General features: G+C 59.3%; 53 protein-coding genes and 1 pseudogene (2 of these 54 cut by a window edge). 37 read left to right on the plus strand and 17 right to left on the minus strand.

The features are described 5' to 3' along the window. The 4 genes from QOL84_RS19795 to QOL84_RS19810 form a co-directional block, all read right to left on the minus strand. Positions 1-2,168, minus strand: partial view of a dermonecrotic toxin domain-containing protein gene (locus tag QOL84_RS19795; RefSeq protein ID WP_283438287.1) — the start only. The gene continues 2,473 nt to the left of window position 1, outside the view; only the first 2,168 of its 4,641 coding nucleotides appear in the window; it begins with the start codon at positions 2,166-2,168; the stop codon falls past the left edge of the window. Between the two features lie 131 nt (positions 2,169-2,299). Then, positions 2,300-3,304, minus strand: a complete 1,005-nt coding sequence (locus tag QOL84_RS19800; RefSeq protein WP_283438288.1) for an asparaginase — start codon at positions 3,302-3,304, stop codon at positions 2,300-2,302. Between the two features lie 170 nt (positions 3,305-3,474). Beyond that, on the minus strand, positions 3,475-4,929 hold the full coding sequence (locus QOL84_RS19805; protein ID WP_283438289.1) for an alanine/glycine:cation symporter family protein: 1,455 nt from the start codon (positions 4,927-4,929) through the stop codon (positions 3,475-3,477). 486 nt (positions 4,930-5,415) lie between these two features. Beyond that, complete coding sequence (locus QOL84_RS19810) at positions 5,416-6,840, minus strand: aspartate ammonia-lyase (RefSeq protein WP_129386705.1); 1,425 nt, start codon at positions 6,838-6,840, stop codon at positions 5,416-5,418. A 180-nt stretch (positions 6,841-7,020) separates the two neighbouring features. Here QOL84_RS19810 and QOL84_RS19815 point away from each other — a divergent pair, with 180 nt between their 5' ends. The 5 genes from QOL84_RS19815 to QOL84_RS19835 all read left to right on the plus strand — a co-directional run bounded on the left by QOL84_RS19815 (position 7,021) and on the right by QOL84_RS19835 (position 10,790). Then, positions 7,021-7,929, plus strand: coding sequence for a LysR substrate-binding domain-containing protein (locus QOL84_RS19815; RefSeq protein WP_064116481.1), 909 nt, complete (start codon positions 7,021-7,023; stop codon positions 7,927-7,929). A 290-nt stretch (positions 7,930-8,219) separates the two neighbouring features. Continuing rightward, on the plus strand, positions 8,220-8,711 hold the full coding sequence (gene purE / locus QOL84_RS19820) for a 5-(carboxyamino)imidazole ribonucleotide mutase (protein WP_007954291.1): 492 nt from the start codon (positions 8,220-8,222) through the stop codon (positions 8,709-8,711). A gap of 10 nt (positions 8,712-8,721) precedes the next feature. Then, positions 8,722-9,804, plus strand: a complete 1,083-nt coding sequence (locus QOL84_RS19825; RefSeq protein ID WP_283438290.1) for a 5-(carboxyamino)imidazole ribonucleotide synthase — start codon at positions 8,722-8,724, stop codon at positions 9,802-9,804. 110 nt (positions 9,805-9,914) lie between these two features. Beyond that, positions 9,915-10,160: a GlsB/YeaQ/YmgE family stress response membrane protein gene (locus tag QOL84_RS19830; RefSeq protein ID WP_003229635.1), complete on the plus strand. Its 246-nt coding sequence runs from the start codon at positions 9,915-9,917 to the stop codon at positions 10,158-10,160. A 93-nt stretch (positions 10,161-10,253) separates the two neighbouring features. Then, entirely contained in the window at positions 10,254-10,790 is a 537-nt protein-coding gene (locus QOL84_RS19835) for a DUF3299 domain-containing protein (protein WP_283438291.1), read from the plus strand. Positions 10,791-10,873: 83 nt separating this feature from the next. Here QOL84_RS19835 and QOL84_RS19840 read toward each other — a convergent pair whose 3' ends face one another. Together QOL84_RS19840 and QOL84_RS19845 are read right to left on the minus strand one after the other, a co-directional pair. After that, positions 10,874-11,773 (minus strand): D-hexose-6-phosphate mutarotase, encoded by a 900-nt coding sequence (locus QOL84_RS19840; RefSeq protein WP_283438292.1) that lies wholly within the window; start codon positions 11,771-11,773, stop codon positions 10,874-10,876. 57 nt (positions 11,774-11,830) lie between these two features. Next, on the minus strand, positions 11,831-12,235 hold the full coding sequence (locus tag QOL84_RS19845) for an acyl-CoA thioesterase (protein ID WP_003229628.1): 405 nt from the start codon (positions 12,233-12,235) through the stop codon (positions 11,831-11,833). A 376-nt stretch (positions 12,236-12,611) separates the two neighbouring features. Between QOL84_RS19845 and QOL84_RS19850 the strand changes: the two genes are divergently transcribed. From QOL84_RS19850 to QOL84_RS19885, 8 genes are all read left to right on the plus strand, one after another. Beyond that, positions 12,612-13,910 carry an MFS transporter gene (locus QOL84_RS19850; RefSeq protein ID WP_283438293.1) on the plus strand — a complete coding sequence of 433 codons (1,299 nt, stop codon included), beginning with the start codon at positions 12,612-12,614 and terminating at the stop codon, positions 13,908-13,910. A 232-nt stretch (positions 13,911-14,142) separates the two neighbouring features. Next, the gene (locus QOL84_RS19855) at positions 14,143-15,144 is read left to right on the plus strand and encodes a phosphate ABC transporter substrate-binding protein PstS (RefSeq protein ID WP_085708814.1); all 1,002 of its coding nucleotides are present in this window, start codon (positions 14,143-14,145) and stop codon (positions 15,142-15,144) included. A gap of 537 nt (positions 15,145-15,681) precedes the next feature. After that, entirely contained in the window at positions 15,682-17,715 is a 2,034-nt protein-coding gene (locus tag QOL84_RS19860; RefSeq protein ID WP_283438669.1) for an ABC transporter permease subunit, read from the plus strand. A 16-nt stretch (positions 17,716-17,731) separates the two neighbouring features. Then, on the plus strand, positions 17,732-19,402 hold the full coding sequence (gene pstA, locus QOL84_RS19865; protein ID WP_283438294.1) for a phosphate ABC transporter permease PstA: 1,671 nt from the start codon (positions 17,732-17,734) through the stop codon (positions 19,400-19,402). A 132-nt stretch (positions 19,403-19,534) separates the two neighbouring features. Next, complete coding sequence (gene pstB / locus QOL84_RS19870) at positions 19,535-20,368, plus strand: phosphate ABC transporter ATP-binding protein PstB (RefSeq protein WP_129386683.1); 834 nt, start codon at positions 19,535-19,537, stop codon at positions 20,366-20,368. A gap of 71 nt (positions 20,369-20,439) precedes the next feature. After that, on the plus strand, positions 20,440-21,201 hold the full coding sequence (phoU, locus tag QOL84_RS19875; RefSeq protein WP_007954334.1) for a phosphate signaling complex protein PhoU: 762 nt from the start codon (positions 20,440-20,442) through the stop codon (positions 21,199-21,201). 176 nt (positions 21,202-21,377) lie between these two features. Continuing rightward, complete coding sequence (locus QOL84_RS19880) at positions 21,378-22,334, plus strand: response regulator (RefSeq protein ID WP_283438295.1); 957 nt, start codon at positions 21,378-21,380, stop codon at positions 22,332-22,334. 206 nt (positions 22,335-22,540) lie between these two features. Beyond that, positions 22,541-23,437, plus strand: coding sequence for a peptidoglycan DD-metalloendopeptidase family protein (locus QOL84_RS19885; RefSeq protein ID WP_283438296.1), 897 nt, complete (start codon positions 22,541-22,543; stop codon positions 23,435-23,437). A 118-nt stretch (positions 23,438-23,555) separates the two neighbouring features. On the opposite strand, the gene QOL84_RS19890 is transcribed toward QOL84_RS19885, so the two are convergent. The 3 genes from QOL84_RS19890 to phoB form a co-directional block, all read right to left on the minus strand. Next, the gene (locus QOL84_RS19890) at positions 23,556-24,896 is read right to left on the minus strand and encodes a hemolysin family protein (RefSeq protein WP_283438297.1); all 1,341 of its coding nucleotides are present in this window, start codon (positions 24,894-24,896) and stop codon (positions 23,556-23,558) included. Positions 24,897-25,006: 110 nt separating this feature from the next. After that, positions 25,007-26,293: a phosphate regulon sensor histidine kinase PhoR gene (gene phoR / locus QOL84_RS19895; protein WP_283438670.1), complete on the minus strand. Its 1,287-nt coding sequence runs from the start codon at positions 26,291-26,293 to the stop codon at positions 25,007-25,009. Positions 26,294-26,367: 74 nt separating this feature from the next. Beyond that, positions 26,368-27,057 carry a phosphate regulon transcriptional regulator PhoB gene (phoB, locus tag QOL84_RS19900; RefSeq protein ID WP_007896474.1) on the minus strand — a complete coding sequence of 230 codons (690 nt, stop codon included), beginning with the start codon at positions 27,055-27,057 and terminating at the stop codon, positions 26,368-26,370. A 151-nt stretch (positions 27,058-27,208) separates the two neighbouring features. On the opposite strand from phoB, the gene QOL84_RS19905 reads away from it, so the two are divergent. After that, positions 27,209-27,592: a COG4315 family predicted lipoprotein gene (locus tag QOL84_RS19905; protein ID WP_129386666.1), complete on the plus strand. Its 384-nt coding sequence runs from the start codon at positions 27,209-27,211 to the stop codon at positions 27,590-27,592. A 113-nt stretch (positions 27,593-27,705) separates the two neighbouring features. Here QOL84_RS19905 and ubiA read toward each other — a convergent pair whose 3' ends face one another. Beyond that, positions 27,706-28,596 (minus strand): 4-hydroxybenzoate octaprenyltransferase, encoded by an 891-nt coding sequence (ubiA, locus tag QOL84_RS19910; RefSeq protein ID WP_283438298.1) that lies wholly within the window; start codon positions 28,594-28,596, stop codon positions 27,706-27,708. Then, positions 28,596-29,156 carry a chorismate--pyruvate lyase family protein gene (locus QOL84_RS19915; RefSeq protein ID WP_283438299.1) on the minus strand — a complete coding sequence of 187 codons (561 nt, stop codon included), beginning with the start codon at positions 29,154-29,156 and terminating at the stop codon, positions 28,596-28,598. The genes ubiA and QOL84_RS19915 overlap by 1 nt, the downstream gene beginning before the upstream one ends. 201 nt (positions 29,157-29,357) lie before the next feature. On the opposite strand from QOL84_RS19915, the gene QOL84_RS19920 reads away from it, so the two are divergent. The 3 genes from QOL84_RS19920 to QOL84_RS19930 all read left to right on the plus strand — a co-directional run bounded on the left by QOL84_RS19920 (position 29,358) and on the right by QOL84_RS19930 (position 31,160). Beyond that, the gene (locus QOL84_RS19920; protein WP_007954349.1) at positions 29,358-29,525 is read left to right on the plus strand and encodes a rubredoxin; all 168 of its coding nucleotides are present in this window, start codon (positions 29,358-29,360) and stop codon (positions 29,523-29,525) included. 20 nt (positions 29,526-29,545) lie between these two features. Further along, complete coding sequence (locus QOL84_RS19925; protein WP_283438300.1) at positions 29,546-30,694, plus strand: NAD(P)/FAD-dependent oxidoreductase; 1,149 nt, start codon at positions 29,546-29,548, stop codon at positions 30,692-30,694. Positions 30,695-30,884: 190 nt separating this feature from the next. Then, entirely contained in the window at positions 30,885-31,160 is a 276-nt protein-coding gene (locus QOL84_RS19930; protein WP_003213368.1) for an HU family DNA-binding protein, read from the plus strand. A 102-nt stretch (positions 31,161-31,262) separates the two neighbouring features. Here QOL84_RS19930 and QOL84_RS19935 read toward each other — a convergent pair. The 6 genes and pseudogenes from QOL84_RS19935 to tssI form a co-directional block, all read right to left on the minus strand. Further along, positions 31,263-31,538 (minus strand): annotated as a pseudogene (locus tag QOL84_RS19935) (phosphatidate cytidylyltransferase); the annotation flags it as partial. 107 nt (positions 31,539-31,645) lie between these two features. Beyond that, the gene (locus QOL84_RS19940) at positions 31,646-32,266 is read right to left on the minus strand and encodes a hypothetical protein (protein WP_283438301.1); all 621 of its coding nucleotides are present in this window, start codon (positions 32,264-32,266) and stop codon (positions 31,646-31,648) included. A gap of 26 nt (positions 32,267-32,292) precedes the next feature. After that, positions 32,293-34,623, minus strand: a complete 2,331-nt coding sequence (locus QOL84_RS19945; protein WP_283438302.1) for a lipase family protein — start codon at positions 34,621-34,623, stop codon at positions 32,293-32,295. Then, complete coding sequence (locus tag QOL84_RS19950) at positions 34,620-35,417, minus strand: hypothetical protein (RefSeq protein ID WP_283438303.1); 798 nt, start codon at positions 35,415-35,417, stop codon at positions 34,620-34,622. Before QOL84_RS19950 ends, QOL84_RS19945 begins: the two co-directional genes overlap by 4 nt. Continuing rightward, complete coding sequence (locus QOL84_RS19955) at positions 35,414-36,262, minus strand: DUF4123 domain-containing protein (RefSeq protein WP_283438304.1); 849 nt, start codon at positions 36,260-36,262, stop codon at positions 35,414-35,416. Before QOL84_RS19955 ends, QOL84_RS19950 begins: the two co-directional genes overlap by 4 nt. Continuing rightward, a complete protein-coding gene (gene tssI, locus QOL84_RS19960) occupies positions 36,259-38,271 on the minus strand; it encodes a type VI secretion system tip protein TssI/VgrG (protein WP_283438305.1) in 2,013 nt (670 codons plus the stop codon). The genes QOL84_RS19955 and tssI overlap by 4 nt, the downstream gene beginning before the upstream one ends. Before the next feature lie 715 nt (positions 38,272-38,986). Here tssI and tssA point away from each other — a divergent pair. From tssA to icmH, 20 genes are all read left to right on the plus strand, one after another. After that, on the plus strand, positions 38,987-40,549 hold the full coding sequence (gene tssA, locus QOL84_RS19965) for a type VI secretion system protein TssA (RefSeq protein WP_129386641.1): 1,563 nt from the start codon (positions 38,987-38,989) through the stop codon (positions 40,547-40,549). Positions 40,550-40,581: 32 nt separating this feature from the next. Further along, on the plus strand, positions 40,582-41,085 hold the full coding sequence (gene tssB, locus QOL84_RS19970; RefSeq protein ID WP_129386638.1) for a type VI secretion system contractile sheath small subunit: 504 nt from the start codon (positions 40,582-40,584) through the stop codon (positions 41,083-41,085). Between the two features lie 25 nt (positions 41,086-41,110). Next, positions 41,111-42,586, plus strand: coding sequence for a type VI secretion system contractile sheath large subunit (gene tssC, locus QOL84_RS19975; protein WP_129386635.1), 1,476 nt, complete (start codon positions 41,111-41,113; stop codon positions 42,584-42,586). Between the two features lie 9 nt (positions 42,587-42,595). Continuing rightward, the gene (tssE, locus tag QOL84_RS19980) at positions 42,596-43,003 is read left to right on the plus strand and encodes a type VI secretion system baseplate subunit TssE (RefSeq protein WP_122594477.1); all 408 of its coding nucleotides are present in this window, start codon (positions 42,596-42,598) and stop codon (positions 43,001-43,003) included. Between the two features lie 11 nt (positions 43,004-43,014). Beyond that, a complete protein-coding gene (locus QOL84_RS19985) occupies positions 43,015-43,515 on the plus strand; it encodes a PAAR domain-containing protein (RefSeq protein WP_283438306.1) in 501 nt (166 codons plus the stop codon). A 14-nt stretch (positions 43,516-43,529) separates the two neighbouring features. Then, positions 43,530-44,354, plus strand: a complete 825-nt coding sequence (locus tag QOL84_RS19990; RefSeq protein WP_095119780.1) for a hypothetical protein — start codon at positions 43,530-43,532, stop codon at positions 44,352-44,354. After that, positions 44,344-44,688, plus strand: a complete 345-nt coding sequence (locus QOL84_RS19995; RefSeq protein ID WP_150647520.1) for a hypothetical protein — start codon at positions 44,344-44,346, stop codon at positions 44,686-44,688. The genes QOL84_RS19990 and QOL84_RS19995 overlap by 11 nt, the downstream gene beginning before the upstream one ends. A 22-nt stretch (positions 44,689-44,710) precedes the next feature. Further along, entirely contained in the window at positions 44,711-45,118 is a 408-nt protein-coding gene (locus QOL84_RS20000) for a hypothetical protein (protein WP_283438307.1), read from the plus strand. 23 nt (positions 45,119-45,141) lie between these two features. Further along, positions 45,142-45,519 (plus strand): hypothetical protein, encoded by a 378-nt coding sequence (locus QOL84_RS20005; RefSeq protein ID WP_122660257.1) that lies wholly within the window; start codon positions 45,142-45,144, stop codon positions 45,517-45,519. Next, entirely contained in the window at positions 45,516-45,932 is a 417-nt protein-coding gene (locus tag QOL84_RS20010; protein WP_283438308.1) for a hypothetical protein, read from the plus strand. Before QOL84_RS20005 ends, QOL84_RS20010 begins: the two co-directional genes overlap by 4 nt. Next, positions 45,925-46,350 carry a hypothetical protein gene (locus tag QOL84_RS20015; protein WP_283438309.1) on the plus strand — a complete coding sequence of 142 codons (426 nt, stop codon included), beginning with the start codon at positions 45,925-45,927 and terminating at the stop codon, positions 46,348-46,350. The genes QOL84_RS20010 and QOL84_RS20015 overlap by 8 nt, the downstream gene beginning before the upstream one ends. Before the next feature lie 28 nt (positions 46,351-46,378). Further along, positions 46,379-48,166, plus strand: a complete 1,788-nt coding sequence (gene tssF / locus QOL84_RS20020) for a type VI secretion system baseplate subunit TssF (protein WP_283438310.1) — start codon at positions 46,379-46,381, stop codon at positions 48,164-48,166. After that, positions 48,130-49,137: a type VI secretion system baseplate subunit TssG gene (gene tssG / locus QOL84_RS20025; protein ID WP_283438311.1), complete on the plus strand. Its 1,008-nt coding sequence runs from the start codon at positions 48,130-48,132 to the stop codon at positions 49,135-49,137. Before tssF ends, tssG begins: the two co-directional genes overlap by 37 nt. 11 nt (positions 49,138-49,148) lie before the next feature. Then, positions 49,149-51,806 (plus strand): type VI secretion system ATPase TssH, encoded by a 2,658-nt coding sequence (gene tssH / locus QOL84_RS20030; protein ID WP_283438312.1) that lies wholly within the window; start codon positions 49,149-49,151, stop codon positions 51,804-51,806. Positions 51,807-51,816: 10 nt separating this feature from the next. Further along, the gene (locus QOL84_RS20035; protein WP_283438313.1) at positions 51,817-53,337 is read left to right on the plus strand and encodes a sigma-54 interaction domain-containing protein; all 1,521 of its coding nucleotides are present in this window, start codon (positions 51,817-51,819) and stop codon (positions 53,335-53,337) included. A gap of 333 nt (positions 53,338-53,670) precedes the next feature. Then, positions 53,671-53,811, plus strand: a complete 141-nt coding sequence (locus QOL84_RS20040; protein WP_003229566.1) for a hypothetical protein — start codon at positions 53,671-53,673, stop codon at positions 53,809-53,811. A gap of 18 nt (positions 53,812-53,829) precedes the next feature. Then, complete coding sequence (gene tagH, locus QOL84_RS20045; RefSeq protein ID WP_283438314.1) at positions 53,830-55,026, plus strand: type VI secretion system-associated FHA domain protein TagH; 1,197 nt, start codon at positions 53,830-53,832, stop codon at positions 55,024-55,026. A gap of 5 nt (positions 55,027-55,031) precedes the next feature. Then, positions 55,032-55,532, plus strand: coding sequence for a type VI secretion system lipoprotein TssJ (gene tssJ, locus QOL84_RS20050; protein WP_129386611.1), 501 nt, complete (start codon positions 55,032-55,034; stop codon positions 55,530-55,532). Between the two features lie 2 nt (positions 55,533-55,534). Then, complete coding sequence (gene tssK / locus QOL84_RS20055; protein WP_186531064.1) at positions 55,535-56,866, plus strand: type VI secretion system baseplate subunit TssK; 1,332 nt, start codon at positions 55,535-55,537, stop codon at positions 56,864-56,866. A gap of 5 nt (positions 56,867-56,871) precedes the next feature. After that, a protein-coding gene (gene icmH, locus QOL84_RS20060) for a type IVB secretion system protein IcmH/DotU (protein WP_129386608.1) crosses the window boundary here: on the plus strand, positions 56,872-57,384 show its 5' portion. The gene runs 363 nt beyond the window's last position; only the first 513 of its 876 coding nucleotides appear in the window; its start codon is at positions 56,872-56,874; the stop codon falls past the right edge of the window.

The following is a 57,384-nucleotide window of genomic DNA, read 5'->3' on the forward strand; positions in this document are numbered from 1 at the left end:
CTGGCCCAGCGATTTTCGCTGTTGGATACCGACTGGCGGTCGGCAAGCTCAACCATTGCCTGCGCGTTGGCTTTGAACAGCGCGGTGGGGAGATCGCCGGCGAGCTTTTTTGAACTCAGGCCGATCGGCCCGCTCATCATGGTGAGTTTGCTGGAATCGATCAGAAACTCGGTGACCGACCAAGGTGACGGCAAGGTGCCGGGGAAAACATAGTTGGCATAGTCGCTGCGGGCGTTGTCAGGCAACCAGGCCAGCACCGAGTCGCGCAGGCTGGACGATTGCTGGATGGCGTAGAGCAAGTTGCTGGTAGACGGATATTGGCTCAGGGGCTGATCGAGCATCGGGCGGTACAACAGGCATGGCCCGGCGGTAGGATCCTCGGGGCCGATCACGAACATGTTGGCGACTTCGTCCTCGCTGCCGTCAGTCCTGCGTTTGGGGATAAAGGCCAGCGCACGCATGACGATGGTCTGGTTCTCGACTACACGATTTTTACTGTCGGTTTCCAGCACGGCCATGACATAGCGGTACCCACGCGCATCAATTCCAGCCTCGCCGCGAATCTTGCATTGCAGGGCCAGCAACGGTAGCTGGATGCGCAAGTGTCGGGCGAACAGAGTCTGTCGGGCAGCCACTGTCGACGTGCTGTCGAGCAATTGTTTTTTGATCAGCGCCGGGTAGGTTGTACCGATGTCCGCGCGGGTGACGAGATCTTCCAGATAATCCACGGTCAGCCATGAAGGCAACGTCTTGTCGCGCGTTGAGACAAGGGTTTTGTTGCCCAGAGGGGGGACCGCGATCAGATTCTGCAAGGCCAGCTCGACGACACTGAAGTTGTAGGTGTCGATCTTTCCCGGAACGGTAAACGTGCCCCAGATCACCGGGCTTTTCACCCGCAGTTGAAGCGACTCCAGCGCCGTTTCCAGTTCGGGTGCGGTGCGCAATTGTTCAGCGTGCTCAAGCAGGGTTTGGGCGTGCAGGGTATTCAGTTGGCTCAACGCATATTCGCTGATCGGCAGGATGCCATCCAGATAGGATTTTCCAGCGTTCTGACTGTTTAACGCGGCCAGATCCTTCAGGTGGCGAGAGTAGTTGTTCAGGTCGGGCAGGGAAGCGTTACTCAGCCAGTCGGGCAGGGCGTCCCTGAACCAGTCCAGGCCCGGACTGTTTTTTTTCGCAGACTCATGCACTTCAGGTGTCGATGTGGATAACGGTTTTTCGCTTTCGGTTGCAACGCTGTCGGAAAAATCCAGCGAACCGATCACATCGATTTGAATGGAGACCAATGCACAAGCCTGATAGTCGAAAATACTACCGAGAGGTTCGAGCAGCCGCCATTGCAAATTGTGGTAGGTTTCGGCGGCGTTGATATGCTCGGGCAGCGTTGCTCCGAGCTTTTCCAGAGAATCGAACTTCTGGTAGCCGTTGAGTAATGAGTGGGCAAGGATGACTGTCTCGGTTTTCTGTTTGCCGATCAACACGACCATCGAAACTTCGTTCAGATGCTTGATGTTGTCGCCATCGACCAGGTCAATGGCGATCAGGTACGCGTTGATCTGATAGAGATCGTCGGGTTTTCTGTCGACTTGCGCCGGAGTTTGATAAAGCGTGCGGGCCATCGCGCAGTCAGCATCACTCCAGCCTTTTACCTGATTGACGTTCCAGAGCTTGCGCAGGGTGTCGGACAACGCATGCCAGCGTGGCCCGGAGCTGTTGCCGGGGCTGTTCCAGAACATCAGTTGCTGTTCCTGGAAGGCCGTAAGCATCACGGGTGCCAACAGATTGAGCAGGTTGGCGATCTCGTCGATTCGCACCGGCAAATGTACGGCGGGTTCGCTGATCGGTTGTTGCGCCAGAAAGTGCTCGCCTTCGATGTACAAGGCCGGGATGCCGTGCACGACCTGGCTGGCGAGAATTTCAGTGAGTGCCTGATAAGCCGTAGGTCCGGCCACTATCTGGTCGTCGATCAGCGCCCAGGCCGGGCTGCCGACCATTGTGCTGCCGGGATCCAGATCCAGCGCGGGATACATTTCGCGCAAATGCTGGCGCAGCAGGACGGCCGCCACATCGCGCAAGTCGGGTCCGACACTGAGTTGAGTGATCAGCGCTTCAAGGGGGTTGGCGTCGCTGACGGCTTGTGGAGTGGAGCTTGAGCTGGATGAAATCATCGTGCGTCCCTGCATTGGTGATGGAGCTTCCCGAGGCCAGGCCTCGGGGTTGCTTCATGCTATGGGGGCACAATCGAGCGATGGTGGTAGATATATATGCTGTGCGGTTTTAATCCTGACAGTCGGAGCGATCAGCTCAGTTCGCCACACAGGTCGAGTTCGATCAGGCGACGTATTTCGGCGTTTTCCAGGCCGGTGCCGAGCAAACCATGCAATTTGCCGAACGCCGCTTCACGGGTCATGCCGCCGCCCGACAGCACGCCGGCGCTACGCAACCGACTGCCGGCTTCATACACATCCAGCTCGACGCCGCCTTCATGGCACTGCGTCACCGCCACCACCACCACGCCGTTGTCGCGCGCGCGGCCGAGGCTGGCGAGAAATTCGGCGTTATCACTCGGTCCGGTGCCGCTGCCGTAGCACTCCAGCACCAAGCCCTGAATGCCGCTGTCGAGCAGGCTATCGACAATCTCGGCGCCTATGCCTGGAAACAGTGGCAGCACGCCAACCCTGGCCAGTTGTTTCGGCTGGTTGTAGTTCAATGACGCAGGAATCGAGGTGGCTTTGACTCCGCCGCCCTGACGCTCCAGGCGCTTGAACGGATGACGGCCAAAGCTGCGCACTTTCGCGCAACGGGTCGGGTCCAGCAGTTCACCATGGAAGTACAGATGCACGCCTGGCGCCAGGCCTTGGCCAAGCGCGACCAGTGCGCCGCCGAGGTTTTCCCAGGCATCACTGTCGGTCACGCCGGCCGGCAGCATGGAGCCGGTAAAGCACACGCGCGCGTGCAGACCGAGGAGCTGGAAACTCATGGCTGCGGCGCTGTAGGCCAGGGTGTCGGTGCCATGCAGGATCAGCACGCTGTCGCAGCCTTGCACGTCAACGGCATCGGCCACCGCTTCACGCAGTTGCTGCCAATAGGCCGGAGTCATGTTGGCGCTGTCGATCAGCGGCGACATCTCACGGAAGCGCCAGTGTGGCACGGCGAGTTCAGGCTGGCTGTGCAGGTAGTCGCGCATCCGCGCTTCGAAACCGGACGCCGGGGCCAGGCCATTGGCGCTGGCCTGCATGCCGATGGTGCCACCGGTGTAGAGCACCATGACGTGTTGGGCGGCGGGATAAGTCGAAGGGTTCATAGGATTCTCCGAAACGATGAGTTCCTGTAGGAGTGAGCCTGCTCGCGATAGCGGTCTTTCAGCCAACATAAATGTTGAATGATGAACCGCTATCGCGAGCAGGCTCACTCCTACAAGTTATTGCATCACAATAACTGACGGGCGCAGGGGATGCGCCCGCCATTCACCTGTCAGCGTTGCGCTGCAGGGACGCCTTGCGGCTCGGCTTCGGTCTTGCCGGCAGCGGCAGCGGCGGCAGACGGGGTCGGCCAGGCTTTCAGGTCGAGGTCCAGATCGGCAAATTTGCTCGAGTCGAACACTGGCTGTTTGACGCCGGCGCGACGCTGCCCGTCGTAGTCGCGCATCACACGCATGCCGACCTTGAACAGCATGGCCAGGGCCACGAGGTTGACGAAGGCCAGGCAGGTCATGGTGATGTCGGCGAAGGCGAACACGGTCGACAGATCCTGCATCGAACCCCAGACCACCAGCGCCAGCACCAGGCCACGGAAAATCATCAGTGCGGCGCGGTTGCGGGTGAGGAACTGCAGGCTGTTCTCGCCCAGGTAGTAGTTGTAGAGGATGCAGGTGAAGACGAACAGCGACAGTGCGACGCTGACGAACATGCGACCCCAGTCACCGACCACGGCGGCCAGCGAGTTCTGGGTCAGGACGATGCCGTCACCTTCGAAGCCCGGGGTGTAGAAGCCCGACAACAGGATCAGCAGCGCGGTGCAGGTGCAGATCACGAAGGTATCGAGGAACACGCTGAAGGCCTGAACCACGCCTTGCGCGCCCGGGTGCTTTACGGCGGCCACGGCGGCGACGTTCGGCGCACTGCCCAGGCCCGCTTCGTTGGCGAATACGCCACGCTTCACGCCCATGACGATGGCGCTGCCGAGCAGGCCGCCAAAGGCCGGGTCGAGGCCGAAGGCGCTCTTGAAGATGGTTTCCAGCATGGCCGGCACGTGTTCGATCTGAGTACCGATCACGTACAAGGTCACGCCGATATAGGCCAGCGTCTTGATCGGAACCAGCAGGTCGGACACCGAGGCAATACGCTTGATGCCGCCGATGAAAGTGATGGCCAGCAGCACCGCCAGGACGATACCGGTGTGTTGTGGGTTGAATTCAAAGGCGTTCTGCAGCGAGTGGGTCACGGTGTAGGACTGCAGGCCGATGAAGGCGAAGCCGTAGGTAACCAACAGCAGGACGGAAAACACCACCGCCATGCCTTTGAGCTTCAGGCCGTGCTGGATGTAGTAGGCCGGGCCACCACGGTACAGACCGTCGCCTTCCGCACGCTTGTAGACCTGAGCCAGGGTGCATTCGAAGAAGCTGCTGGACATGCCGACCAGTGCGGTCACCCACATCCAGAACACCGCACCCGGACCACCGAGGGTCACGGCGATGCCGACACCGGCGATGTTGCCTGCACCGACACGGCCGGCAAGGCTGAGCATCAAGGCCTGGAACGAGCTGAGTTGCCCGGCGCTGCCTTTGAGGCTGTCGCGGAACACCGCGAACATGTGGAAGAAATGACGCAGTTGAACGAAACGCGAGCGAATCGTGAAGTAGCTACCGAGCCCGACAATGAGCACGATCAGTACTTTCCCTGAGAGGAAGTCGTTAATGACTTCGAGCATGGATTTTTCCTCGCTGTTTATTGTGTAAGCAAATGCTGGAAGGTCGGAAACATCGCGTTACACCGGTTTGCGCGCGGCACAACAGGTGAGGCGAGGGTTTCGTCCCCGATCCATTTCGCGGGTTTGTTATTAGTTCGGGTTTCGCATGGGTTATGGCCTCGTTACCGACGACCGCTCACGCGAAGAGGGGCGGCACTATACCGATCAGTGGCGCGCCCGTCTGCACGGTAGTGGTGCAAGCGACGAAACGAGGTTGCTGCAAGATCAAAAGATCGCAGCCTTCGGCAGCTCCTACAGGTGTACGTCAATCAATGTAGGAGCTGCCGAAGGCTGCGATCTTGGCGGTATCAAATACACAAAACATCTAACGACCTGCCCGCAAAGAAGTTAAAAAAAAGGGCCTGGGGAATAATCCCCAAGCCCTCAAAAGGTGAGAGGTGTCTAGTCCCTCGACCTGGTGAGCGGTGCTACAAGTAACGTGTCGGTTCAGCCTTTGAGCGGAACCAGACGCGGAGCAATCATGTTTTCCGGGCGCAGGATGTCGGCGAGCATGGCTTCGTCGAGCAGACCTTCTTCGCGCACCAGTTCCAGCACGCCGCGGCCGCTTTCAAGGGCGAGACCGGCGATACGGGTGGCGTTTTTGTAGCCGATGTACGGGTTCAGTGCGGTGACCAGACCGATCGAGTGCTCGACCAGTTCGCGGCAGCGCGCTTCGTTGGCGGTGATGCCGACGATGCAGTGCTCGCGCAGCATGTCCATGGCGCGTTGCAGCAGGCGGATCGAGTCGAAGATCTTGAAAGCGATCAGCGGCTCCATCACGTTCAGTTGCAGTTGACCGCCTTCGGCTGCCATGGTCAGCGCCAGATCGTTACCGATGACCTGGAAGGCCACTTGGTTCACGGCTTCCGGAATAACCGGGTTGACCTTGCCAGGCATGATCGAGCTGCCTGGCTGACGCGCTGGCAGGTTGATTTCGTTGATGCCGGTGCGTGGGCCGCTGGACAGCAGGCGCAGGTCGTTGCAGATCTTCGACAGCTTGACCGCGGTGCGCTTGAGCATGCCGGAGAACAGGACGAAGGCGCCCATGTCGGAAGTCGCTTCGATCAGGTCGGCCGCCGGTACCAGCGGTTGACCGCTGATCAGTGCCAGACGCTGAACCGCCAGCGCTTGATAACGCGGGTCGGCGTTGATGCCGGTACCGATCGCGGTGCCGCCCAGGTTCACTTCAGTCAGCAGTTCCGGGGCCAGCGTCTTCAGACGGGCCAGGTCTTCGCCCATGGTGGTGGCGAAGGCACGGAATTCCTGACCGAGGGTCATCGGCACGGCGTCTTGCAGTTGGGTACGGCCCATTTTCAGGACGTGATCGAATTCTTTGCCCTTGGCCGCGAACGCCTGAATCAAGCTGTCGAGGCTGGCCAGCAGGGTGTCGTGACCGAGCAGCAGGCCCAGACGGATTGCCGTTGGGTAGGCGTCGTTGGTCGACTGCGCCATGTTGACGTCGTCGTTCGGGTGCAGGAACTGGTACTCGCCTTTCTCGTGGCCCATTGCTTCGAGTGCAATGTTGGCGATCACTTCGTTGGCGTTCATGTTGGTGGAAGTACCGGCGCCACCTTGAATCATGTCGACCACGAACTCTTCGTGGTAATCACCGCGGATCAATCGGGCACAGGCTTCGCTGATGGCAGCGTGCTTGGCTTCGCTCAGGTGACCCAACTCGCGGTTGGCGTCAGCAGCGGCCTGTTTGACCATTGCCAGACCGACAACCAGTTTCGGGTAATGCGAAATCGGAACGCCGGAGAGACGGAAGTTGTTCACCGCTCGCAGGGTCTGGATGCCGTAATACGCTTGAGCCGGTACTTCGAGGGCGCCAAGCAGGTCGTTTTCTGTGCGGAAAGATGCAGCGGAGGACATGATAGAAATCATCTCGATATGGACCCGGTCTGTGCCGGAACGCTGCGAATGCTAGGCTTGTGCGAATTTTTGGGCCAATGCTGTTAAGCACTGGCCTATGCACATTCGGCATAATGCCCATGTGACGCCGCGTGCGCGGCAGACGTGTGACCTGTTTTGGTGCGTGTCCGGGAGGACGTGATGAATCTGGAAAGCAAATGGCTTGAGGACTTCAGTGCTCTGGCCGCCACCCGCAGCTTCTCGCAAGCAGCCGAACGGCGCTTCGTGACCCAGCCCGCATTCAGTCGGCGGATCCGCAGCCTGGAGGCTGCGCTGGGGCTGACTTTGGTCAACCGCTCGCGCACGCCGATCGAGCTGACGGCGGCGGGGCAACTGTTTCTGGTGACCGCACGCACGGTGGTCGAACAGCTCGGTGAAGTGCTGCGCCATCTTCATCATCTGGAGGGCGGGCAGGGCGAAGTGATGCAAGTCGCTGCCGCGCACTCGCTGGCGCTGGGTTTTTTCCCGCGCTGGATCGCCCAGTTGCGTAATGAAGGCTTGAACATCGCCACACGCTTGGTCGCCACCAACGTCGGCGACGCGGTGCATGCGTTGCGGGAGGGTGGTTGCGATCTGATGCTGGCGTTCTACGACCCGGACGCGGCGATGCAGATGGACCCGGAAATTTTCCCGTCGCTGCATTTGGGCCAGACCGAGATGTTGCCAGTGTGCGCGGCGGATGCCGAGGGCAAGCCGCTGTTCGATCTGGAGGGGGAGGCCAGCGTGCCGTTACTGGCGTATAGCGCCGGGGCGTTTCTTGGCCGCTCGGTGAATGGATTGTTGCGCCAGCGTCAGCTGCGCTTCACGACCATCTATGAAACGGCGATGGCCGACAGCTTGAAAAGCATGGCGCTGGAAGGACTGGGTATTGCCTGGGTGCCACAGCTGAGCGTGCGCGCGGAACTGGCTCGCGGTGAACTGGTGGTCTGCGGCGGCCCGCAATGGCATGTGCCACTGGAGATCCGCCTCTATCGCTGCGCCTTGGTGCGCAAGGCCAACGTGCGCCTGCTGTGGCGCAAGCTCGAAGGCGGCGCTGCACAAGCTTCCTGAAAAGATCGCAGCCTGCGGCAGCTCCTACATTGCAATGCATATCCCTGTAGGAGCTGCCGCAGGCTGCGATCTTTTGATCTTTTTGGCTGACCTTCAGGTCAATAAAACCGGGCATTTGCGGCAGATGACAGATGGTCGCGCAGGGGGCTGTTTATTGCTTTCATTGCGGTATACTGCGCGGCCTTCGGCCGGCACGTCCGGCCATTTTTCGTACAATCAAGCCACGCAACCTGCGTGGCTTGTTGTTTTATGACGCGCCTGCGGGCGCTCCAGAGAGAAGAGGCGCGACGATGAGTGCACTGGTTGGCGTGATCATGGGCTCCAAGTCCGATTGGTCCACCCTTAGCCACACCGCCGATATGCTGGAAAAGCTCGGCATCCCGTACGAGGTCAAAGTGGTCTCTGCCCACCGCACCCCGGATCTGCTGTTCCAGTACGCCGAAGAGGCTGAAGGCCGTGGCATCGAGGTGATTATCGCCGGTGCCGGTGGCGCAGCCCACTTGCCAGGCATGTGTGCGGCCAAGACCCACCTGCCGGTACTGGGCGTGCCAGTGCAGTCGGCCATGCTCTCGGGCGTCGACTCGCTGCTGTCGATCGTGCAGATGCCAGCGGGCATTCCGGTCGCCACCCTGGCTATCGGCAAGGCCGGCGCGATCAACGCCGCGCTGCTCTCGGCGAGCATCCTCGGCGCCAAGCACCCACAGTTCCACGCGGTACTGAAAACCTTCCGTGCCGAGCAGACAGACAGCGTCCTGGACAATCCAGACCCACGTATTGCCTGAGGTTGTTGAGATGAAGATCGGTGTAATCGGTGGCGGCCAGTTGGGTCGCATGTTGGCCCTGGCGGGCACTCCGCTGGGCATGAACTTCGCTTTTCTCGACCCTGCGCCGGACGCTTGCGCCGCTGCCTTGGGCGAACACCTGCGGGCCGATTACGGCGATCAGGATCATCTGCGCCAATTGGCCGATGAAGTCGATCTGGTGACCTTCGAATTCGAAAGCGTCCCGGCCGAAACCGTGGCATTCCTGTCGCAATTCGTCCCGGTCTACCCAAGCGCCGAAGCCCTGCGCATCGCTCGTGATCGCTGGTTCGAAAAGAGCATGTTCAAGGACTTGGGCATTCCGACTCCGGCTTTCGCTGACATCCAATCGCAAGCCGATCTGGATGCCGCCGTCGCTTCGATCGGTCTGCCGGCCGTGCTGAAAACCCGTACTTTGGGTTACGACGGCAAGGGCCAGAAAGTCCTGCGCACACCTGCAGATGTGGTTGGCACCTTCGCCGAGCTGGGCAGCGTTGCCTGCCTGCTGGAAGGTTTCGTACCGTTCACCGGTGAAGTCTCGCTGATCGCCGTGCGTGCCCGCGATGGTGAAACCAAGTTCTATCCGCTGGTACACAACACCCACGACAGCGGCATCCTCAAACTGTCGGTGGCCAGCACCGATCACCCGTTGCAGGCGTTGGCCGAAGACTACTCGAGCCGTGTGCTCAAGCAGTTGAATTACGTCGGCGTGATGGCGTTCGAGTTCTTTGAAGTCGACGGTGGCCTCAAGGCCAACGAAATCGCCCCGCGCGTGCACAACTCCGGGCACTGGACCACCGAAGGCGCCGAGTGCAGCCAGTTCGAAAACCACCTGCGCGCCGTTGCCGGCCTGCCGCTGGGTTCGACGGCCAAGGTTGGCGAGAGCGCAATGCTCAACTTCATTGGCGTTGTTCCGCCGGTTGAGAAGGTCATCGCCATCGAAGATTGCCATCTGCATCACTACGGCAAAGCCTTCAAGGCCGGGCGCAAGGTCGGTCACGCCAACCTGCGCTGCGCCGACATGGCCACGCTGCAAGCGCAGATCGTCAAGGTCGAAGCGCTGATCGCCGAGTAACGACAGTTTCATGTGGCAGCGGCGGAACCATTCAGGGGCCGCCGTTCTCTCATGGCAGGATGCCAAAGTCTGACTAGGCTTCGCATATCTACTATTGAGAGGGAATTGCCATGGGAATTATCGGAACCATCTTTATCGGCTTGATCGTCGGCCTGCTGGCGCGGTTCCTGAAACCGGGCGATGACAGCATGGGCTGGATCATGACCATCCTGCTCGGTATCGGCGGTTCGCTGGCGGCCACTTACGGCGGCCAGGCTCTGGGCATCTATCAGGCAGGTCAGGGCGCAGGCTTCATTGGCGCACTGGTCGGCGCGATCGTGTTGCTGGTGATCTACGGCCTGATCAAAAAGAACTGATCCAAAGCGACAAAGCCCTCTCTGCCAAAGTGGCCGGGAGGGCTAGAATGCTCGGCGATTCAACGATCCTTCCTTTCTTTACCGAGCACCTTCATGCGCCGTCTTCTGTTGACTCTCCTTTTTCTGGGCAGCGGTTTGGCCCACGCCGGCGAACTGCCGGAAACCGACTGGCTCGAACTGATGCCCAAGTCGGATCAAAAGGCCCTCGAGGCCATGCCCGAAATCGACCACAACTCCCCGGAAGCCACCGGCACCTTCACCGAGAAGGGCGGAATGAAGCAGGCCAAAGGTCTGCCGGCGGTGATGTATTCGACCAAAACCGTGGCATCGATGAACGACAAACACATTCGCATCGGCGGTTATCCGGTGCCATTGGAGTCCGATGCCAAGGGCCGCAGCACGCTGTTCTTCCTCGTGCCCTACCCGGGCGCGTGCATCCACGTGCCGCCACCGCCTCCGAATCAACTGGTGCTGGTGCGTTATCCGAAGGGATTGAAGCTGAACGACATCTACACGCCGTTGTGGGTGACCGGCACGCTGAAGGTTGAAAAGGTCAGCAATGATCTGGCTGATGCGGCGTATGCGCTGGAAGCGGACAAGGTGCGGGTGGTGAAGGAATCTGATCTCTAAAGCAAAAGATCGCAGCCTGCGGCAGCTCCTACAGGGAAATGCATTCCAATGTAGGAGCTGCCGAAGGCTGCGATCTTTTGATCTTAAAGCGCTTTGCTGGCGACAATAACGCCCATGGTATAGCTCGCCCCCGGCGCCAGCGTGACGATGTCATCCAGCACATTCGCCGTCTCGATGCACAACATGCGCTGCCAGCCATCGTTGTCCATGTCGGCCAATGCAGCGGCGCGATCGATCCACGGGTTCCAGATCACCGCCGCGCGTGAGCCGGTGGCGGTCAGCACGATGCGCCGTTCCCAGGTCGGATCGACAATGCTCAATTGCGGCGGGGCATCGACGTAGATGCGGTCAGTCTCACCGGCAAAACGCAGATCGCCTTGCTGGCTGTGAGTCTTCCAGTCATCCAGCGTCTCGATGTAATTCAAGCCATCGACACCGTCGACATGCACATGGCGCACATCACTGACTGCGAAATACGTGTGCAGCGCCTGACTCAGGCTGACGGTGTCATTGCCACGGTTATGGCTGGTCAGGCTGAAGCTCAGTTGTTCGGACAAATGCAGGGTCAGGCTCAGATCGACCTGATGCGGCCAGTCTGGCAGGCCACCGTCGGGGTAGGGCAGTTTGAACTCGACTTTGATGCCATGTTCTTCGGCTTCGATGCCACCCAGCTCCCAATCCATCGCCCGCACCAAACCGTGCGCGGGTGCCGGCTGCTCACCGGTGTACATGGCCTGCACGCTCTGCGGGTTGCGTTCGAACTTGCCGAACCACGGCCAGCATACCGGCACGCCGGCGCGGATGCTTTTGCCGGTCTTGAACACGGCCTTGTCGTTGAGCCAGATGATCGGCGGCTGGCCATCGATCTGATAACTGAGGATGTGCGCGCCCTGCTGGGCGACCAGCACTTCGGCCTGACCGTGGCGGATGCGCCAGCAGTTCAGTTCATCCAGTTTCACCGCTTCAACGTTGGGCGTGTTCATGGGACAGCTCTCGATCAGAAACAAGGACAACAATCGACCGTCAAACGGCCGCGAGGTTTAACGCGCGCGTGGTGGAACCGAGCGAGTGCGACCGCTGCCGTCGATGGCAACGAAGACGAAGACCGCTTCGGTGACTTTACGCCACTCGCTGGACAACGGGTCGTCGCTCCACACTTCGACCATCATCTGGATCGAGCTGCGGCCGATTTCCAACGTCTGGGTATAAAAGGACAATTGCGCGCCGACAGCGACCGGTACGAGAAACGCCATGCGATCGATGGCAACGGTCGCGACGCGGCCGCCAGCGACACGGCTGGCCATTGCGGTGCCGGCCAAATCCATCTGCGCCACCAGCCAGCCGCCGAAAATATCGCCAAAGCCGTTGGTTTCACGTGGAAGTGCGGTGATTTGCAAGGCCAGGTCGCCTTGCGGGATCGGATCTTCTTGTTCGAGTTCTATCATGCCGAGGGTGCCTCTGACCCGTGACTCTTCGTTGGTATTGCTGGTGGTAGCCGTCTTCGGGAAAAACGATTCAGCACCGAACATACTACGTTCGTCACGTTTTCCATCAGGCGCCTAAGGAGAAACTCTGCGAAACCGGCTAATCCCGAGCAAAGGCCGGGCCAACGACGTTTTCGCACAGCAACCCCCTACAAACCGGAGCAGGTTGCGAGTATATCGGTCGGTAGACTCCGCGACGACCATCCGGTTCTCATTTCGACCGTCAAATACGCGCCTCTATGTGCTTTTTCGAACAATTTGCTATGGTGCCGAACCTGCCCAAGCCACCGCCAGCGTTGTTGTGGCGGCAGATCCGACTATAAGAGAAGCCCTTGCCATGACCACAGCGCCTTCGAGCCTCGCGCAGCCCGAGCAACCCGCACGACCGTTGACCCGCAATGACTACAAGACTCTGTCGCTGTCCGCCCTTGGTGGTGCGCTGGAGTTTTATGACTTCATCATCTTCGTTTTCTTCGCCACCGTGGTCGGCAAGCTGTTCTTCCCGGCCGACATGCCCGAGTGGCTGCGCCTGATGCAGACCTTCGGCATCTTCGCCGCCGGTTACCTCGCGCGGCCGCTGGGCGGCATCGTCATGGCGCACTTCGGCGATCTGCTCGGGCGCAAGAAGATGTTCACCCTGAGCATTTTCATGATGGCCGTGCCGACCTTGATCATGGGGCTGCTGCCAACGTACGCACAGATCGGCATGTGGGCGCCGATCCTTCTTCTAGTGATGCGGGTGATTCAAGGCGCCGCGATTGGCGGGGAAGTGCCGGGCGCGTGGGTCTTCGTTTCCGAACACGTCCCGCAAAAACACATGGGTTACGCCTGCGGCACGCTCACCAGCGGGCTGACCGCCGGCATTTTGCTCGGCTCGCTCGTCGCCACCGCGATCAACAGCATCTATACGCCTGCCGAAGTTTCCGATTACGCGTGGCGGATTCCGTTCCTGCTGGGTGGTGTGTTTGGCCTGTTCTCGGTGTATCTACGCCGCTGGCTGCACGAAACCCCGGTGTTCGCCGAACTGCAACAGCGCAAGGCATTGGCTGAAGAAGTACCGCTGCGCGCCGTGCTGCGTGACCATCGCGGCGCGATTGCGATCTCCATGTTGCTGACCTGGCTGCTCTCCGCTGGCATCGTCGTGGTCATTCTGATGACGCCGACCGTGCTGCAAACGGTCTATCACTTCACGCCGACGCAAGCGCTGCAATCGAACAGTCTGGCGATCGTGTTCCTGAGCATCGGCTGCATCATTTCCGGTGCGCTGGCGGATCGTTTCGGTGCCGGTCGGGTATTTGTGTTTGGTTGCCTGGGCTTGCTGATCAGCTCGTGGACGTTCTATCACAGCCTCGCCGATCACCCGGACTGGCTGTTCCCGCTGTATGCGCTGACCGGTTTTCTGGTCGGCACCATCGGTGCGGTGCCGTATGTGATGGTTAAAGCGTTTCCGCCGGTAGTGCGCTTCAGCGGGTTGTCGTTCTCGTACAACGTGGCTTACGCGATCTTTGGCGGGTTGACGCCGATGGTGGTGAGCCTGCTGCTGAAGGAGAGCGCGATGGGGCCTGCCTACTATGTGGCGGTGCTGTGCGCGATGGGGATTCTGGTGGGGGCGTGGCTCTGGAAGAAGGGGCGCTGATTTTCTCTCCCGCCTGATCGTTCCCACGCTCCGCGTGGGAATGCATCCTGTGACGCTCCGCGTCACCTCTCAAATGCGGACGCAGAGCGTCCATGCCCACGCAGAGCGTGGGAACGATCTGTTGCGACATGCTGGCCTTTCATCCAATTGTCATATTTCAGCCATAGAGTGTTCACACGGCCTGCTGATACTTGGCCCCGACTTAACACACCCTATCTGCTAGGAGTAAGGCATGAAACTGAAGCGTTTGATGGCGGCAATGACTTTTGTCGCTGCTGGCGTTGCGACCGCCAACGCGTTCGCCGCTGTTGACCCGTCGATCCCGAGCTACACCAAGACCACTGGTGTGTCGGGCAACCTGTCCAGCGTCGGCTCCGATACCCTCGCCAACCTCATGACCCTCTGGGCTGAGAACTACAAAAAAGAATACCCGAACGTAAACATCCAGATTCAGGCCGCTGGCTCCGCCACTGCGCCACCTGCGCTGACTGAAGGCACCTCCAACCTGGGCCCGATGAGCCGCAAGATGAAGGACACCGAACTGGCGGCCTTCGAGCAGAAGTACGGCTACAAGCCAACCGCTATTCCGGTTGCTGTGGACGCCTTGGCCGTCTTCGTACACAAGGACAACCCGATCCAGCACCTGACCATGGAACAGGTTGATGCGATCTTCTCGTCGACCCGTCTGTGCGGCGCCAAAGCCGACGTGAAAACCTGGGGCGACCTGGGCGTGACCGGCGACCTGGCCAACAAGCCAGTTCAGCTGTTCGGCCGTAACTCGGTATCCGGCACCTACGGCTACTTCAAAGAAGAAGCCCTGTGCAAAGGCGACTACAAACCAAACGTCAACGAACAACCAGGTTCGGCGTCGGTAGTGCAGTCGATCAGCTCCTCGCTGAACGGTATCGGTTACTCGGGCATCGGCTACAAGACCGCTAGCGTGAAAACCGTTGCGCTGTCGAAGAAGGGCAGCACTGAGTTCATCGAAGACAGCGAAGAAAACGCTCTGAACGGCAAGTACCCGCTGTCGCGTTTCCTCTACGTTTACGTCAACAAAGCCCCGAACAAGCCTCTGGCCCCGCTGGAAGCTGAGTTCGTGAAGCTGGTGCTGTCGAAACAGGGCCAGGAAGTTGTGGTGAAAGACGGCTACATCCCGCTGCCAGCCAAGGTTGCTGCAAAAGCACTGGCTGACCTGGGTCTGCAAGAAGGCGGCGCTGAAGTCGCAAAGAAGTAACACCGTAGATCCGGGCTAACCCCCGGATCTGCCGGAACCCCTGTAGGAGCTGACGAGTGAAACGAGGCTGCGATCTTTTGATCTGGCCTTTGACTGCAAGATCAAAAGATCGCAGCCTCGGTGCCCTCGTCAGCTCCTGCACAGGTTTCAAACGGTTCCGTACAGGTCCCACGGACACCGCGAACCTTCGAATTCTTTGATCCTCCTCCAGTACCCGCTGGCGGTGGATTTGGTGCGTCACTGCATTGTCATCTTTCTGTCATACAGGATCGCTAGGGTGTGCGCATGAATGATCTGGCCAATTCCCCAATGACTACGACTTCCCCTCCCAAGCGCATTGATTTCAATACGCCTGAGCTGCAACGCAAGCGCCGCATTCGCGCGCTCAAGGATCGCTTCACCCGCTGGTACGTCCTCGTTGGCGGTCTCGCGGTGCTGGCAGCCATCACCCTGATCTTCTTCTTTCTCGCCTACGTGGTTGCGCCGCTGTTCAAGGGTGCCGACCTGACTGTGAAAGATGCAATCACCCCGGCCTGGATGCAGGACGCCGGCAAGCCGCTGATGATTTCGCTCGAAGAGCAGAATCAGGTGGCGATGCGCGTTTCCGACAAGGGCCAGGCATTGTTCTTTGATATCGACAGTGGCGCTGAGCTGAAGCGTGTCGATCTGCCACTGCCTGCCGGCGCCACCGTGACCTCGATTGGTGAAGATCAGCCGGGCCACCCGCTGGTAGCCGTGGGCCTGTCCAACGGCCAGGCGCTGGTGTTCCGTCACACCTATAAAGTCAGCTACCCCGATGGCAAGAAAACCATCACCCCGGCCATTGAGTATCCGTATGGCGAGACGCCAATCGCGCTCAACGAAGCCGGCGGTGCGCTGGAGCATGTCAGCCTGAATGCCACCGACACGACGCTGATGCTGGTTGGTTCGACCGGTTCGCAACTCAATGTGTTGTCGCTGACCAGCGAAGAAAACATGATGACCGGCGAAGTCACCAACGAGCAGAAGCGAATCGATCTGCCGCAAATGACCGAGCCGGTGAAAAACATCTTCGTCGACCCGCGCCAGCAGTGGCTGTACGTGGTCAACGGTCGCGCTCAGGCCGATGTGTTCAGCCTGCGCGACAAGAGCCTCAACGGTCGCTACAAACTGCTGGAAAACGCTGACGCCGAAGTCACCGCGACCACGCAACTGGTCGGTGGTATCTCGCTGATCGTCGGTGACTCCAAGGGTGGTCTGGCCCAGTGGTTCATGGCCCGTGACACCGATGGTGAACTGCGCCTGAAGCAGATCCGCACTTTCCAGATGGGCACCACGCCGATCGTTGAAATCACCGCCGAAGAGCGTCGCAAGGGCTTCCTTGCTCTGGATGCTAGCGGCAAGCTTGGCGTGTTCCACAGCACCGCGCATCGCACCTTGCTGGTCGATCAAGTGGTAGAAGGCCAGGGCGTGTTCGGTCTTTCGCCACGTGCCAACCGTGTCATCGTCGAAGCCGACGGCAAGCTGCAACCGCTTCTGCTCGACAACCCGCACCCGGAAGTTTCCTGGAGCGCGCTGTGGAGCAAGGTCTGGTACGAGAACTACGACGAGCCAAAATACGTCTGGCAATCGACCGCCGCCAACACCGATTTCGAACCGAAACTGAGCCTCTCGCCACTGACCTTCGGCACTCTGAAAGCTGCGTTCTACGCCATGCTGCTCGCTGCTCCACTGGCCGTCGCCGCGGCCATCTACACCGCCTACTTCATGGCCCCGGGCATGCGCCGCAAGGTCAAACCGGTGATCGAGCTGATGGAAGCGATGCCGACGGTGATCCTCGGTTTCTTCGCCGGCCTGTTCCTCGCGCCGTATGTCGAAGGGCATCTGCCGGGCATTTTCAGCCTGCTGATGTTGCTGCCGATCGGCATTCTGGTCGCCGGTTTCACCTTCAGCCGCCTGCCTGAATCGATCCGCCTGAAAGTCCCGGACGGTTGGGAAAGTGCGCTGCTGATTCCAGTGATCCTGTTCGTGGGCTGGCTGTCGCTGTACATGAGCCCGTTCATGGAGAACTGGTTCTTCGGCGGTGACATGCGCATGTGGATCTCCCACGACCTGGGCATCACCTACGACCAGCGCAACGCTCTGGTGGTCGGTCTGGCCATGGGTTTTGCGGTCATCCCGAACATCTACTCGATCGCTGAGGATGCCGTGTTCAGCGTGCCGCGCGGCCTGACCCTCGGTTCGCTGGCCCTCGGTGCCACGCCGTGGCAGACCATGACTCGCGTGGTGATCCTGACCGCCAGCCCGGGGATTTTCTCGGCGCTGATGATCGGCATGGGCCGTGCAGTCGGCGAAACCATGATCGTGTTGATGGCCACCGGTAACACCCCGGTCATGGAAATGAACCTGTTCGAAGGCCTGCGCACCCTGGCTGCCAACGTTGCGGTGGAAATGCCCGAGTCGGAAGTCGGCGGCAGCCACTACCGCGTGCTGTTCCTCTCGGCGCTGGTGTTGCTGTTGTTCACCTTCGTCATGAACACCCTGGCAGAACTGATTCGTCAGCGTCTGCGCAAGAAATACTCGTCGCTTTAAGCAAAGGTAGAAGTCTGTGAAACAGAACTCCCTGAAAGGATGGTTCAAGAGCGGCGCCCCGGGCGTCTGGATCAGCGGTGGCGCGGTGTCCATCGCGGTCATCATGACCATTGGCCTGCTGGCAGTGATTGCCGTACGCGGTCTGGGCCACTTCTGGCCGGCGGACCTGATCCACGCCAACTACGACGTACCGGGCCAAGCCAATCACCTGGTGATCGGTGAAGTGGTGCAGAAAGAAGAAGTGCCCCGTGCCCGTCTGAAGAGCGCCGGTTTGCCGGTGCCTGAGGTTGGCCCGGAATTCATGACCCGCGAGCTGATCAAGGTCGGCAACCGTGATCTGAACGGTAATGACTTCACCTGGATCGTCGGCGAGTGGCTGACCAACCAGACCACGCCGCCAGAATTGATGGCGATCGAACGTCGCGAGTGGGGCAACTTCTACGGCTATCTGGTCAACGTCAAACAGGACGGCAAAGTCATCGCCGAGGGCGAGGCTGCGTGGCCTGAGCTGCAGGCGCGGATCAACCGCGTGAATGGTCTGGCTGCACAACTGAAATCGCTGGAAAAAACCGACATCGGTGCAATCAACGCAGGGCTGGAACGCATCCGTCTGCACGGTCGCAAACTGGAACTGGAAGGCAAGCTCGACGCCACCGCGCAAGCGGACATGGAATCCGAGCGTGCCGAGCTGAATGCACGTTATCAGGACATCGAAGCTCGTCTGTCTGACTTGCATGCACAGTTCAACCGCGATGCGTTGACTGCTCGCGATGCCAACGGCAAAGAGATTGAAATCGGTCTGGGCAAAGTGGTTCACGCTTACCAGCCGAACGCGATGAGCACCTTCACCAAGGTTGGTTTCTACTTCGGCAAGATCTGGGAATTCCTCTCCGACGACCCGCGTGAAGCGAACACCGAAGGCGGGATCTTCCCGGCAATCTTCGGCACCGTGATGATGACCCTGATCATGGCGATGATCGTCACTCCGTTCGGCGTGCTGGCAGCGGTGTACCTGCGTGAATACGCCAAGCAGAACACCCTGACGCGGATCATCCGTATCGCGGTGAACAACCTCGCTGGCGTACCGGCGATCGTTTACGGCGTGTTCGGTCTGGGCTTCTTCGTTTACGTGCTGGGTGGTTCGGTTGACCGTTTGTTCTTCCCGGAAGCGCTGCCGGCGCCGACTTTCGGCACACCGGGTCTGCTCTGGGCGTCGCTGACTTTGGCACTGCTGGCGGTGCCGGTGGTGATCGTCGCGACTGAGGAAGGTCTGGCACGTATTCCACGCACCGTGCGTGAAGGCTCGTTGGCCCTCGGTGCGACCAAGGCTGAAACCTTGTGGAAGATCGTTATCCCGATGGCCAGCCCGGCAATGATGACCGGCATGATCCTCGCCGTGGCTCGCGCCGCCGGTGAAGTGGCGCCGCTGATGCTGGTGGGTGTGGTGAAACTGGCGCCGTCGCTGCCGGTGGACGGCAACTACCCGTACCTGCACCTGGATCAGAAGATCATGCACTTGGGCTTCCACATCTATGACGTCGGCTTCCAGAGCCCGAACGTCGAAGCGGCGCGTCCGCTGGTGTACGCCACGGCGCTGCTGCTGGTGCTGGTGATCGCCACGTTGAACCTGTCGGCGGTGTATATCCGCAACCATCTGCGCGAAAAATACAAAGCACTGGACAGCTGATCTCTTATGTAGGAGTGAGCCTGCTCGCGATGGCAACACCGCGGTTTCGTAGATAAACCGCAGCGCCTGAATCGCGAGCAGGCTCACTCCTACAATAAACCGAACCGAATTTGTCAGCACAGGGAGCCCCCCATGCAGCACGAAACACATACCCACGGCATCAACATGTCTGCCCTGGGCCGCGACAAGCAGAGCCTCAACCTGGCGCAGGAAACCGTGGCCATCGAAGTACCCGGCCTGAGCCTGTACTACGGCGAGAAACAAGCACTGTTCGACGTCAGCATGAACATCCCGAAACAGCGCGTGACCGCCTTCATCGGTCCGTCCGGCTGCGGTAAATCGACCTTGCTGCGCACCTTCAACCGCATGAACGACCTGGTTGACGGCTGCCGCGTAGAAGGCGCGATCAACCTGTACGGCAACAACATCTATCGCAAGGGCGAAGACGTCGCCGAACTGCGTCGTCGCGTCGGCATGGTGTTCCAGAAGCCCAACCCGTTCCCGAAAACCATCTATGAAAACGTGGTCTACGGCCTGCGCATTCAGGGCATCAACAAGAAACGCATCCTTGACGAAGCAGTCGAGTGGGCGTTGAAAGGCGCGGCACTGTGGGACGAGGTCAAAGACCGTCTGCACGAATCGGCACTCGGCCTGTCCGGTGGTCAGCAACAACGTCTGGTGATCGCGCGCACCATCGCGGTTGAGCCGGAAGTGCTGCTGCTCGACGAACCGTGCTCGGCCCTCGACCCGATCTCGACGCTGAAAGTCGAAGAGCTGATCTACGAGCTGAAATCCAAGTTCACCATTGTCATCGTTACGCACAACATGCAGCAGGCCGCGCGGGTGTCCGACTACACGGCGTTCATGTACATGGGCAAACTGGTGGAGTTCGGCGATACCGATACCCTGTTCACCAATCCGGCGAAGAAGCAGACCGAAGACTACATCACCGGTCGTTATGGCTGACAGTTGCGGGTTATTCACAGAATTGACGCTGCGGCCCACCGCACCTTACCGGACGCTCCAAGGACGCCAACATGATTAGTAAAGAAGGCCTTACCCACCACATCTCCGCGCAGTTCAACGCTGAGCTTGAGGAAGTGCGCAGCCACCTCCTGGCCATGGGTGGATTGGTCGAGAAGCAGGTCAATGACGCGGTGACTGCGTTGATCGAGGCCGACTCCGGTCTGGCTCAGCAGGTGCGTGAGATCGACGACCAGATCAACCAGATGGAACGCAACATCGACGAAGAATGCCTGCGCATTCTCGCCCGTCGTCAGCCGGCGGCGTCCGATTTGCGTCTGATCATCAGCATCTCCAAGTCGGTGATCGACCTGGAGCGCATCGGCGACGAAGCGACCAAGATTGCCCGTCGCGCGATTCAGCTGTGCGAAGAAGGTGAGGCGCCACGCGGTTACGTCGAGGTTCGCCATATCGGCGACCAGGTGCGCAACATGGTTCGCGATGCGCTGGACGCATTCGCCCGTTTCGACGCCGATCTGGCGTTGTCGGTGGCGCAATACGACAAGATCATCGACCGCGAATACAAGACCGCGCTACGTGAGCTGGCGACCTACATGATGGAAGACCCGCGCTCTATCTCGCGGGTCTTGAGCATCATTTGGGTGCTGCGTTCGCTGGAACGCATTGGCGACCACGCGCGCAATATCTCCGAGTTGGTCATCTATCTGGTACGCGGTACCGACGTGCGCCACATGGGCCTCAAGCGCATGAAGGAAGAAGTTGAAGGCACAAGCGGCGAAACCGCTAATGTTCCGGGCGATGCTGACGATAAGTAAGATTGCCTGAGAAAAGCGCCCGGCCCTTTGGCCGGGCGTTTTTGTTTGTGCTTTTCATGGGCAGAATCGATTAAAAAGCAGCACCCGCGAACGAAAAGTCCCGGCGTGACTGAAGAGTTTTGGCAATGTGCCATCAGCCAGCGTTATGCTTGCCGGGATTTTAATAGGGGTGTTGGATGAGCAAGATCAGTGTGTTGGTCGTGGACGATGCTTCGTTCATTCGTGACCTGGTGAAAAAGTGCCTGCGTAATTACTTCCCGGGGATCCGCACCGAGGACGCCGTCAACGGTAAAAAGGCTCAGGCCATGCTGGCCAAAGAGGCGTTCGACCTGGTCTTGTGCGACTGGGAAATGCCGGAAATGTCCGGTCTTGAACTGCTGACCTGGTGCCGCGAGCAAGACAATCTCAAGACTATGCCGTTTGTCATGGTCACCAGCCGGGGCGACAAGGAAAACGTCGTGCAGGCGATTCAGGCCGGCGTTTCCGGCTACGTCAGCAAGCCGTTCACCAACGAGCAACTGCTGACCAAGGTCAAGCAGGCGCTGAACAAGGTTGGCAAGCTCGACACCCTGATGAATAGCGCGCCGACCAAGATGAACTCGGCGTTCGGCAACGACTCTCTGAGCGCATTGACTGGCGGCAAGCCTGCCGTGGTTGGTGGCGCGCCAGCAGCGGCAGCGGTCAACCCGTTTGCCAAGCCAGTTGCTGCGCCGCCAGCGCCAGCCGCTGCGGCATCGCGTGGTTTGCTCAACAGCCCACCGGTCAAGGCCCCCGTTGCATCGTCGGCTCCGGCAAGCGGTCGTGGCCAAGGCCAATTGCGTCTGCCAAGCGGTACGCAGCAATGCGTGATCAAGGCCCTGAGCATCAAGGAAGCGTTGCTGGTGGTGAAACGCACCGACACCCTGCCGCAGATCCTCGACAGTGCCGTGCTCGATCTGGAGCAGGGCGACAACGCCGAAATCGCCCGCCTCAACGGCTACCTGCATGCTGTTGTCGCGTTTGAACCGAAACCGGACAGCGACTGGTTGCAGCTGACGTTCCGTTTCGTCGACCAGGACGCGCAGAAACTCGACTACATTTCCCGCCTGATCGCTCGCGGCACGGCGCAGAAACACTTCGTTCCGGGCGCGTAATCACAGCTTTACGCTGATCGTTCCCACGCTCTGCGTGGGAATGCCTCAACCGGACGCTCCGCGTCCTCTCGCATGGGACGCAGAGCGTACCGGGCTGCATCCCCACGCAGAGCGTGGGGACGATCATTTGAAACATTTGCCGACTACCCTGGTCTGTCTCAACTGCTAGGCTCTCTCTCAGGCCTTACTTCGACAGACTCTTGCCCATGCTCGCGCGCCTGCTGTTTTTCTGTGGTCTCTTCATGGCCTCCACCTCGGCTGTGGCCATGACTATCTACAAATCCACCGATGCCAACGGCGTGGTCTCGTACAGCGACCGGCCGAGCAAAGGTGCGGCGGTGTTCGTCTTTCAAGACCGCATGGTCGAACGCCTTGATCGCCAGGTGTACCTCGACATCAAGAAGCAGAAGGGTACCGATGTGGTGTTTGTGCGCAACGATCTGTATGCGCCGGTCGAGATTGCACTGGCGTTTACCGGCATGAGCAATGTGAGTGGCGCGCCGACTCAGACGATTCGCCGGGTGTTGCCGGCGCGCAGCAATACGCGGTTGGCGCTGCTCACGGCGGTTTCCGGTGGCCAGCCGCTGGTGTATACGCCGCAGTTTCAGTATTCCCTCGGCGACCCCGCTGGCGCCGTGCAGGGCTATCGCTATCCGCTGCCATGGCGTGGCGGGCCGTTCCGCCTGAGTCAGGGCGCCAACGGCCAGTACAGTCACTACGGGCCGAAGAACAAGTACGCGATGGACATCGCCATGCCGGTGGGCACGCCGATCATTGCCGCGCGGGCGGGGGTGGTGGTCAAGACCGAGAACTCACAGAGCGGGCGCGGCAGCGATGCCTCCGGCAATTTCGTGCGGGTGCTGCATGACGACGGCACGATGGGCGTGTACCTGCACCTCAAGCAAGGTTCGGTGAGCGTACGCGAAGGGCAGCGAGTGGTGGTCGGCAGTCCGCTGGCGCTGTCCGGCAACACCGGCAACAGCAGCGGCCCGCACCTGCACTTTGTGGTGCAGCGCAACAGCGGGGCGGGGCTGGTGTCGATTCCCTACCAGTTCAACCAGCCGCTGGGGGCGTTGCCCAACTTTGCGCTGGGCAAGCAGTGAACCTTAAAAGCAAAAGATCGCAGCCTGCGGCAGCTCCTACATTTGGAATGCGATCCCCTGTAGGAGCTGCCGCAGGCTGCGATCTTTTAAGCAGGCAACGCGGTTTCCCGCATTGCATTCAATCCATCATCAACACCTTGGCCAGTACAATCTTCGGCCCTTTCATCTTCTTGATGATGATCCGCAGGCCTTCGACTTCCAGCACTTCTTCCTCTTCCGGCACCCGCTTCAGGGTTTCGTAGATCAGCCCGGCGAGGGTTTCCGCTTCGATGTGATCGAGGTCGATGCCCAGCAGGCGTTCAACCTTGAACAGCGGCGTGTCGCCCCGCACCAGCAGCTTGCCCGGCTGATAAGCGAGGATGCCGCGCTCAGCCTTGCGGTGTTCGTCCTGAATGTCACCGACCAGCACTTCCAGCACGTCTTCCATGGTCAGGTAGCCGATGATGTTGCCGTCAGCTTCCTCGACCACGGCGAAGTGCGAGCCGCCCTTGCGGAACTGCTCGAGCAACTGCGACAGCGGCATGTGCCGGGACACGCGCTCCAGCGGACGGGTCAGTTCGGCCAGGTTGAACGACTCGGGAATGTGGTCCAGCGCGGCCAGTTCCAGCAGCAGATCCTTGATGTGCAGCAGGCCGACGAACTCCTGGCGCTCGCTGTCGTACACCGGATAACGGCTGAACTTGTGGCGACGGAACATCGCCAGGATTTCTTTCAGCGGCGCGTTGAATTCAAGCGTGATCAGGTCTTCGCGGGAGTTGGCCCAGTCGACCACTTCCAGTTCGCCCATTTCCACCGCCGACGCCAGAACACGCATGCCCTGATCGCTCGGATCCTGGCCACGGCTGGAGTGCAGGATCAGTTTCAGTTCTTCGCGGCTGTAATGGTGTTCATGGTGCGGGCCTGGCTCACCTTGACCGGCGATACGCAGAATCGCGTTGGCGCTGGCGTTGAGCAGGTAGATCGCCGGGTACATCGCCCAGTAGAACAGGTACAGCGGCACCGCCGTCCACAGCGACAGCAGCTCGGGTTTGCGGATCGCCCACGACTTCGGAGCCAGCTCGCCGACCACGATGTGCAGGTACGAAATGATGAAGAACGCGGTGAAGAACGACACGCCTTTGACGATCTCCGGCGACTGCACGCCGACCGCGCTCAGCAGCGGCTCGAGAATGTGCGCAAAGGCCGGCTCACCGACCCAGCCCAGGCCAAGGGAGGCAAGGGTGATACCGAGCTGACACGCCGAGAGGTACGCATCGAGCTGACTGTGTACGGTGCGCAGGATGTGCCCGCGCCAGCCGTTTTTGTCAGCGATGGCCTCGACCCGGGTCGAGCGCAGTTTGACCATGGCGAATTCCGCCGCAACGAAAAAGCCGTTGAGCAAAACCAGGATCAGAGCGAAAAGAATCATGCCGAAATCGGCGAATATTGTTGCGAGGGACAAGCCAGGGGAAGGGTCCATGATGGAGTTTTGCGGGTTCCGTGTGATTCAAAAGAGGTAAAAGTCGCGCCTGAAAGGCAGGCACAAGTCAGCCAATGTAGCGGCTGACCTGGCGATTGCCTAGTGCGACATTACTCAGCGGCGCTGATTGCCCGTACGCTGGCCACTTGTGCCGGGGCAAAATGGCAGGTGAACGTGCTGCCGTGACCGGGCACGCTGCTGATCTCCATCCGCGCGCGGTGGCGCAGCAACACGTGTTTGACGATGGCCAGACCGAGGCCGGTGCCACCGGTGTTGGAGTTACGGCTGGAGTCGACGCGATAGAAGCGTTCGGTGAGGCGCGGCAAGTGTTTGCTGTCGATGCCGATTCCGGAATCCTGCACGCTGAGGTGTGCGCCCTGATCGTCGCCCCACCAGCGAATGCGGATGTTGCCCTCGGCCGGGGTGTACTTCACCGCATTGAACACCAGATTGGAAAATGCACTGCGCAACTCCGCCTCGCTGCCCTTGAGCAGTAGCCCGGCATCGGCTTCGAGGGTGATGCGCTGATTTTTCGAAGCGGACAATTGCTGCGCGTCGCTTTTGATCGATTGCAGCAACGTATCGACCTGCACTGGCTGGTTGTCCGACGGGTAATCGGTGGCTTCCAGTTTCGCCAGCAGCAAAAGGTCGTTGAGCAGCGTCTGCATGCGCCCGCCCTGTTGTTGCATCTGCTGCAGGGCGCGGCTCCAGCGTGGATTCACCTCTTCGACGTTGTCGAGCAGGGTTTCCAGATAGCCGCAAATCACCGTCAACGGCGTGCGCAATTCGTGGGAGACGTTGGCAATGAAGTCTTTGCGCATCTGTTCCAGTTGATGAATCCGCGTGACGTCACGCACCAGCATCAAGTGTTCGTTGTTGCCGTAGCGGGTCAGGTACAGCTGAATGCGCACGCGATCATTGGTCGGCGAAGGGATTTCCAGCGGCTCGGCGTAGCTGTCCTGCTCGAAGTATTCCTTGAAGCGTGGATGCCGCACCAGGTTGGTTACCGGTTGACCGCTGTCCTGCGGGGTCTTCAGACCGAGCAGGGTTTCGGCGGCGCGGTTCCACCATTCCAGATTGCCGTCGCTGTCGAGCATGATCACCGCGTCTTTCAGCGCAGCGGTGGATTCCTGCACCCGGTCGATCACTGCCTGCAGACGCCCGCGCACGCGTTGGTCGCGGCGTTGCAGGTGATAGATGCTGTCGAACACTTCGCCCCACAAGCCGTAGCCATCGGGCGGTGCTTCATCGGGTTTATGCAGGCGCAGCCATTCGTGCAGCCGCAGCAATTGCTTGAGCGTCCAGGCCAGATAAATGCCCAGGCCCGCCGCGAGGCTCCAGCCGTAATAGCCGGTGATCAGGCCGATCACCAGGCAAGCGGTGACCAGCAACAGCATGTGGCGAATCAGGGTGCCATGCCAGTTTTGATTCACGGGAAATACGGTCCTTGTCTGCGAGTCTGGCGGTCGGATCAGGCCTTGGTGGAAAACCGGTAGCCGGTGCCGCGCACGGTTTGTACCAGATTTTCGTAGGCGTCGCCGAGGGCCTTGCGCAGACGGCGGATGTGCACGTCGACGGTGCGCTCTTCCACATAGACGTTGCCGCCCCAGACCTGATCCAGCAACTGGCCGCGGGTGTAGGCGCGTTCCTGGTGGGTCATGAAGAATTGCAGCAGACGGTATTCGGTCGGGCCCATTTCGGCAGGTTTGCCGTCGATGGTCACGCGATGGCTGATCGGGTCGAGCAGCAGGCCACCGACTTCGATCGGCGCTTCGCCATCGGTCGGGCCGGCACGGCGCAGCACGGCTTTCAGGCGTGCGACCAGTTCGCGTGGGGAAAACGGTTTGGTGATGTAGTCGTCGGCGCCGACTTCCAGCCCCTGGATCTTGTTGTCCTCTTCGCCCTTGGCGGTGAGCATGATGATCGGGATGTCCCCGGTCAGCTCATCGCGTTTCAGACGACGGGCCAGCTCGATGCCCGACGTGCCGGGCAGCATCCAGTCGAGCAGGATCAGGTCCGGCTTGCGGTCGACGATGATGGCGTGTGCCTGCTGCGAGTTCTCTGCCTCGAGGCAGTCATAGCCGGCCATTTCCAACGCAACGGCGATCATTTCGCGAATGGGCGCTTCGTCGTCGACGATCAGAATGCTCCTGCCAACCATGCCTTAATCCTCTTGTCATTTAACTGTCTTGCGCCGCATTAGATAACGGAATTATTGCAGTCGTGTGACAGTATTTTAGTCCGGCGGCGATTGTGCAAATCCTGAACTAAGCTCTAAGTCCGAATCCTGACAACCACAAAAGAAGGTTTCCATGACTCAAATGACTGTTTCCTTTAAAGCACTGCTGATGGCTGCTGCCCTGACTCTGCCCGGATTTGCCATGGCCGCCGAGCCGGCCATGATGAAAGACGGCATGATGGTCGATCACAAAGGCATGACCGTTTACACGTTCGACAAGGACGCTGGCGGCAAGTCGATGTGCACCGGCGATTGCGCGAAAAACTGGCCGCCAATGATGGCGCCGGCGGGGGCCAAAGCTGAAGGCAAATGGACAGTGATCAAGCGCGATGACGGCATGATGCAATACGCCTACGACGGCAAGCCGCTGTACACCTTCATGAAAGATGAGAAGCCAGGAGAAATGAAGGGTGATGGCATGAAGGAAATGTGGCACGTGGTGCACGAGCACAAGTAAAGGCAAATCCCCTGTAGGAGTGAGCCTGCTCGCGATAGCGGTGTATCAGTCGGCATTTTCGTTAACTGATACACCGCTATCGCGAGCAGGCTCACTCCTACATTGATTTGTGTTTAGCGCAATGCGTAATCCAGCACGATCCCGACGAAAATCGCCAACCCGGCCCAATGGTTGTGCAAAAACGCCTTGAAGCAACGCATGCGGTCGCGATCACGGGTGTACCAGAACTCCCACGCATAACAGCCAGCAGCCACCAGCAAGCCGAGGTGGAACCACGTTCCTAGCTCGAACTTCGACCCCGCCAGCAACAGGCAACCCAGCGACAGTGCCTGCAAACTCAGGATGATCACCCGGTCCGTCTCGCCAAACAGAATCGCCGTCGACTTCACGCCGATCTTCAAATCGTCGTCACGGTCAGTCATCGCGTAATACGTGTCGTAACCCACGGTCCACAGCAAATTGGCGATCCACAGCAGCCATGCTGCCGCCGGCAACTCGCCGGTCTCGGCGGTGAACGCCATCGGCATGCCCCAAGAGAATGCCGCGCCCAGCACCACTTGCGGGTAATAGGTGTAGCGCTTCATGAACGGATAGGTGAAGGCCAGCGCCAGACCGCCCAGCGACAACCAGATCGTCGGCGCATTGGTACACAGCACCAGCAGAAAACTCACGCCCATCAACAGCGCAAAAAACACCAGTGCTTCCTTTGAACTGATTCTGCCCGCAGCCAATGGCCGTTGCGCGGTGCGTTTGACGTGGCCGTCGACCTTGCGATCCGCCCAATCGTTGATCACGCAACCACCGGCGCGAGTCAGCACCACGCCGAGGACAAAAATCACCACGTTGGCCAGTGATGGCGAGCCCTTGCCGGCAATCCACAGCGCCCACAGCGTCGGCCAGAGCAGCAGGTAAATGCCGATCGGCTTGTCCATCCGGGTCAACTGAATGAAATCCCAGGCACGCGGGTTCAAGCGGTTCAGGGACTTGAGCAGGCTCTGATACATCAGCTGTTCTCCGGATGGGCGCGGGCGGCGCACCACAGATTCGGCAGGAAAATTTCCGCGACCAATACGCTTAGCGCGCCACGGTCGAAGCGCGAGCGGCGGCCCCACAGTTCGGGCGCCTTTGCGGCAGGCGGCAGCCATTGCTCAGGGTAGCGGCAGACTTCGATGGCGCGACGCTGGAAGGCCTGATCGCAAAACAACAATTCGCCCAACGAGCGGCTGCCCAGTTCATCCATGTGCAAGCCGTCGCCCTGCAAGGCGCTGCGTGAGGCGACGCTGCGGGCAAACACCCAGGCTTCGCCATGACCGCGCAAATACACCTCGCGCACCCAGCCTTCGCTGCCTTCAGCCAGTTTCAGCGCGGCGCATTCGTCGGCGCGCAGGGTGTCCCAGCCTTCGAACAACGGCGTCACACTAAAGCCATCATTGGACAAGCGGGTCAGTCGGCGAGTGAGCGAGCCTTCGTCGAACAACCAGTCGAGGGTCAACGAATCGGGGAGGGACGTCAGTTGGCTTTGGGCCAGCCAGAGCGGGGCCGGGGAGGGATTAGTCTGTTGCACAATGAGTCATTATTGGCCGCAAATGAGGCGGCGAGCTTACCATGGCAGGCTGCGATATTGATCGATCCCGGTGGCCATTGCGCCGAACAGGCTTGCATCTGCCCGGCTCCATCAGTACAAAACGCCCTGAGCCGGATGGCAGCGCACTACCCATCGACCGTCCGCGCCGGCAATAAGCCTGAACCCTGAGGAAGTACCTGAATGAAAAAGTGGCAATGTGTGGTCTGCGGCCTGATCTACAACGAAGCCGACGGCTGGCCGGATGACGGCATTGCGCCGGGCACCCTGTGGCAGGACGTGCCGGAAGACTGGCTGTGCCCGGACTGCGGTGTCGGCAAGATGGACTTCGAAATGATCGAAATCAACTAAGCAAAACAAAGGAGTAAGGCATGAGCGCACCTGTCGTCATCATCGGCACTGGCCTTGCGGGCTATAACCTGGCCCGCGAGTTTCGCAAGCTCGACAGCGAAACCCCGCTGCTGTTGATTACCGCCGATGACGGTCGCTCTTACTCCAAGCCGATGCTCTCCACCGGTTTCGGCAAGAACAAGGACGCGGATGGCCTGAGCATGGCCGAACCCGGCGCGATGGCCGAGCAGTTGAAAGCCGAAGTGCGCACCCATACGCGCATCAGCGGCATCGATGCCGGCCACAAGCGTTTGTGGATCGGTGAAGAAGCGGTGGCCTACCGTGACCTGATTCTCGCCTGGGGCGCAGAAACCGTGCGCGTGCCCATCGAAGGCGATGGCGCGGATCTGGTCTTCCCGATCAACGATCTCGAAGACTACGCGCGTTTCCGTGTTGCAGTGGCCGGTAAACGCCGCGTTTTGCTGTTGGGTGCCGGCCTGATTGGTTGTGAATTCGCCAACGACCTGATCCTTGGTGGCTATGAAGTGCAACTGGTTGCGCCGTGCGAACAAGTGATGCCGACCCTGCTGCACCCGGCGGCTGCGGCAGCAGTGCAGGCTGGGCTGGAAGGCCTCGGGGCGAAATTCCACCTCGGCCCGGTACTGACCCGATTGCACAAAGTCGCCGATGGCCTGGAAGCGCATCTGTCCGACGGCCAGGTCATTGCCTGCGATGTGGTGGTTTCCGCCATTGGCTTGCGCCCACGCATCGATCTGGCGGCGGCCGCCGGCGTACAGGTCAATCGCGGCGTCGTGGTCGATCGTCAGCTGCAAACTTCCCACGCCAATATCTACGCCCTGGGCGACTGCGCCGAGGTCGATGGGCTGAATCTGCTGTACGTGATGCCCCTCATGAGCTGTGCGCGAGCGCTGGCACAAACTTTGGCAGGAAACCCTACCGCAGTGAGCTACGGCCCGATGCCGATCACCGTGAAAACCCCGGTTTGCCCATTGGTGGTTTCGCCACCGCCACGCGGCAGCGAAGGCAGCTGGACCGTTGAAGGGCAGGGCGCCGACATCAAGGCCCTGTGCCACGGCTCCGACGGTCAGTTGCTCGGCTATGCGCTGACGGGCGCCGCCGTCATGGAAAAACTCGCCCTGAACAAACAGCTTCCGGCCTTGCTGGCGTAAATACCGGTCGTTCTGTCGGAATCACCCCGCTTTTGCCCCCACAAAGGTCGTAGTGAGACTGGCGCAGGCCTTGTCCGCGTGCCATTCTCACTCCCGTCTGCCGCAGAGTAGAGCCTGCGGCGCCTTGGGCGCTGTTCCAACGAGAACAGCACGGACATAACAACAAAAAACCGTCAAAGGGGCTTCACTAATGCGTAAACCAGAACTCGCCGCTGCAATCGCTGAAAAAGCAGATCTGACCAAAGAACAGGCCAACCGCGTACTCAACGCCGTTCTCGAAGAAATCACCGGCGCTCTGCACCGCAAGGACAGCGTGACGCTGGTAGGCTTCGGCACCTTCCTGCAACGCCACCGCGGCGCCCGCACCGGCAAAAACCCGCAAACCGGCGAGCCGGTGAAAATCAAGGCCAGCAACACCGTTGCGTTCAAGCCAGGCAAATCGTTGAAAGACAGCGTTAATCCATAAGTGCGGCGAACTCCCTGAATAGCGGGGAGCGTCGTAAACAAAAATGGGCATATCGACTGCGGTCGGATGCCCATTTTTTTGTGGCTGACGAAACCGTCCGGGTCACGCCGAAAAGAAATACCGGGTGAGGTGGAAGAAGATCGGTGCCGCGAAGCAAATCGAATCCATTCGATCGAGCATGCCGCCGTGGCCCTTGATCATCGTGCCCCAGTCTTTGGCACTCAGGCTGCGTTTGATCGCGGACATGACCAGCCCGCCGAGAAAACCCATCACTACAATCACCAGTGACATCAGCAACGATTGCCAAAAGTTGAACGGCGTCATCCAGAACATGCAGCCGCCAACCAGCGTGGCGGACAATCCGCCACCGACCAGGCCGCAGGGGGACTACGCATGACGGCTGCAGGGGCGCCTTTTTGTCTGTCGAATTCGCTTTTAGCCAGCTTACGGCAGTCATTGGGACTTAAGTGCCGGGCTGCACGCCGCTACTCGGTCATCCGAACCGTCAATCGCAATGGCTTATCCTGAAGCTGCTCAATTCGTAGCCTGCCTAAAATTTCATCGTTCGTACTCTGCCCTTTGCATACCAATTCATGTTTGAAGACTTTACTTAACCGGGAGTCCGCATATTTACACTCAACTGAAATCAAGTTCTCGTCCGACCCATGCGTTTCCAGTGGTTCATCTGCCAAGTCATTAATGTGTATCCAGACGGCGCTTAAGCCAAGCTTCTCTGGATCCTCAGTCATGTCCATGATCCAGATCTTGATTTCGCTGAGGAGCGTGAGACAGCCCCCAATGCTGGGAAGTAATTTGATGTTGAATTTGGAGGTCTGCGCAGTGGGTTGCCAAGGTTGATTAAATTTTTTGACTCCAAGGTTGGGGTCTCTCGCATAGTTTTCTGGTGCGTAACAGTAATACGGGGAAAACGGTTGATAGTACGCTTCTGCGGTGACGCTAAAATTCGCTGGGATGTCCATGTTCAGTATTGCCGAACTGGAGAACGAGTTGCATCCAGTTCCAAATATTATGAAGCTGGCCAATACCAGAGCGCGGATCGAATGCGTTGCATTCGCGAGGTATAACTTGGGGGACAACGAGAGCATCGGTACTTCCTTGTTGACTGATTAAGTTAAATGAACGAGTCAATATCCAGCTGAAACGGCGCGCCAACCGCATGCCCTCCGGTCATCGCGGCGATAGCGGCATCGTGGTCTTCGGCGGCGGGCGGGATCATCGCCAGTTGCTCCCGAACAAGGTTTTCCGTGTGGGCGTTCCAGCGCAGCAGACTTTCCTCAACCCATTCGGGCTGGTCGGCATAGCTGCCGTAAACGTCGACCTCGGTGACCCGCTGTCCGCGCAGGGCGACCAGACGCGCCTGGGTCATTTTGATCTTGTCTATTTCATTGTTGAGCGCTGCGGTCTTGTCGTTTCGTTCCTGGTGGCGCACATAGGCGCTGGGGTGAGCTCGAATCCCGCGCTCAACGGCACGCAGTTGCTTTTCAATATTGTCCAGGACGCCGCTGACCCATTCGAACTCTCGATGCGTCACCAGCGAGCGTTTGAGTTGCAGCGCCTCCTGCCAGCGGCGCAGGCTGGCCCAGCAGCCGGGAATGTAGCTGTTGACCATGAAGTGCTGACCAGCGGCAAGGAGTTGACGAAAAAACGAGACTCGGTCGGGCAAGCCATTGATCGCGCGCAATGCCTTGGCGCACCCGTGATCGTTGATCGTGCTGCAACCCGGTTTCCACAGAATCGACGACTTGTGACCTTCGCCAAATGTCACCGGCATGAAATGACGCAAGTCACCGTGATGCCCATAGTCGTCGCCCAGCAAGTTGATCATTCCCAAGATCAGAAATGCGAAACCGCCAACTGGATGCAGGGCCAGTAGTCCCACGTTGGCCGCATACATTTCCTTCGGTTTCGAGAAAGTATTCATCCATGTGGCGGGGACGCTCGGGACCGGATCGTTCTGATTGACGATGCGGTGGTGGACCAATGCTTTGGCGCTTTCGATGAAAGTAGTGTCACCAGCGCGCGGGGCGCCGTAGGTGTAGAGGACGATGTCGGGGCTGAAGCGTTTATCACGGCGTAACATTTCCGCCAGTATCAATGCCACCGCTCCGCCCAGACTGTGCCCGGTGATCAGCAGCTTTTGTCCGCGGTAGAACTTGTCCAGATAGGTCTGGACAAAGGGGAACGCCGCCAAAGCTCCACCATAGAAACCGCGGTGCACTTTGCCTTCTCCCTCGGCAAAGGGAACCTGATAGGCGTCGCCATCACGGAGGCCGTCGGGCCGGATTTCACTGGTACCGCGCACGCTGATCAAGATCACATCGTCGTGGTGGCAGATGAAGGCTTGGGTGTCCGTGCTCGGAACCCGTTTACGATCATCAAAAAAGTGCAATCTGGCAGGGTGCTCCTGCTCATCGCCCAGTGCGGGGTCATTCACTTCGGGGTAGAGGTCTGGATCGAACGGCACCACTTCCAGACGTTTCGAGTACTGCACCTCCTCATAGAGCGGAAAATATTTCTTGCTCTGTGTAGCATCGACTTTCCACAGCTCATCAAACTGCGGCAGGGCATGGCCGAACCAGTGACCAATGCTGGGTTCGACGGTGAAGTTCACGCTGTCACTCGTAACCGGTTGGGTGTTTGGCTTTTGGCCGAAATCGGTGTAGCTCAGCGTGGCTATCAATGACAGTTGATAGAGATTGAGCGCGCAGAATTCGTCGCCGGTCGACAGCATGGGCCGAAGCGCTCTCATCGGGCGTACTTCCATCACATGATGTTTATTCGGCAACAGGGCGATGCCTTTCGGCGGTGGAGGGGAGAACCCGAGCTCGACGGTGGCCATCTCTGCCGGACTCAAGATTGCGTGCATTCCGCAATCCGCAGCGGTTTTATCGAAAACGGTGAAGTTTCTGGATTTTGCCGCGGGGCGCATGAGCTTATGCACCGCCCTATTTGGTGGGTCGCGACGAGCAGCCAGCGGTGGCAGGTGTGCAATGTGTTTCACCAGTTCACTGACTTCGACCTGACAGTACGCATCGGTGTCGGCCTGCTCCTTGGCGGGATTGGCTTGAGTGCGAGCGCCTGTTTTGTGGAAGAAGCGGGTTTTTTCGGCGCTGACTTGGAGTTCAGTGATGGGAAGTGGGTAATGGGGTCTTTTTATGAAGTCCTTATAGAGCGTGTCCGAACCCTCATATTGTCGGCTTACTTTGAGTACCAGCGGACCGCAATAATGATTGTCGACTTTAGCGAAGCCGTTGGCGTTGAGCTTTAGCGAATAAACGGTGTCTTCATAATCAATGATTTCGCACGTCAAACCGGCGTACGGTTTGCCGTCACCAAATTCATCAACTAGTTGAAAGCTTGTCGAATGAGTACGTCGAGGGCAGGCGTGAATATTGCCTGACATGAAAGCAGTGTCGCTGGCGGCTAAGGGTTCGATTTTCATGGGCGCGCATCCGTGTTTTCCGTGCATCCCGGGTAGATTGTGCAGACTCTGTCGTCAACCATTCGGAACGTGCTGAAATTTTCGTAGTTTCCGTTGCAGTAGGCGTGTTGATCTTCAAACCCCTTGCCCATGCATCGTTTCCAGCCGCCGGGAACTTGAACCCAGGTATCGCCCCAGCCCGGTAATTCCTCGGCTGCCAACTTGATTCTCAGCCTCACCGTTTTTCCCGATAACTGAGTCAGCGTGTAAGCCGTGAATGGACGACTTCTACCAACTGTTCCATGCGCATCCATTCTCTTGCAGGTCAGAATTTTGGTGATGTAGCGCTTCGGACCAACCGTGCGAAATAGCCACTGGCACTCCCCGAAAAACTCTCCCGCGCCGTCATCGCCGAAACTTCTCATCTGCCCCTCCAGCAACTGCGGTCGCACGGCAAACGACGCATAGTCGTAGCTTGAGTAAGTGCGGTTCTCGTCTCTGCCAATCACGCCGATAATCTTGATCTCCACTCGATTCAGCGCCAAAGGGCAGCTACTCACGGTTCTGTAGAGCTCGATTACAGAAGTACTTTCATACTTCATATTGGTTTGATTGAATCCGACCTCTGTGCCCTTACCGCCTGGCACCGAACATGTTTCGCCTTTGGCAGGCACGTAGGCAGCCGTCAGGTCGTATGTAAAATCCGGCGGGAAATCCGGAACAAACGTAAAACTCTCGCGCTTCTCCACAGCCGTACAACCCACCAGCAACCCCAGGCAACCACTCAGCATCAACCCTCTTTTCAAGTCCCTCATCCACCTACCTCTCCCTGCCAATAAAGCGCTTCCTGATACACCCGTTCAAAGTGCGCCGCCGGATCTTCACCGGGTTTGGGCAGCCATGATTTGGCTGGCCGATACCCCGGTAACTGCAAACAGCGTGTCAGCAAAAAATGCACTTGCTCCGGTAGTTGCCAGCCCCACAAGTGCGTCAGTTGAATCAGGCCCCATAACCATTCATCAACGTCGAGTTGCTCCGCGAGCTTGGCCATCGCTTCAGTGTGCTCGCCCACCAGATAGCGGCGGGCGTTGTCGAACAGCACGTTTGCGTAAATCAGCTCCGGTATGGGCGTCTGCAGCCATGGCGGGTCGATGGGCAGCGGGTGTTCGCCGGGATCCGGGTTGTCGGCGACGTTCCATTGCCCCGCGTGCCAGTAACAGACGCTGCTGATCGGCCCGAGCAAAGCGGCGTATTGCTCGGGTTGCAGATGCGCCAGCGCGCGTCCGAGTACGCGGTTGTCATGCACGCGATACACCGCCAGATTGGGGCGTTCGCCGGCCACCACACGCTCGCGCCAATGGCTTGCCAGAACCTCCAGATCGACGTGCTCGACACTGGCCAGCCAACCCCAATGGCGGTCGGGGGTGGCGAGCAATGTCTGGATGACGGGGTGGCGCGCCGTGTCGATTCGCAGCAGCAGCGGACCGGTTTGCGCCAATGATTCAGCTGCCGTGCCCACGTACAAATGACGAAATTGGTCTGTACCCACGTCGGCGGCCAGAGCGGTGCGTGCTTCGCTCTGCCCGTCGGTATCGAGCATCAGAAATAGATTACGTCCTACTCGGCGCTGTTCGTGCAGCCATTGTTCGACCCGGTTCATGCGACTTCTCCCAGGCCGCACTGCCCAGCCGCACAGGCTTCGCACAGCGGGCAATAATCCGCCGCCTGCTGGTGAGCACTGTTGACGATCGACAGCGGTGTGGCACTGACCGGAGGGTCGATTGCGCCCACTGCCTGCAGCGGCTGTAGCGGCGCGATGCCCGCCAACGGCGCACCGCCCTCGACGATGGGCACGCTGCTGAAGATCCCGCCGGCGTTGATGACGATGTGGTGTCCGCCCGCCGACAGCGTCAGGCTCATGCCAGCATCGATCACCACGTTGCTCGCGGTGACATGCGCCTGCTGGCCGGCCTGAATCACCAGCGCTCCAACCGTTTGACTGCTGATGCCGCTGACGGTCAGCAGATCATCGGCGTTGATCTGAGTACTGCGCACACCTTGGTGGGTGCGCAACGTCTTGCCCTCGATCAGGCAGGTGCTGTCATTGCCCACTTGCTCGAAGTGGTCGCGGGTGATCAGGCTGCGGCTGTCATTGAGGATCAGTTGTTCCAGATCACGTTGAGCCCGCAGGTAGATTTTCTCCTGGCCAGCACGGTCTTCGATCGACAGCTCGTTGTACCCGCCATTGCGCGGTGAGCTTTGAGTGCGCAAGACCGTTCTGGTCTCATTGGCCGGCAATGGATAGGCGGCGGATGTGACCTTGTTGGGTACGCAACCGGTGATCAGCGGTTGATCCGGGTCACCCTCCTGAAAAGTCACGACCACTTCCATGTCGATGCGCGGAATGGTCATCGCCCCGAAACCTTCCCCGGCCCAGCTGGAGGCAACGCGTATCCAGCAGCTGCTCTTCTCGCTATTGAGCTCTGCCCGGTCCCATGGGAACTCGACGCGAACCCTGCCGTATTCGTCGCAGAACGTCTCTCTTCCGGGCGGCCCGGTGACTCGCGCGGTCTGGCAAACCAGCACAGGTCTTGGCGCTGGCAGTGGCGGGCGGTAAAGCACGTCGGCCGGGATGGCCTTGAAGGTGTTGCGATAACCCTGAGTGAAGCCATCAGCCGTTTTGTCATCGCTGCTGAAAGCCTCTTCCAGCACGTGGGGCTGCTTGCCTTCATGAGCGATGTTCAACAGCAACCACATCTCGTTGCAGTCCGGTCGCGGATGTTTGATCAAGTCGAAAAGATGACCGCTGCGCAACGCCGCTTGATTGCTCTTGCCCTCAATCCATTGATAGTCGCTGCGGTGTCGTTCCAGTACGTGACGGACTTGCTGTTTGCCGTGCTTCTCGGATGTCATCAGCAGCGGATAGCGATAGTCCTCGAGCTCGGGTGTGAACTCGGCGGTGAAGCGACTCTCCAGCAACAGGCTCGGGCGATTCAGGTCGTAGTCGCGACGGGTGATCGTGCTGGTGCGCGTATTGAACCCCATGGTCAGATGGTTGACCACGGGGTGTTCTGCAACCATTCCACTGTCAGGCTGAAAGGAGGTCGGACCCAATTTGGGGAAGAACACCTGACTGTCGCTGAACACCAGCAAATGCCTGTCGACCGAGTGCTGGTGATGCCATGCGATGCCGTCCTCGGCGCACAAGCGCTGAATAAAGAGGAAATCGTGCGTGCAGTACTCACGCACCGGACTGGTGGTGACATTGAAGGTGAAGTCATCGGGCTGAATGCCGTGCCGTTGCAGAACCTGCGCGACGATTTCCGGCACCGTCAGGTTCTGAAAAATCCGTTGGTCGCGACTGAATTGCAGATAGTGCAGCGCGGGCACCAGTGTGAGCTCATAACGAGTCAGCCGTTTGCCCGACTCCGCCAGCATTACATTTTCGATGCGCCCGTGAATGCCTTCCTGATTGGCGCCGAATTGCAGGAACGCAGGTCGGCCTAGCAACGCTTCCAGATCGACATCAGTCCGCTCGCTCACCAGTGCGACACGGATGGCATACAGCTGGCTGACGGCTTCAGCGCCGTTAAACGAAAGCACCTTGAAGTCATGACGAAAAGCAGGGATCTGCAGCGTAAACAGCGCGCAAGTGCCCTTACTGAACATACGCTTGTCCTTAAGCAAAATGAGTCGATGCGCGGTGTTCGATCGTCCCTGATCGCCACGCGTAAAAAATTTGCCAAGGCACGCTAGCTGCGGGGGAAATAAATTGATGTAAGAACCGTCTCTGACATTTGTCGGAGTCTTCCGGGTTGTAAGGTGTTGTATGAATTGAAGGAAATGACTGTAGGAGGGAGAGTTCGATAACTATTGAATTAGCACGAATGTGCAGTGTTTCCGGCGTGCTGAAAGTTTCACAAAGTAATTTGCCATCAAATTGATGGCACTTTTCCAATTTGTCATTGTCTTCGCCGAATTGTTCAAAGAAGCCGATGAATTTTAGGAAGAGTCCTACTTCTATTTTTTTCAGGAGTTGTCATGCTTGCCGCCGTGTATTGGGACGGGCGTCTGGCAAGATGCCTTGTCGGAGCAGCAGAGCGCTCTAGCTCAAGGTTTTGGCGGGGGAAAAGAAAATGCGGCGAATATAAATGACGCTCAGGGATTCCCTTGCGACATATAGGGCAATCTCCTACAGACCCCAATGAACACTTCGTCTTGTTGTTTAATCAGATGCTTGCTAGTGGCCATCATTGTGATTACGATGCGCCCACTTGAAAGAGCACATCTCAATTGGATGAGTCGCTGCACCGCTCTTCGATACTGTCCCGCGCCGCCGCAACTCCAATAGGCGCCTGACTGTAATCCTTAATAAAGGCCATGGATGTCCTACTCAAGCAAACTTTCCGCCCATTACCTCGAACTCGCTAAAGTCTCTGTTTCCAAAGAGAATTTCGCGGGCGAAGACGTACGCTTTTCGAGCGAATTCGAGGCCCTGGAAAGCGAGCTGGCCAAAGCCTCGTCGATGCACGAAAGCGGGCAGATCGACTGGCTGAAAATTCGCGAAAACAGCGAAAATCTTCTGCGTACCCAATCCAAGGATTTGCGTGTCGGCGCCTGGCTGACCTGGTCGCTGTACCAGCGTGAATCCTTCCCCGGGCTGCTTGCCGGCCTCGGGTTGCTGCACCATCTGTCGGAAAATCACTGGGCCGACGTTCACCCGCTCAAAGCCCGCACCCGTGCCGCCGCCATCGGCTGGCTGGTGCCGCGTCTTGAGCAGGTCATCACTGAAAACATCGCGATCAAAGAGCAGTTGCCGATGTTCCGGCAGCTCTCCGAGCACCTGTCCGGTCTCGAAGCGGCGTGCGCGGAACATCTGGGTGATGATTCGCCGCTGCTGCTGCCGATTTCCCGTCGCCTGAAAACCATGATCCAGCGCGCCGCCGACAATCAGCCGGCACCCGGTGTGGTGGGCGCAGCAGTGGCCCAGGTCAAACAGGCGGCGAGCCAGTTGCTCACCCCCGGCGCGCCGATCGACAACGAACGCGAGGCGCACAAAGCCCTGCGTGCCCAGCAGGAAAGCGCGCGGCCACTGTGTGCCTGGTGGCTCAAGCAGAAAGCCACCGACCTGCGCGCCCTGCGCCTGAACCGCACGCTGCTGTGGATGACCATCGACGCGGTGCCCGAGCGTAACGCCGAGCAGATCACTGTGTTGCGCGGTCTGCCGCTGGAAAAACTCAAGCTCTATCAGGACCGTTTCGATCAGGGCAAATACGCCGACCTGCTGGTGGAACTGGAGGCGAGCCTGGCGAAGGCGCCGTTCTGGTTCGATGGCCAGAGGATGGTCTGGGAATGTCTCCAGAACCTCAACGCCGAGTTGGCAATGCGCGAAGTGGAAATCCACTTCGCGCTTTTGATTCAGCGCCTGCCCGGCATCGTCGAGTTGCGCTTCCATGACGGCGCGCCGTTTGCCGATCCGTCCACCCGGGCGTGGATCGCCGCCAACGTCATGCCGCACCTGCAAAGCGCCAGTGCGCCGCGCAAGGTTGAAAGCGAAAACGTCGAAACCCAGCCGGCCTGGGAAAAGGCCCTCGAAGAAGTCCTGCCGCTGCTGCGCAAGGAAGGCCTGAAGCCTGCCGTGCAGACGCTCAAGCAGGGTTTGCAATCGGCCCACGGCGGTCGCGAACGCTTCTTCTGGCAGTTCGCCCTCGCCAGGCTGTGCTTCATGGCCAAGAAATACGAACTGGCCAAGAACCAGCTGGAAACCCTCGATCAGACATTACAGGACTCAGGCCTGCACGCCTGGGAGCCCGATCTTGCATTGGAAGTGCTGCATTTACTGCATAGCTGCTGCGAGTTGTTGCCGCAGAACCATGCCGTACGTGAACGCAAGGAAGAGATTTATCGCAGGCTGTGCCACCTCGATCTCGAAGTGGTACTCGAATAGGCCCCAGGGCCACAACCGCAAGGAGAAAAGCCATGGCCAAAGAAGGCTCGGTAGCCCCCAAGGAACGCATCAACGTCACCTTCAAACCCGCCACCGGCGGTGCTCAGGAAGAGATTGAACTGCCGCTGAAGCTGCTGGCAATCGGTGACTACACCCACCGCAAGGACGATCGCAAAATCGAAGATCGCAAGCCGATCAGCATCGACAAGATGACCTTCGACGAAGTGTTGGCCAAGCAAGAACTGGGTCTGACGCTGAGCGTGCCGAACCGTCTGCAGGAAGATGGCGAGGCCGACGAGCTGGCTGTGCAACTGCGCGTCAATTCGATGAAGGACTTCAACCCGGCCAGCCTGGTCGAGCAAGTGCCTGAGCTGAAAAAACTGATGGAACTGCGCGATGCGCTGGTGGCCCTCAAAGGCCCGCTGGGTAACGCACCTGCGTTCCGTAAAGCCATCGAAGGCGTGCTCGCCGACGACGAATCCCGCGGTCGCGTACTCGGTGAGCTGGGCCTGAACGCCGCAGCCACGGACGCCTGAGACTCCAGCCAAGGAAGCCAACACAATGAGCACTAGCGCAGCACAAGAGAAGAGCGCCGGCAACGGCGAGTACAGCATTCTCGACAGCATCATCGCCGAAACCCGTCTGACCCCGGACGACGAAGCCTACGACATCGCCAAGCGCGGTGTGTCGGCGTTCATCGAAGAACTGCTCAAGCCGCAGAACAACGGTGAGCCGGTCAAGAAAGCCATGGTTGACCGCATGATCGCCGAGATCGATGCCAAGCTCAGCCGTCAGATGGACGAGATCCTGCACCACCCGGAATTCCAGGCTCTGGAATCGTCGTGGCGTGGTCTGCAGTTGCTGGTCGACCGCACCAACTTCCGCGAAAACATCAAGATCGAAATCCTCAACGTCTCCAAAGAAGACCTGCTGGACGATTTCGAAGATTCGCCGGAAGTCATGCAGTCGGGCCTGTACAAGCACATCTACACCGCTGAATACGGCCAGTTCGGTGGTCAGCCTGTGGGCGCGATCATCGCTAACTACTACATGTCGCCGAGCTCGCCAGACGTCAAGCTGATGCAGTACGTGGCCAGCGTTTCGTGCATGTCCCACGCGCCGTTCATCGCTGCTGCCGGTCCGAAGTTCTTCGGTCTGGAAAGCTTCACCGGCCTGCCGGATCTGAAAGATCTGAAAGACCACTTCGAAGGCCCGCAATTCGCCAAATGGCAGAGCTTCCGTACCTCGGAAGACTCCCGCTACGTTGGCCTGACCGTGCCGCGTTTCCTGCTTCGTAACCCGTACGATCCGGAAGAAAACCCGGTCAAATCGTTCGTGTACAAGGAAACCGTTGCCAACAGCCACGAGCATTACCTGTGGGGCAACACTGCTTACGCGTTCGGCACCAAGCTGACCGACAGCTTCGCCAAATTCCGCTGGTGCCCGAACATTATCGGCCCGCAGAGTGGTGGCGCGGTTGAAGATCTGCCGTTGCACCACTTCGAAAGCATGGGCGAAATCGAAACCAAGATTCCTACTGAAGTTCTGGTTTCCGACCGTCGTGAATACGAACTGGCCGAGGAAGGCTTCATTTCCCTGACCATGCGTAAAGGCTCCGACAACGCGGCGTTCTTCTCCGCAAGCTCGGTGCAGAAGCCGAAGTTCTTCGGCATCAGCGCAGAAGGCAAGGCAGCAGAGCTGAACTACAAGCTCGGCACTCAACTGCCGTACATGATGATCGTCAACCGCCTGGCTCACTACTTGAAAGTGCTGCAGCGCGAGCAACTCGGTTCGTGGAAAGAACGTACCGACCTCGAGCTGGAACTGAACAAGTGGATCCGCCAGTACGTTGCCGACCAGGAAAACCCGAGCGCCGAAGTCCGTGGCCGTCGTCCGCTGCGCGCTGCGCAAGTGATCGTCAGCGACGTTGAAGGCGAGCCGGGCTGGTACCGCGTGAGCTTGAACGTGCGTCCGCACTTCAAGTACATGGGTGCCGATTTCACCCTGTCGCTGGTTGGCAAGCTGGACAAAGAGTAAGAGCGACTCATGGACGGATACGGCAGTCTTTTCGAACGCCTCAATGGCGACGCGGAACAGCGCAAGGGCAGGAGCCTCGAGGCTTCAGCCATGGCGTCTGTGGCTGCCCATCTGGCCAAAATGCTCAGCACCCGGGCCGGCAGCGTGCAAACGCTGTCCGACTACGGGTTGCCCGATCTCAATGACATGCGCCTGAGCCTGCACGACTCCCTGAGTCAGGCCCGCCTGGCCATCGAAAGCTTCATCGAAGCCTACGAGCCGCGCCTGAGCAACGTGCGTGTCATTTCCCTGCCGCGTGACCACGATCAGCTTCGCCTCGCCTTCAGTATCGAGGGTCTGCTGGAAGTTGAAGGGTTCAAGCGTCAGGTCAGTTTTTCCGCGCGCCTGGATGGCAGCGGTCAAGTCAAGGTCACCTAAGGAGATCCCCGATGTCTGGCAAACCCGCAGCACGCGTATCCGACCCCACCGCTTGCCCGCTCCCCGGTCACGGCACCAACCCGATCGCCGCCGGTTCCGGCGACGTGTTCTTCGACGGCCTCGCGGCCGCCCGCCAAGGCGATGCCTCGGCGTGTGGTGGTGCGATGTCGGGAGGTTTGGCGACCACTGTGTTGATCAACGGCAAACCTGCCGCGACGGTTGATTCGGTGGGTACGCATGGCAACAAGGTCACCGCCGGTTCTGGCACGGTGATTATCGGGAATTCGCATTCGCCTGTGGCGTTTGTGCCGCCAGTGCCTTTGATCATTCCGGGCTTCGATGCTCAGTTCCAGCTGAAAAACGGTCTGGGCAATCCGCTTGCGGATACTAAATACCTACTCCGTCGAGCGGATGGTTCTCTCGAAAGTGGAATCACCAATGAGTTGGGCCTGACTCATCGCGTGAAGGCCCACGCAGCTTCCGAAAAAATCGAAGTTTTTATTGAGAGCTGAGGGAGTACTCATTCATGGCCGAGGCTGAAAAAATCAATAAGGACGGGCAGGAATATGTGCCAGCTGGCGCGGCCGCGAGCACAAAAACCTCTGAGGTTGCGCCGGTAGAGTTGCAGGTTTGCCGCTGTAACGGAAAAGAAGTCACAACGCTGGCTGGCTACGACAGCATCCCGAGCTATACCGGCGAGCTGCCTTCTCCGTTGCAAATTATGTGGTACGTGCCAAAAACCAAAGAAATGCTCAAGGCAAGTTTCTCTGATACAGAAATTCGTGTCTGGATAAAGCAGGCGGCTGAATATTATGGCGTCCCGCATATTTTGCTGGCGGTTATTCTGCAGCAGGAGAATGGACCTAAGGGCAGTAAATTTCTTCAAACCATGCAATTCGGCGAACGGTCGCTGACTACTCTGCTGGCAATTGTTGACAACTTGGCTTTCGATGCCGTCCCGGACAAGTTGGCCGGTGGCTCCAGCGGCTTTGCCAATATGAGTAGGGCAACATTGCAGAAGTCCGTTCAATACACAGAGAACTATTACTGCAAGAAACCTTTGCCCGAAGACGTTCAATACCGAATTTTTGGCTGGAACCAGGACACGCGAATCCCGGGCGATGATTGGAAGGCAGACCTCTACTATTGCGCCGGCCATCTACGTGAACTGGTTGACCGGGCTACCGGGACTCGCTGTCACTCCGGAGCGCTGACCGCCGACCAGCTGAAAAAGGTGATTGCTTCCTACAACGGTTCGGGGCCGCTTGCCGAAAAGTATTCAACCGATGCTATGACGTTGTTAGACGCAGCGAAAGCAGGTACGGCGTGGTTGTATTTTTATGAAAGGTAAACTCTCGACGTCTACCACTCTTGCGCTTGCTGCCGGCATTTTGGCTGTGGGGGTTGTCGTGTGGACAAATATTTTCTCCAATTCGCTGATGCTGTTAATGGACGGCGTTAATTTTATTCCTGCGGAATCCTCAATCCTCGCCTTTGAACCTTATGAGATAAATCAAGGGTCGTCTTCCTATTGGATCTACGGTCAGGATGGGGAAAATTATTATTATTTTTCTTATGACGCGGCTGCGCCTTACATTTTTATTTCCAAAGCAAATATTTGTCAGGGGTTTGATCGCCTGAACTTCAAAACATGGTGCAGTGCGAAACAAGGTACGAAGAAATGATCAGCGAGGCATCGATCTGCTCATGAAACAGTTAAGGATGATTTCGATGTCGGGGTGGGCAGTGTTTTTCACGTTTTTCATCCCAGTGACTACCTACGCCGCTCAGCAGGTCTACAGCAATAATGTTTTCCTGCTGAACACCTGTGGCGTGCCTCTGGAATTGTCCGTGGTGCATGACTCCAACTATGACGATAAAGCCCGCCGCTTGGTGTTGGATCCAAATCAGCGCAGAACTATCGCCAACTACAGATCGTTCGGCGAGGACGTAGCCGGTCAGATCAGCGACCAGTACAGCCTGTCGATCAAGAGCCCGACGGCGACCAAAACCATCGACGCGCAGACGTTGCGAAAGGCTGTCGCAAGCACCGAAAGAACTGAACAAAAAGCTGTTCGTTCATGGGTCATTACTGATGGTTCTTTCTGCCCATGAAGTTTTTTAGCGGGAACGGCTCAGTGAAATCAAGAGCGTGGCAATGCCTGGCCGCTTTCCTCTGCTCGGTCGGTTTGCTGACGATTCTGGTCGGCTTCGCGCTGCTGTTGCGAATGGAAAGCTCGACCAAACCAAAGCTGTTCGCTCATCCCAACGCGTTGTGGGTGGGCGCCGAGGATGGCGGGGTATTCGTTGAAGTTACCAGGAACGAGGCGCCGGACTACTACGTCGAGATTCGCCACGAGAGTGGCGGAATGTGGACTGAGGGCTGGGTTCGATACGGCACACGGGACAGCTATCCGTTGAGCGCTGCCGCCATCGGCGGCTACGACGGCGTTGAACTCTATGTGTATTCGGCGATGGCGATCACGCCGAAAAAACAGGGAGTGGCGCAGCGATGAATATCTACGCGCGTCTTGCACTCTGTCTGGCGATTCACGCGGCGGGATGCGTGGCCTACGTGTTTCTGAATAACGCAGTGGTGGTGGCCTACAAGGCCTTCAACGGCGGATTCACCACCCGTGGCGTGGCGATTGGCATCGCCCACTACATGTTCATCTACATATTTTTTGGCATAAACGCGCTGGCCGCGATCATCCCGAACCAGTGGGCCAAGCTCGGTCTGCTCGCACTGATGGTTGCCTGGATTCTGTTCATGATGGTGCCGAACAACCCGCTACGTGCGCTGTTCTACACCGTGGCCCAAGGCGGAGTCACGTTGTTGGCGATTCTGCTCACGCAGGTGATTGAACTGCGTTGGGAAAGACTTGCGCTGATGCGGCAGACGTCGCCTGCGAGCCCTGCTCATGCTTAGTCGTGCGCAACTGAGCTTCTTCATGGCGGCCTTGTGGTGGCCACTGCTGGCGGTGTTGGCGATCAGTTCCTATGACCTGTGGAATGGCGAGTATTTAACATCCGAGTCGACCGGGATTTATTGGCAGTACCTGTTGTGGTGGGGAATTCCCGGGCTTCTGGGTTTCTCGCTGTGGATGTCCCGATCGGCGCAGCGCCGCAACGAGCAGCAGGCATTGCGGATGGTTTGGTGGGCGCCGGTGAAGTTCATCCCGTTCTATGCCGTGCCATGGATGCTGTATGGCTTGCTCAGTCTGGCCGTCGGTCAGCTCAGTGATGCCTACATGGCGTACGGCTGGATCTCGATTGTGCCGTTTCTCCTGATTGGCGGTTACGTCTGTGCCGGCGTGACGGTCGCGGTCTACAGGATATTTTTTTAAATGAGTTCCACTTCCAGGCAGGTAACCCGTGTCCTTTAACCACTACTACCAAAGCGAACTCACCGCACTGCGCCAACTCGGTCGCCGTTTCGCCGAGCGTAGTCCGGCGTTGGCGCCGTATCTGGGGCAGGCCGGGCGGGATCCGGATGTGGAGCGGTTGCTCGAAGGCTTTGCGTTTCTCACCGGGCGGCTGCGCCAGAAGCTCGATGACGAGCTGCCGGAACTCAGCCATTCGTTGATGCAATTGCTGTGGCCGAACTACATGCGCCCGCTGCCGGCGTTCAGCATTTTGCAGTTCGATCCGCTCAAGCGTTCCGGGCCGGCGTTGCGCGTCGAGCGTGATACGCCGATTGAAAGCAAACCGATCGAAGACGTGCGTTGCCGCTTCCGCACCTGCTACCCAACTGAAGTGTTGCCGCTGGATCTGGCGGCGCTGAATTACTCGGTGAAGGGCGACGGCTCGCTGCTCAGTCTGCGTCTGGAAATGAGCGCCGACGGTCACCTCGGTGAGCTGGAACTGAGCAAGCTGCGTTTGCACTTTGCCGGCGAGCGCTACATCAGTCAGATGCTTTACCTGAGCCTGCTGCGCAACCTCGAAGGTATCGAGCTGATCCCGCTCGACGGCGCCGGCAAGCCCATCGATGGCGTCAGCGGCAAGCCGATGGCGTTCAAGATTCCCGGTGATCGGGTCAAACCGGTGGGCTTCGCCGAAGAAGAAGCGTTGATCCCGTATCCGCTGAACACCTTCCGTGGCTATCGCTACCTGCAGGAATACTTCGCCTTCCAGGACAAATTCCTGTTCGTCGACGTCAACGGTCTGGACATCATCAACGCGCTGCCGGAAGACACGCTCAAGCAGATGCGCGGCCTCGAATTGCGCTTCGACATTCGCAAGAGTGGCATCATGCGCATGCGTCCGACGCTGGATAACGTGAAGCTATTCTGCACACCGATTGCCAACCTGTTCGCCCACGACGCACTGCCGATTCGCCTCGACGGTAAGCAGGACGAATACCTGCTACTGCCGGCGGAATTCGATCTGGAAAACTGCGGCGTGTTCTCGGTGGAAACCGTGACTGGCTGGAAGCCCGGCGGCCTCGGTTATCAGGAATACGTGCCGTTCGAATCCTTCGAGCACGACCCGAGTTTCGACGTGCCCAACAGCCGTCCGCATTACAGCATCCGCCAGCGTTCGTCCCTGCTGCACGACGGCCTCGACACGTACCTGAGCTTCGGTATTCGCCACACCGAAGCCCACGAAACCCTGTCGATCGAGCTGATGTGCACCAACCAGAACCTGCCGCGCAAGCTCAAGCTCGGCGACATCTGCATGGCCTGCGAAGAGACGCCGGAGTTCTTGAGCTTCCGCAACATCACCCCGGCGACTTCCAGCTTCGCACCGCCGCTGAACCGTGACTTCCTGTGGAAGCTGATCAGCAACATGTCGCTTAACTATTTGTCGCTGGCCGACGTCAATGCGTTGAAGGTGATTCTCGAAACCTACGACTTGCCGCGCTACTACGACCAGCACGCGGAGAAGGTCAGCAAACGCCTGCTCGGCGGCCTCAAGCACATCAAGCATCACCACGTCGACCGCTTGCACCGCGGTTTGCCGGTGCGCGGTTTGCGCACCGAACTGACCATCGACCCGGAAGGGTATATCGGCGAGGGCGACCTGTTCGTTTTCGCTTCGGTTCTTAACGAGTTTTTCGCGCTTTACGCCAGTCTCAATTCATTCCATGAGCTGCGGGTAAAAAGCACACAGGGAGAGGTGTACCAATGGACACCACGTATGGGCCTGCAGCCCCTGCTTTAAGCGGGCTGACGAAGGTAATACGCGAGTACTCGCTGTTTCAGGCCGTGCTGCTGGTGATCGACCGGCTGCGCGAAGCACACCCGCATCTGAGCGAAGACGATCTGTACGATCAGGTCGAGTTCCAGGCCAACCCGAGCCTCGGTTTTCCACGCAGTGATGTTGATCGCGTGGAGTTCTTCGAAGAGCACGGGCAGATGCGCGCGCGCATGCGTTTCAACCTGATCGGCCTGGTCGGCTCGGGTTCGCCGTTGCCGGCGTTCTACGGCGAACAGGCTCTGGGCGACAGCGAGGACGGCAACCCCACGCGCAACTTCCTCGACCTGTTCCACCATCGCCTGCAACGGCTGATGCTGCCGATCTGGCGCAAGTATCGCTACCGCGCAAGCTTCCAGAGCGGCGCGCTCGACCCGTTTTCGTCGCAGCTGTTTGCGCTGATCGGTCTGGGCGGTGAAGAGATCCGCAAGGCCAAGGAACTCAACTGGAAACGCCTGCTGCCGTACCTCGGTTTGCTCAGCTTGCGGGCGCACTCGGCGGCGTTGATCGAAGCCGTGCTGCGTTACTACTTCAAGCACGAAGACCTGGTCATCGAGCAGTGCATCGAGCGCCGCGTGGAAATCCTCGAAGAGCAGCGCAATCGTTTGGGCCGCGCCAACAGCCTGCTCGGTGAAGACCTGGTGCTCGGCGAGCACGTGCGCGACCGCAGCGGCAAATTCCGCATTCACATTACTGAACTCGACTGGCAGCGATTCCATGAATTCCTGCCGATCGGTTTCGGTTACCAGCCGCTCTGCGCGCTGGTGCGGTTCACTTTGCGTGACCCGCTCGATTACGACATCCGCCTGGTCTTGCGCCAGGAAGAAATCCGCGAACTGCGCATCGGTGAGCAGAACGCCTGTCGCCTCGGTTGGACCAGTTGGCTGGGCCGCGAAAAAGCGGACGGCGTGGTGACCCTGGGCAGCAAAATTCATTAAGGACGTGAGCCATGATCAACGTAGACCTGCAACAACTCATCCAGGCGCTGGACGCCGAAACCCGTCGTGATCTGGAACGTTCGGCCGAGCGTTGCGTGGCCCGTGGCGGCAGCAAGATCCTCGTCGAAGACTTGATGCTGGGCCTGCTGGAGCGTCCAAACGGCTTGCTCGCGCGCGCGCTGCAAGATGCCGATGTCGATGCCGGCGAACTCAGCGCCGCGCTGCAATCGCGCGTTGAGCACAGCGCCTCGCGCAACCCGGTGTTTGCCCCGGAACTGGTGCAGTGGCTGCAAGACGCGCTGCTGGTGGCCAATCTCGAACTGGGCCAGACCCAGGTTGAAGATGCGGCGCTGATCCTTGCGCTGCTGCGCAATCCGATGCGCTACGCCGGCAGCCGTTATCAGCCGCTGCTCGCCAAGCTGAATATCGATCGCCTGAAAGAATTTGCCCTGTCGCAACAGGAGCAACCGGCGGCCAACGGCAAGCCGGCCGCGCAGGGCGAATCGCTGTTGCAGCGCTTCACCCACAACCTGACCCAACAGGCCCGCGACGGCAAACTCGACCCGGTGCTGTGCCGTGATGGCGCGATCCGCCAGATGGTCGACATCCTCGCGCGTCGCCGCAAGAACAACCCAATCGTCGTCGGTGAGGCCGGTGTCGGCAAGACCGCCATCGTTGAAGGCCTGGCTTCACGCATCGCTGCCGGTGAAGTGCCGCAAGTGCTCAAAGGCGTTGAGCTGCTGTCGCTGGACATGGGCCTGTTGCAGGCCGGCGCCAGCGTCAAAGGTGAATTCGAGCGTCGCCTCAAAGGCGTGATCGACGAAGTCAAAGCTTCGCCGAAACCGATCATTCTGTTCATCGACGAAGCCCACACCCTGATCGGTGCGGGCGGCAATGCGGGTGGCTCCGACGCAGCCAACCTGCTGAAACCGGCACTGGCGCGTGGCGAACTGCGCACCATCGCCGCGACCACCTGGGCCGAGTACAAGAAATACTTCGAGAAAGACCCGGCCCTGGCCCGTCGTTTCCAGCCGGTGCAATTGCACGAACCGACCGTCAGCGAAGCGGTGACCATCCTTCGTGGTCTGGCCCAGGTTTACGAGAAAAGCCACGGCATCTACCTGCGCGATGACGCGGTGGTTTCGGCGGCTGAGTTGTCCGCACGTTATCTGGCCGGTCGGCAACTGCCGGACAAAGCCGTCGACGTCCTCGACACCGCGTGTGCCCGCGTGCGCATCAGCCTCGCCGCCGCGCCGGAAAGCCTTGAGCGTCTGCGTGGCGAACTGGCCGAAGGTGGCCGTCAGCGTCAGGCGCTGCGTCGCGATGCCGAAGCCGGTCTGCTGATCGACCACGAAGCACTGGACGCGCTGGAAGTTCGTCTTGAAGAAGCCGAAAGCGAAATGGTTGCGCTGGAAACCCAGTGGACTGAGCAGAAAGCTTTGGCCGAACGCCTGCTGGATCTGCGTCAACAACTGGCCAAGGCTCGCGAAGCCGCAGCAGTCGAGCCCTTGGTCACCGTTGAAGAAGACGCCGAAGGCACTGTCATCGAAACCGTTGTTGCCGAAGTCGAAGAAGGCCAAAGCGTCGAGGCTCTGGAAGCCCTGCTCAACGAAACTCACAGCGCCCTGACTGCCGCTCAGGTCAAAGAGCGTCTGGTCAGCTTCGAGGTGTGCCCGCGTCTGGTTGCCGAAGTGATCAGCGCCTGGACCGGCGTGCCGCTGGCGCAACTGGCTCGCGAACACAACGCCAAGGTCGCCAGTTTCGCCACTGACCTGCGCACACGCATCCGTGGTCAGGAACAAGCCGTGCACGCACTGGATCGCTCGATGCGCGCCACCGCTGCCGGGCTGAACAAACCTGATGCACCGGTCGGCGTATTCCTGTTGGTTGGTCCGAGCGGCGTCGGCAAGACCGAAACCGCATTGGCCTTGGCTGACTTGCTGTATGGCGGTGATCGTTTCATCACCACCATCAACATGTCCGAGTTTCAGGAGAAGCACACCGTTTCCCGCCTGATCGGTGCACCGCCAGGCTACGTCGGTTACGGCGAGGGCGGCATGCTCACCGAAGCCGTGCGCCAGAAGCCGTATTCGGTGGTGCTGCTCGATGAAGTCGAAAAAGCTGATCCGGATGTGCTCAACCTGTTCTATCAAATCTTCGACAAAGGCGTGGCCAACGACGGCGAAGGTCGCGAGATCGACTTCCGCAACACGTTGATCCTGATGACCTCGAACCTCGGTAGCGACAAGATCAGCGACCTCTGCGAAAACGGCGCGCGCCCGACGGCGGAAGTGCTCGAAGAAACCATTCGCCCGGTACTCAGCAAGCACTTCAAACCCGCGCTGTTGGCGCGGATGAAAGTGGTGCCGTACTACCCGGTTGGTGGCCCGGTGCTGCGCGAGCTGATCGAGATCAAACTCGGTCGTCTCGGCGAGCGTCTCAACCGTCGTCAGCTGGATTTCAGCTGGTGCCAGAACCTCGTCGATCACCTGTCCGAGCGTTGCACGCAGAGCGACAGCGGCGCGCGCCTGATCGACCATCTGCTCGACCAACACGTGCTGCCGTTGGTGGCCGATCGTCTGCTCGATGCCATGGCCACCGGTGAAAGCCTCAAGCGTGTGCATGCCACGCTCGACGGCGAATCCAGCGTGACGTGCGAGTTCGCCTGAGGTGGGTGTGATGTTCACTCAAGTGCCGCAGCCGCTGGTCTATGCCGAAGCGTTGCTGGCGCAATTCGCCAGTCTGTCGCGGGCGGCGGACGGTGCTGCGTTGCTGGGTGACTTTGTGCGCGGGCTGGCCGAGTTGAGTGGTTGCGAGTTGACTCAGTTGTATCTGCTCGACGCCACTCACACGTGCCTGGGGATGAACGCCGAGTGCCTCGACGGCGCCCTGCAACCGCGCGAAGCGGCGAGCCTGCCAGCGGATTACAACGGTGAACAACTGCTGCAATTTGCCCTCTGCCAGAACCGCGTCGTGTGCCTCGACGACTTGAGCGGCAGCCTGCACGAAACCAGTTTCCTGCCAGCGACGACCTCGCCGTGGCAGTCGCTGTTGTGTGTGCCGCTGGTCAATCAGCACAAGGCTGTCGAAGGCCTGCTGCTGTGTGCCAGCCGGCGTCGCACCAACCTGCAAGGCTTTGCCGATTCGCTCGGTCAGCTCGGCTCGTTCGTGCTTGGCCAGTTGCATTTGCTGCAACGTCTGCGTCAGCCGCTGGCGCAATCGGCCATGGCTGCGCTCAGTGTGCCGAGCATCAGTGGTTATGGCCTGATCGGCAAAAGCGCGGCGATGCGCCAGACCCACTCGCTGATCAGCAAAGTGCTGCACAGCCCGTACACCGTGCTGCTGCGTGGCGAAACCGGCACCGGCAAGGAAGTCGTCGCCCGCGCGATTCACGATTGCGGCCCGCGTCGCTCCCAGGCATTCATCGTGCAGAACTGCGCGGCCGTGCCGGAAAATCTGCTGGAAAGTGAGCTGTTCGGCTATCGCAAAGGCGCCTTCACCGGTGCCGACCGCGACCGCGCCGGGCTGTTCGATGCGGCCAATGGCGGCACGCTGTTGCTCGACGAGATCGGCGACATGCCGCTGTCGTTGCAGGCAAAGATTCTGCGCGTGTTGCAGGAAGGCGAGATTCGTCCGCTGGGTTCCAACGACACGCACAAGATCGATGTGCGCATCATCGCTGCGACGCACCGCGATCTGTCGACGCTGGTCAGCGAGGGCAAATTCCGCGAAGACTTGTACTACCGCCTCGCGCAATTCCCGATCGAGCTGCCCGCTCTGCGTCAGCGCGAAGGCGACATCCTTGAATTGGCCCAGCACTTTGCCGAGAAGACGTGCACGTACTTGCAGCGCGATCCGGTGCGCTGGTCGGACGCAGCGCTGGAGCATCTGGGCGGTTACACCTTCCCCGGCAACGTGCGGGAACTCAAGGCCTTGGTCGAGCGCGCGGTGCTGTTGTGCGAAGGCGGCGAGTTGCTCGCCGAGCATTTCTCCCTGCGCATGGAGCCGGCACCGGAAGACAACAGCCACCTGAATCTGCGCGAACGCCTGGAGCAGGTCGAACGCACCTTGTTGCTCGATTGCCTGCGCAAAAACGATGGCAACCAGACCCTCGCCGCCCGCGAACTGGGCTTGCCTCGGCGCACGCTGCTGTACCGCCTCGGCCGTTTGAATATCAACCTGGGTGACTTCGATGGTTGATCTGAAGTTGCCTTCTGCACCCAGCAGATTCCCTGTAGGCCAAAGATCTCCTGTCGCAGGCAAACTCCTTGTGGCGAGGGGACTTGTCCCCGTTCGGCTGCGTAGCAGTCGCCATTCGGTAAACGCAGGTTTCCTGAAAAAACCGGAAATCAGGTTTTGGGGGCGCTGCGCACCCCAGCGGGGACAAGTCCCCTCGCTACAGGAGATTGTCGTACCTCCTTGGATTGGCTCAAGGCCCCGGTTTAGAGCCTTCCAAAACAACGAATTCGCTTATAACAGCGCCGCCCGCAAGGGTCGGCGCTTTGTGCTTTGTCTACCCCTGGAGACCCTCTGATGTCTGTTCGTCACTGGCACGCTGTCCTGCTGACCCTCGTCGTTCTATGCGGCCTTGGCGGCTGTAGCGGCAATTACAAATTCAACGACAACGACTATCGCCCGTTGGGTGATCCGCAAGCGGTCAATCGCGGCAAGTGACCGCAAGGAGCATCAAACATGGAATTGGTTTTCGAAATGCTGAACACCAAGCAGTTCGTGCCCACCGAGTTGTGCCAGAGGACCTTCAAACAGGCCGGTGGCGTGATCGGGCGGGGCGAGGACTGCGACTGGATCATTCCTGACCGCAAGCGTCACCTGTCCAATCACCACGCGATTGTCAGTTACCGCGAAGGCACGTTCTTCCTCACCGACACCAGCAGCAACGGTGTCCAGGACGGCAGCAGCGGCGCACGCCTGAACAAAGGCGAGCCGGTGCGCATCGAGCATGGCAGCACTTACGTGCTCGGTGACTTCGAAATCCGCGCGCGACTGGTACGCGACCCGGCGACCTTCGACGGTGAAGTCGGGCGCCCGCGTGCGGCCGGCAGCATCATCCCGGACGACGCGTTCCTCGATCTCGACCCGCTCAATGCCCTCGAACAGCAAGAGCGCGTGTACTCGGAAATCGACGAACTGCTGGCGCCGAACACCAAGCCGGACGACTCCCGTCAGCGCGCCGACTACGCGCGCATCGACATGGAAAGCCTGATGGTGCCAGAGCTGATTGCCGCGCCCGCCGAACCTGAGCCCGCTCCGGCACCGAAAGCCGTCGAGCGCCAGAGCGAAGGTTTCTGGGAGCACTTTGGCGCTGCGCTGGGTGTGGACGTCAAAGGCCTCGGTCACGACGAACGCGAAGCCCTGGCGTTGAACGCCGCGCGTCTGTTGCGCCAAAGCATCGGCGGTTTGCAGCAGAGCCTGCGTACCCGTTCCGAGCTGAAAAACGAGCTGCGTCTGGCCCAGACCACCGTGCAAGGCACCAACAAGAACCCGCTGAAATTCGCCGTCGACCCGAGCGAAGCGCTGCAGATTCTGTTGCAGCCAAGCAAGCCTGGGCATCTGCCGGCCGAGCAAGCGATCTCCCGTGCATTCCGCGATTTGCAGGCGCATCAGGTGGCGCTGCTGACCGCCAGCCGCGCCGCTGTGCGCGGCACGCTGGAGCATTTCTCGCCGGAGCAACTGACCCTGCGTTTCGAGCGCGACAGCAAGCCGTTGATCGCGACATCGGGCGGGCGCTGGAGAGCGTTCGGTCGTTATCACCAGGCACTGCGTCAGGACGATGACTGGAGCGAGCGCCTGCTGGCCCGCGACTTCGCCCAGGCCTACGAAGAACAGATCCGCCTGATTTCCACCCTTCACACCGACCACCAAGGATGATGCGCATGTCTCGCCGCTCGACCGCTTTTTTCAAGACGCTGACTGCGCTCACCGTGCTGGTGCTGCTCGCCGGTTGCTCGTCGCTGTCGCCGTACTCGAAAGTGACCAAGATCAACCTGAAGCTCACCGGCAGCGATCAGTTGAATCTGGACCTCAATGGCCGCCCATCGCCGGTGGTGGTACGCCTGTTCGAACTCAAACACCCGGTGACCTTCGAGAACGCTGATTTCTTCAGCCTCTACGAACGCGCCAAGGAATCCCTCAACCCGGATCTGGTGGCCAGTGAAGAACTCGAACTGCGCCCGGGCGAAACCGTGGAACTGAAGCTCAAGGTGGAAGAGGGCAGCCGTTATGTTGGCGTTCTTGCCGCTTACCGCGACTTGCCGGAAACCCAATGGCGCCACACGGTGCAGATCACTCCGTTGGAAGTTACCGAAGTCGATCTGACTCTGGACCAGACCGGCATCCGTAACACTAATCAAGTGCTCGCCAAGGCGGATGACTGACCATGAATACCCATAAAGTCATTTGGCAGGAAGGCATGCTGCTGCGTCCGCAGCACTTCCAGCATAACGATCGCTATTACGATCACCAGATGAAAACCCGCACCCAATTGCTCGGTGGCTACACCTGGGGGTTTCTCAATCTGGAGATCGACTTGCAGTTCCTCAACATGGGCAAACTGGTGATCAGTGAAGCCTCGGGGATTCTGCCGGACGGCAGCCTGTTCGAACTCGGTGGCAACACTGAGCCGCTGGCGCTGGACGTGCCGCCGAACACGGGCAACACGCCGATCTACCTGGCGCTGCCGCTGGTCACCGGCAACCACATCGAAGCACGCCGTCCGGAGCAATCCGACGTGCTTGCGCGTTACACCGCGTATGACGCCGAAGTGGCCGACTCCAACGCCGGCGACGATTCCGCCAGCCAGGTCAGCTGCGGTCGTCCGGACTTCAAACTGTTGCTCGGCGAGCAGCAGAGCGATCAGGCCTACGTGAAGCTGAAGATTTGCGACGTGCTCGACACCACGCCCGACGGCGTGATCAGCCTCGACCCGGATTTCGTCCCGACCTACATTCAGGCCCACGCCTCCAGCTACCTGCTGTCGTGCCTGAAAGAAGTCATCAGCATGCTCAGCCACCGTGGCGACACCATTGCCGAGCGGATTCGCTCGAACGGTAAGGTCGGCGGCGCGGAAGTCGGCGACTTCATGATGCTGCAACTGATCAACCGTACCGAACTGCTGCTGCGTCACTACCTCGGCCTGGAGCAAGTGCATCCGGAAGAGTTGTATCGCACGCTGTTGACCATGCTCGGCGATCTGGCGACGTTCTCCGGCGAAAGCAAACGCCCGCGTCTGGACAGCCGCTACTCCCACGCCGATCAGGGCGCGAGCTTCCGCAAACTGATGGAAGCGATTCGTCAGGTGCTGTCGATGGTGCTCGAACAGCACGCCATCGAACTGATCCTGCAAGCGCGTCAGTACGGCATCATCGTCTCGCCGTTGCATGACCACAAACTGCTCGGCTCGGCCTCGTTCGTGCTGGCGGCCAGTGCCAACTGCGACTCCGAAGAACTGCGCCATCGCTTGCCGGCGCACCTCAAGGTTGGCCCGGTGGAGCGCATCCGCCAACTGGTCAACCTGCACTTGCCGGGGATCAAGGTCAAACCGTTGCCGGTGGCCCCGCGGCAGATCGCGTTCCACTCGAACAAAACCTATTTCATCCTCGAACTCAGTTCCGAAGACCTGGCACAACTCGAGCGCTCCGGCGGTTTCGCGTTCCACGTGTCCGGCGAATTTGCCGAGCTTGAACTGAAATTCTGGGCCATCAGGAACTGACCGACATGATCAAGGAAACGGATTACAACCAGGACGACAAAACCGTCCTGCTCGATCGTCAAGGCCACGGACCGGCGTCGAGTCCGCTGACCGACTTCGCTGCGCCGCCGCGCTTCGAGCAACTGGAAGAACGGATGATCTACGCCGCGCGCCTGCGTCCGGCGGAAGCGTTCAACATCAGCCTCAATTCGCTGGTGGCGGCATCCTCCGAACTGCTCTCGGAAGTGGTGCGCCTCAAGCACAGCGAAACCCGCGAAGACATGTACGCGCTGAATGAGCGCCTGACCGCCGGGCTCAAGCTGTTTGAAGTGCGCGCCCTGCACAACGGCGCCGAAAGCAGCCAGGTCATGGCCGCGCGTTACGTGCTCTGCACCGTGGTCGACGAAGCTGTCGTGACTACGCCGTGGGGCAACGAAAGCGAGTGGTCGCAGATGAGCCTGCTGAGCAGCTTCCACAACGAAACCTTCGGTGGCGAGAAGTTCTTCCAGTTGCTTGATCGGCTGTCGAAGAACCCGGTC

It is taken from the genome of Pseudomonas helmanticensis, from assembly GCF_900182985.1.
Taxonomy (GTDB): domain Bacteria; phylum Pseudomonadota; class Gammaproteobacteria; order Pseudomonadales; family Pseudomonadaceae; genus Aquipseudomonas; species Aquipseudomonas helmanticensis.

Coding starts and splice junctions, on each gene's coding strand:
- QOL84_RS19920 (WP_007954349.1), top strand. CDS start 29,358: ATGAAAAAGTGGCAATGTGTGGTCTGCGGCCTGATCTACAACGAAGCC.
- tssE (WP_122594477.1), top strand. CDS start 42,596: ATGGACGGATACGGCAGTCTTTTCGAACGCCTCAATGGCGACGCGGAA.
- QOL84_RS19990 (WP_095119780.1), top strand. CDS start 43,530: ATGGCCGAGGCTGAAAAAATCAATAAGGACGGGCAGGAATATGTGCCA.
- QOL84_RS19945 (WP_283438302.1), bottom strand. CDS start 34,623: ATGAAAATCGAACCCTTAGCCGCCAGCGACACTGCTTTCATGTCAGGC.
- QOL84_RS19805 (WP_283438289.1), bottom strand. CDS start 4,929: ATGCTCGAAGTCATTAACGACTTCCTCTCAGGGAAAGTACTGATCGTG.
- pstB (WP_129386683.1), top strand. CDS start 19,535: ATGCAGCACGAAACACATACCCACGGCATCAACATGTCTGCCCTGGGC.
- tssK (WP_186531064.1), top strand. CDS start 55,535: ATGAATACCCATAAAGTCATTTGGCAGGAAGGCATGCTGCTGCGTCCG.
- QOL84_RS20000 (WP_283438307.1), top strand. CDS start 44,711: ATGAAACAGTTAAGGATGATTTCGATGTCGGGGTGGGCAGTGTTTTTC.
- ubiA (WP_283438298.1), bottom strand. CDS start 28,596: ATGTATCAGAGCCTGCTCAAGTCCCTGAACCGCTTGAACCCGCGTGCC.
- QOL84_RS19995 (WP_150647520.1), top strand. CDS start 44,344: ATGAAAGGTAAACTCTCGACGTCTACCACTCTTGCGCTTGCTGCCGGC.
- QOL84_RS20035 (WP_283438313.1), top strand. CDS start 51,817: ATGTTCACTCAAGTGCCGCAGCCGCTGGTCTATGCCGAAGCGTTGCTG.
- tssC (WP_129386635.1), top strand. CDS start 41,111: ATGAGCACTAGCGCAGCACAAGAGAAGAGCGCCGGCAACGGCGAGTAC.
- QOL84_RS19890 (WP_283438297.1), bottom strand. CDS start 24,896: ATGGACCCTTCCCCTGGCTTGTCCCTCGCAACAATATTCGCCGATTTC.
- QOL84_RS19940 (WP_283438301.1), bottom strand. CDS start 32,266: ATGCTCTCGTTGTCCCCCAAGTTATACCTCGCGAATGCAACGCATTCG.
- phoB (WP_007896474.1), bottom strand. CDS start 27,057: ATGGTTGGCAGGAGCATTCTGATCGTCGACGACGAAGCGCCCATTCGC.
- tssA (WP_129386641.1), top strand. CDS start 38,987: ATGTCCTACTCAAGCAAACTTTCCGCCCATTACCTCGAACTCGCTAAA.
- QOL84_RS19885 (WP_283438296.1), top strand. CDS start 22,541: ATGCTCGCGCGCCTGCTGTTTTTCTGTGGTCTCTTCATGGCCTCCACC.
- tssG (WP_283438311.1), top strand. CDS start 48,130: ATGGACACCACGTATGGGCCTGCAGCCCCTGCTTTAAGCGGGCTGACG.
- purE (WP_007954291.1), top strand. CDS start 8,220: ATGAGTGCACTGGTTGGCGTGATCATGGGCTCCAAGTCCGATTGGTCC.
- QOL84_RS19840 (WP_283438292.1), bottom strand. CDS start 11,773: ATGAACACGCCCAACGTTGAAGCGGTGAAACTGGATGAACTGAACTGC.
- QOL84_RS19925 (WP_283438300.1), top strand. CDS start 29,546: ATGAGCGCACCTGTCGTCATCATCGGCACTGGCCTTGCGGGCTATAAC.
- tagH (WP_283438314.1), top strand. CDS start 53,830: ATGGAATTGGTTTTCGAAATGCTGAACACCAAGCAGTTCGTGCCCACC.
- QOL84_RS19835 (WP_283438291.1), top strand. CDS start 10,254: ATGCGCCGTCTTCTGTTGACTCTCCTTTTTCTGGGCAGCGGTTTGGCC.
- QOL84_RS19800 (WP_283438288.1), bottom strand. CDS start 3,304: ATGAACCCTTCGACTTATCCCGCCGCCCAACACGTCATGGTGCTCTAC.
- QOL84_RS19830 (WP_003229635.1), top strand. CDS start 9,915: ATGGGAATTATCGGAACCATCTTTATCGGCTTGATCGTCGGCCTGCTG.
- QOL84_RS20040 (WP_003229566.1), top strand. CDS start 53,671: ATGTCTGTTCGTCACTGGCACGCTGTCCTGCTGACCCTCGTCGTTCTA.
- phoU (WP_007954334.1), top strand. CDS start 20,440: ATGATTAGTAAAGAAGGCCTTACCCACCACATCTCCGCGCAGTTCAAC.
- QOL84_RS19985 (WP_283438306.1), top strand. CDS start 43,015: ATGTCTGGCAAACCCGCAGCACGCGTATCCGACCCCACCGCTTGCCCG.
- QOL84_RS19850 (WP_283438293.1), top strand. CDS start 12,612: ATGACCACAGCGCCTTCGAGCCTCGCGCAGCCCGAGCAACCCGCACGA.
- QOL84_RS19930 (WP_003213368.1), top strand. CDS start 30,885: ATGCGTAAACCAGAACTCGCCGCTGCAATCGCTGAAAAAGCAGATCTG.
- QOL84_RS19855 (WP_085708814.1), top strand. CDS start 14,143: ATGAAACTGAAGCGTTTGATGGCGGCAATGACTTTTGTCGCTGCTGGC.
- QOL84_RS19955 (WP_283438304.1), bottom strand. CDS start 36,262: ATGAACCGGGTCGAACAATGGCTGCACGAACAGCGCCGAGTAGGACGT.
- QOL84_RS19845 (WP_003229628.1), bottom strand. CDS start 12,235: ATGATAGAACTCGAACAAGAAGATCCGATCCCGCAAGGCGACCTGGCC.
- QOL84_RS19905 (WP_129386666.1), top strand. CDS start 27,209: ATGACTCAAATGACTGTTTCCTTTAAAGCACTGCTGATGGCTGCTGCC.
- QOL84_RS19810 (WP_129386705.1), bottom strand. CDS start 6,840: ATGTCCTCCGCTGCATCTTTCCGCACAGAAAACGACCTGCTTGGCGCC.
- QOL84_RS19880 (WP_283438295.1), top strand. CDS start 21,378: ATGAGCAAGATCAGTGTGTTGGTCGTGGACGATGCTTCGTTCATTCGT.
- tssH (WP_283438312.1), top strand. CDS start 49,149: ATGATCAACGTAGACCTGCAACAACTCATCCAGGCGCTGGACGCCGAA.
- tssI (WP_283438305.1), bottom strand. CDS start 38,271: ATGTTCAGTAAGGGCACTTGCGCGCTGTTTACGCTGCAGATCCCTGCT.
- QOL84_RS19815 (WP_064116481.1), top strand. CDS start 7,021: ATGAATCTGGAAAGCAAATGGCTTGAGGACTTCAGTGCTCTGGCCGCC.
- QOL84_RS20010 (WP_283438308.1), top strand. CDS start 45,516: ATGAATATCTACGCGCGTCTTGCACTCTGTCTGGCGATTCACGCGGCG.
- QOL84_RS19950 (WP_283438303.1), bottom strand. CDS start 35,417: ATGAGGGACTTGAAAAGAGGGTTGATGCTGAGTGGTTGCCTGGGGTTG.
- QOL84_RS20015 (WP_283438309.1), top strand. CDS start 45,925: ATGCTTAGTCGTGCGCAACTGAGCTTCTTCATGGCGGCCTTGTGGTGG.
- QOL84_RS19860 (WP_283438669.1), top strand. CDS start 15,682: ATGCAGGACGCCGGCAAGCCGCTGATGATTTCGCTCGAAGAGCAGAAT.
- QOL84_RS19825 (WP_283438290.1), top strand. CDS start 8,722: ATGAAGATCGGTGTAATCGGTGGCGGCCAGTTGGGTCGCATGTTGGCC.
- tssB (WP_129386638.1), top strand. CDS start 40,582: ATGGCCAAAGAAGGCTCGGTAGCCCCCAAGGAACGCATCAACGTCACC.
- tssJ (WP_129386611.1), top strand. CDS start 55,032: ATGTCTCGCCGCTCGACCGCTTTTTTCAAGACGCTGACTGCGCTCACC.
- phoR (WP_283438670.1), bottom strand. CDS start 26,293: ATGCTGTTGCTGGTCACCGCTTGCCTGGTGATCGGCCTGATCACCGGC.